The 56,811-nt window shown below is 58.4% G+C and carries 52 protein-coding genes, 2 tRNA genes and 1 other RNA gene (2 of these 55 running past the window's edge); 22 read left to right on the top strand and 33 right to left on the bottom strand.

Annotated elements, in window-relative coordinates; all coding sequences use genetic code 11:
• From pabC to yceD, 9 genes are all read right to left on the bottom strand, one after another.
• A protein-coding gene (pabC, locus tag CE636_RS24985; protein WP_017900730.1) for an aminodeoxychorismate lyase crosses the window boundary here: on the bottom strand, window positions 1-362 show its start. It extends 448 nt beyond the left edge of the window; 362 of the gene's 810 nt are visible here — the first part of the coding sequence; it begins with the start codon at window positions 360-362; its stop codon lies off the left edge, out of view.
• Between the two features lie 125 nt (window positions 363-487).
• Window positions 488-1,729, bottom strand: a complete 1,242-nt coding sequence (fabF, locus tag CE636_RS24980) for a beta-ketoacyl-ACP synthase II (protein WP_002900666.1) — start codon at window positions 1,727-1,729, stop codon at window positions 488-490.
• An 88-nt stretch (window positions 1,730-1,817) separates the two neighbouring features.
• Window positions 1,818-2,054, bottom strand: coding sequence for an acyl carrier protein (gene acpP, locus CE636_RS24975; RefSeq protein WP_000103754.1), 237 nt, complete (start codon window positions 2,052-2,054; stop codon window positions 1,818-1,820).
• A 210-nt stretch (window positions 2,055-2,264) separates the two neighbouring features.
• The gene (gene fabG, locus CE636_RS24970; protein WP_002899294.1) at window positions 2,265-2,999 is read right to left on the bottom strand and encodes a 3-oxoacyl-ACP reductase FabG; all 735 of its coding nucleotides are present in this window, start codon (window positions 2,997-2,999) and stop codon (window positions 2,265-2,267) included.
• A gap of 12 nt (window positions 3,000-3,011) precedes the next feature.
• A complete protein-coding gene (gene fabD / locus CE636_RS24965) occupies window positions 3,012-3,941 on the bottom strand; it encodes an ACP S-malonyltransferase (RefSeq protein WP_017900731.1) in 930 nt (309 codons plus the stop codon).
• A gap of 15 nt (window positions 3,942-3,956) precedes the next feature.
• On the bottom strand, window positions 3,957-4,910 hold the full coding sequence (locus tag CE636_RS24960; RefSeq protein ID WP_002899288.1) for a beta-ketoacyl-ACP synthase III: 954 nt from the start codon (window positions 4,908-4,910) through the stop codon (window positions 3,957-3,959).
• 53 nt (window positions 4,911-4,963) lie between these two features.
• Window positions 4,964-6,061, bottom strand: coding sequence for a phosphate acyltransferase PlsX (gene plsX, locus CE636_RS24955; protein WP_202821072.1), 1,098 nt, complete (start codon window positions 6,059-6,061; stop codon window positions 4,964-4,966).
• Between the two features lie 203 nt (window positions 6,062-6,264).
• Window positions 6,265-6,438 (bottom strand): 50S ribosomal protein L32, encoded by a 174-nt coding sequence (rpmF, locus tag CE636_RS24950; RefSeq protein ID WP_000290724.1) that lies wholly within the window; start codon window positions 6,436-6,438, stop codon window positions 6,265-6,267.
• A gap of 16 nt (window positions 6,439-6,454) precedes the next feature.
• Window positions 6,455-6,976, bottom strand: a complete 522-nt coding sequence (yceD, locus tag CE636_RS24945) for a 23S rRNA accumulation protein YceD (protein WP_017900733.1) — start codon at window positions 6,974-6,976, stop codon at window positions 6,455-6,457.
• A 141-nt stretch (window positions 6,977-7,117) separates the two neighbouring features.
• On the opposite strand from yceD, the gene CE636_RS24940 reads away from it, so the two are divergent.
• On the top strand, window positions 7,118-7,702 hold the full coding sequence (locus CE636_RS24940) for a Maf family protein (protein WP_004204559.1): 585 nt from the start codon (window positions 7,118-7,120) through the stop codon (window positions 7,700-7,702).
• A gap of 37 nt (window positions 7,703-7,739) precedes the next feature.
• On the opposite strand, the gene rluC is transcribed toward CE636_RS24940, so the two are convergent.
• Entirely contained in the window at window positions 7,740-8,693 is a 954-nt protein-coding gene (rluC, locus tag CE636_RS24935; RefSeq protein ID WP_012542245.1) for a 23S rRNA pseudouridine(955/2504/2580) synthase RluC, read from the bottom strand.
• A 699-nt stretch (window positions 8,694-9,392) separates the two neighbouring features.
• Between rluC and rne the strand changes: the two genes are divergently transcribed.
• A complete protein-coding gene (rne, locus tag CE636_RS24925) occupies window positions 9,393-12,635 on the top strand; it encodes a ribonuclease E (RefSeq protein ID WP_017900734.1) in 3,243 nt (1,080 codons plus the stop codon).
• Window positions 12,636-12,673: 38 nt separating this feature from the next.
• Here rne and CE636_RS24920 read toward each other — a convergent pair whose 3' ends face one another.
• Window positions 12,674-13,702 carry a LysR family transcriptional regulator gene (locus CE636_RS24920; RefSeq protein WP_017900735.1) on the bottom strand — a complete coding sequence of 343 codons (1,029 nt, stop codon included), beginning with the start codon at window positions 13,700-13,702 and terminating at the stop codon, window positions 12,674-12,676.
• A 16-nt stretch (window positions 13,703-13,718) separates the two neighbouring features.
• Between CE636_RS24920 and CE636_RS24915 the strand changes: the two genes are divergently transcribed.
• On the top strand, window positions 13,719-14,933 hold the full coding sequence (locus CE636_RS24915) for an MFS transporter (protein WP_017900736.1): 1,215 nt from the start codon (window positions 13,719-13,721) through the stop codon (window positions 14,931-14,933).
• Between the two features lie 53 nt (window positions 14,934-14,986).
• Here the strand turns inward: CE636_RS24915 and murJ are convergent, their stop codons facing one another.
• From murJ to rimJ, 4 genes are all read right to left on the bottom strand, one after another.
• Window positions 14,987-16,522 carry a murein biosynthesis integral membrane protein MurJ gene (gene murJ / locus CE636_RS24910; protein WP_004204551.1) on the bottom strand — a complete coding sequence of 512 codons (1,536 nt, stop codon included), beginning with the start codon at window positions 16,520-16,522 and terminating at the stop codon, window positions 14,987-14,989.
• A gap of 111 nt (window positions 16,523-16,633) precedes the next feature.
• A complete protein-coding gene (locus CE636_RS24905) occupies window positions 16,634-17,545 on the bottom strand; it encodes a Gfo/Idh/MocA family protein (RefSeq protein WP_025999293.1) in 912 nt (303 codons plus the stop codon).
• A 14-nt stretch (window positions 17,546-17,559) separates the two neighbouring features.
• Window positions 17,560-18,213, bottom strand: coding sequence for a YceH family protein (locus tag CE636_RS24900; RefSeq protein WP_004204549.1), 654 nt, complete (start codon window positions 18,211-18,213; stop codon window positions 17,560-17,562).
• Window positions 18,214-18,222: 9 nt separating this feature from the next.
• The gene (rimJ, locus tag CE636_RS24895) at window positions 18,223-18,807 is read right to left on the bottom strand and encodes a ribosomal protein S5-alanine N-acetyltransferase (protein WP_017900738.1); all 585 of its coding nucleotides are present in this window, start codon (window positions 18,805-18,807) and stop codon (window positions 18,223-18,225) included.
• Between the two features lie 228 nt (window positions 18,808-19,035).
• On the opposite strand from rimJ, the gene mdtH reads away from it, so the two are divergent.
• From mdtH to CE636_RS24850, 7 genes are all read left to right on the top strand, one after another.
• Window positions 19,036-20,244, top strand: coding sequence for a multidrug efflux MFS transporter MdtH (gene mdtH / locus CE636_RS24890; protein ID WP_017900739.1), 1,209 nt, complete (start codon window positions 19,036-19,038; stop codon window positions 20,242-20,244).
• Window positions 20,245-20,357: 113 nt separating this feature from the next.
• Complete coding sequence (locus CE636_RS24885) at window positions 20,358-20,918, top strand: lipoprotein (protein ID WP_004204546.1); 561 nt, start codon at window positions 20,358-20,360, stop codon at window positions 20,916-20,918.
• Between the two features lie 125 nt (window positions 20,919-21,043).
• Entirely contained in the window at window positions 21,044-22,090 is a 1,047-nt protein-coding gene (gene pyrC / locus CE636_RS24875; RefSeq protein WP_017900740.1) for a dihydroorotase, read from the top strand.
• A 72-nt stretch (window positions 22,091-22,162) separates the two neighbouring features.
• Window positions 22,163-22,414: a DNA damage-inducible protein I gene (gene dinI, locus CE636_RS29210; protein WP_002898994.1), complete on the top strand. Its 252-nt coding sequence runs from the start codon at window positions 22,163-22,165 to the stop codon at window positions 22,412-22,414.
• Window positions 22,415-22,717: 303 nt separating this feature from the next.
• On the top strand, window positions 22,718-22,972 hold the full coding sequence (gene bssS, locus CE636_RS24860; RefSeq protein ID WP_002898992.1) for a biofilm formation regulator BssS: 255 nt from the start codon (window positions 22,718-22,720) through the stop codon (window positions 22,970-22,972).
• A gap of 125 nt (window positions 22,973-23,097) precedes the next feature.
• On the top strand, window positions 23,098-24,216 hold the full coding sequence (gene solA / locus CE636_RS24855) for an N-methyl-L-tryptophan oxidase (RefSeq protein WP_017900741.1): 1,119 nt from the start codon (window positions 23,098-23,100) through the stop codon (window positions 24,214-24,216).
• Between the two features lie 72 nt (window positions 24,217-24,288).
• Complete coding sequence (locus CE636_RS24850; RefSeq protein ID WP_004204539.1) at window positions 24,289-24,402, top strand: DUF2770 family protein; 114 nt, start codon at window positions 24,289-24,291, stop codon at window positions 24,400-24,402.
• Here the strand turns inward: CE636_RS24850 and CE636_RS24845 are convergent.
• Window positions 24,388-25,452 (bottom strand): rhodanese-related sulfurtransferase, encoded by a 1,065-nt coding sequence (locus CE636_RS24845; RefSeq protein ID WP_017900742.1) that lies wholly within the window; start codon window positions 25,450-25,452, stop codon window positions 24,388-24,390. The genes CE636_RS24850 and CE636_RS24845 overlap by 15 nt on opposite strands.
• A gap of 205 nt (window positions 25,453-25,657) precedes the next feature.
• Here CE636_RS24845 and CE636_RS24840 point away from each other — a divergent pair, with 205 nt between their 5' ends.
• The 3 genes from CE636_RS24840 to CE636_RS24825 all read left to right on the top strand — a co-directional run bounded on the left by CE636_RS24840 (window position 25,658) and on the right by CE636_RS24825 (window position 28,466).
• Window positions 25,658-26,578, top strand: coding sequence for a Kdo(2)-lipid IV(A) acyltransferase (locus tag CE636_RS24840; RefSeq protein WP_017900743.1), 921 nt, complete (start codon window positions 25,658-25,660; stop codon window positions 26,576-26,578).
• 171 nt (window positions 26,579-26,749) lie between these two features.
• On the top strand, window positions 26,750-27,988 hold the full coding sequence (mdtG, locus tag CE636_RS24830; RefSeq protein WP_004204535.1) for a multidrug efflux MFS transporter MdtG: 1,239 nt from the start codon (window positions 26,750-26,752) through the stop codon (window positions 27,986-27,988).
• A gap of 91 nt (window positions 27,989-28,079) precedes the next feature.
• Complete coding sequence (locus tag CE636_RS24825) at window positions 28,080-28,466, top strand: MysB family protein (protein WP_002898981.1); 387 nt, start codon at window positions 28,080-28,082, stop codon at window positions 28,464-28,466.
• Here the strand turns inward: CE636_RS24825 and CE636_RS24820 are convergent, their stop codons facing one another.
• The 3 genes from CE636_RS24820 to mdoG all read right to left on the bottom strand — a co-directional run bounded on the left by CE636_RS24820 (window position 28,467) and on the right by mdoG (window position 32,835).
• Window positions 28,467-28,694 (bottom strand): YceK/YidQ family lipoprotein, encoded by a 228-nt coding sequence (locus CE636_RS24820; RefSeq protein WP_004204534.1) that lies wholly within the window; start codon window positions 28,692-28,694, stop codon window positions 28,467-28,469. It abuts the gene before it with no gap.
• Between the two features lie 66 nt (window positions 28,695-28,760).
• Entirely contained in the window at window positions 28,761-31,289 is a 2,529-nt protein-coding gene (gene mdoH / locus CE636_RS24815) for a glucans biosynthesis glucosyltransferase MdoH (protein WP_017900745.1), read from the bottom strand.
• Entirely contained in the window at window positions 31,282-32,835 is a 1,554-nt protein-coding gene (gene mdoG / locus CE636_RS24810; protein ID WP_004140751.1) for a glucans biosynthesis protein MdoG, read from the bottom strand. The genes mdoH and mdoG overlap by 8 nt, the downstream gene beginning before the upstream one ends.
• Before the next feature lie 251 nt (window positions 32,836-33,086).
• Between mdoG and mdoC the strand changes: the two genes are divergently transcribed.
• Entirely contained in the window at window positions 33,087-34,247 is a 1,161-nt protein-coding gene (gene mdoC / locus CE636_RS24800; protein WP_004204532.1) for a glucans biosynthesis protein MdoC, read from the top strand.
• Window positions 34,248-34,281: 34 nt separating this feature from the next.
• Here the strand turns inward: mdoC and CE636_RS24795 are convergent, their stop codons facing one another.
• The 6 genes from CE636_RS24795 to ghrA all read right to left on the bottom strand — a co-directional run bounded on the left by CE636_RS24795 (window position 34,282) and on the right by ghrA (window position 38,549).
• A complete protein-coding gene (locus CE636_RS24795) occupies window positions 34,282-34,875 on the bottom strand; it encodes a TetR/AcrR family transcriptional regulator (protein ID WP_017900746.1) in 594 nt (197 codons plus the stop codon).
• 66 nt (window positions 34,876-34,941) lie between these two features.
• Window positions 34,942-35,469, bottom strand: coding sequence for an O-acetyl-ADP-ribose deacetylase (gene ymdB / locus CE636_RS24790; protein ID WP_004204529.1), 528 nt, complete (start codon window positions 35,467-35,469; stop codon window positions 34,942-34,944).
• Window positions 35,470-35,621: 152 nt separating this feature from the next.
• The gene (locus tag CE636_RS24785; protein ID WP_004204528.1) at window positions 35,622-36,104 is read right to left on the bottom strand and encodes a DUF1097 domain-containing protein; all 483 of its coding nucleotides are present in this window, start codon (window positions 36,102-36,104) and stop codon (window positions 35,622-35,624) included.
• 103 nt (window positions 36,105-36,207) lie between these two features.
• Window positions 36,208-36,762 (bottom strand): TorD/DmsD family molecular chaperone, encoded by a 555-nt coding sequence (locus CE636_RS24780; protein ID WP_017900747.1) that lies wholly within the window; start codon window positions 36,760-36,762, stop codon window positions 36,208-36,210.
• A gap of 22 nt (window positions 36,763-36,784) precedes the next feature.
• On the bottom strand, window positions 36,785-37,522 hold the full coding sequence (locus CE636_RS24775) for a phosphatase (protein WP_017900748.1): 738 nt from the start codon (window positions 37,520-37,522) through the stop codon (window positions 36,785-36,787).
• An 88-nt stretch (window positions 37,523-37,610) separates the two neighbouring features.
• The gene (gene ghrA, locus CE636_RS24770) at window positions 37,611-38,549 is read right to left on the bottom strand and encodes a glyoxylate/hydroxypyruvate reductase GhrA (protein ID WP_017900749.1); all 939 of its coding nucleotides are present in this window, start codon (window positions 38,547-38,549) and stop codon (window positions 37,611-37,613) included.
• 268 nt (window positions 38,550-38,817) lie between these two features.
• On the opposite strand from ghrA, the gene CE636_RS24765 reads away from it, so the two are divergent.
• Window positions 38,818-38,905 (top strand) — tRNA-Ser (locus CE636_RS24765).
• Between the two features lie 529 nt (window positions 38,906-39,434).
• Here the strand turns inward: CE636_RS24765 and CE636_RS24755 are convergent.
• Window positions 39,435-40,340, bottom strand: coding sequence for a LysR family transcriptional regulator (locus CE636_RS24755; protein WP_004204523.1), 906 nt, complete (start codon window positions 40,338-40,340; stop codon window positions 39,435-39,437).
• A 114-nt stretch (window positions 40,341-40,454) separates the two neighbouring features.
• On the opposite strand from CE636_RS24755, the gene CE636_RS24750 reads away from it, so the two are divergent.
• From CE636_RS24750 to CE636_RS24735, 4 genes are all read left to right on the top strand, one after another.
• Window positions 40,455-41,315, top strand: coding sequence for a pirin family protein (locus CE636_RS24750; protein WP_017901458.1), 861 nt, complete (start codon window positions 40,455-40,457; stop codon window positions 41,313-41,315).
• Between the two features lie 18 nt (window positions 41,316-41,333).
• Complete coding sequence (locus CE636_RS24745) at window positions 41,334-42,011, top strand: isochorismatase family protein (protein WP_004204521.1); 678 nt, start codon at window positions 41,334-41,336, stop codon at window positions 42,009-42,011.
• Between the two features lie 145 nt (window positions 42,012-42,156).
• Window positions 42,157-42,244 (top strand) — tRNA-Ser (locus CE636_RS24740).
• 44 nt (window positions 42,245-42,288) lie between these two features.
• Window positions 42,289-42,426, top strand: a non-coding RNA gene (locus CE636_RS24735) — RtT sRNA.
• Window positions 42,427-43,134: 708 nt separating this feature from the next.
• Here the strand turns inward: CE636_RS24735 and phoH are convergent.
• The 4 genes from phoH to efeU all read right to left on the bottom strand — a co-directional run bounded on the left by phoH (window position 43,135) and on the right by efeU (window position 47,725).
• Window positions 43,135-43,923, bottom strand: coding sequence for a phosphate starvation-inducible protein PhoH (gene phoH, locus CE636_RS24730; RefSeq protein ID WP_002898923.1), 789 nt, complete (start codon window positions 43,921-43,923; stop codon window positions 43,135-43,137).
• Window positions 43,924-44,427: 504 nt separating this feature from the next.
• Window positions 44,428-45,711 (bottom strand): iron uptake transporter deferrochelatase/peroxidase subunit, encoded by a 1,284-nt coding sequence (gene efeB / locus CE636_RS24725; protein ID WP_017901110.1) that lies wholly within the window; start codon window positions 45,709-45,711, stop codon window positions 44,428-44,430.
• Between the two features lie 4 nt (window positions 45,712-45,715).
• Entirely contained in the window at window positions 45,716-46,843 is a 1,128-nt protein-coding gene (efeO, locus tag CE636_RS24720) for an iron uptake system protein EfeO (protein WP_017901109.1), read from the bottom strand.
• 51 nt (window positions 46,844-46,894) lie between these two features.
• Window positions 46,895-47,725: an iron uptake transporter permease EfeU gene (gene efeU, locus CE636_RS24715; RefSeq protein WP_004204515.1), complete on the bottom strand. Its 831-nt coding sequence runs from the start codon at window positions 47,723-47,725 to the stop codon at window positions 46,895-46,897.
• A 270-nt stretch (window positions 47,726-47,995) separates the two neighbouring features.
• On the opposite strand from efeU, the gene CE636_RS24710 reads away from it, so the two are divergent.
• Complete coding sequence (locus CE636_RS24710; protein WP_025999331.1) at window positions 47,996-49,180, top strand: NupC/NupG family nucleoside CNT transporter; 1,185 nt, start codon at window positions 47,996-47,998, stop codon at window positions 49,178-49,180.
• Window positions 49,181-49,211: 31 nt separating this feature from the next.
• Here CE636_RS24710 and CE636_RS24705 read toward each other — a convergent pair whose 3' ends face one another.
• Both CE636_RS24705 and putP read right to left on the bottom strand, forming a co-directional pair.
• Window positions 49,212-49,646 (bottom strand): DUF3574 domain-containing protein, encoded by a 435-nt coding sequence (locus CE636_RS24705; protein ID WP_004204513.1) that lies wholly within the window; start codon window positions 49,644-49,646, stop codon window positions 49,212-49,214.
• 134 nt (window positions 49,647-49,780) lie between these two features.
• A complete protein-coding gene (gene putP / locus CE636_RS24700; protein ID WP_004147889.1) occupies window positions 49,781-51,289 on the bottom strand; it encodes a sodium/proline symporter PutP in 1,509 nt (502 codons plus the stop codon).
• A 420-nt stretch (window positions 51,290-51,709) separates the two neighbouring features.
• Here putP and putA point away from each other — a divergent pair, with 420 nt between their 5' ends.
• Both putA and CE636_RS24690 read left to right on the top strand, forming a co-directional pair.
• A complete protein-coding gene (gene putA / locus CE636_RS24695; protein ID WP_017901107.1) occupies window positions 51,710-55,672 on the top strand; it encodes a trifunctional transcriptional regulator/proline dehydrogenase/L-glutamate gamma-semialdehyde dehydrogenase in 3,963 nt (1,320 codons plus the stop codon).
• Window positions 55,673-56,021: 349 nt separating this feature from the next.
• Window positions 56,022-56,417 (top strand): lysozyme inhibitor LprI family protein, encoded by a 396-nt coding sequence (locus CE636_RS24690; protein WP_017901106.1) that lies wholly within the window; start codon window positions 56,022-56,024, stop codon window positions 56,415-56,417.
• On the opposite strand, the gene rutR is transcribed toward CE636_RS24690, so the two are convergent.
• A protein-coding gene (rutR, locus tag CE636_RS24685; protein ID WP_017901105.1) for an HTH-type transcriptional regulator RutR crosses the window boundary here: on the bottom strand, window positions 56,418-56,811 show its 3' portion. The gene runs 245 nt beyond the window's last position; only the last 394 of its 639 coding nucleotides appear in the window; its start codon lies beyond the right edge, outside the window; the stop codon is at window positions 56,418-56,420.

Genomic DNA, 56,811 nt, shown 5'->3' with positions numbered 1-56,811 from the left:
ATGCCCTCCTCCCGCCAGCGCGCGTAGTGCGCCGGAAGCGGAGAGTCGCTCAGAATACGGGTGGGCGGCGCACAGCCCGCCGTGCTGTATCCCCTTCCCCCAACGCCGCGGGTAAGGGTCACCTTAAGCACGCCCTGCGCGTGCGGTCGAGCCAGACGCTGCATCTCGTCGCTTAGCGTCAGCCAGTCGTCAAACGGGATGCGTAATTTTTCGCAGGTTGTCTGCAAACGCTGCAGATGGGCGTCCAGTAACGCAACCTGTCCATGCTGTATACGGGCAGTGGTAAAACAACCGTCGCCAAACTGGACGGCGCGATCGTTCGCCGCCAGCGTGTCCTGTTCAACGCCATTTATCAAGAACATAAAGGACTCCTTTTCACTGGTCGGTGAGTGTCTCAGGACACGGAGCAGAGGACAAGTGGAGAAAGCCGAATAAAAAAGGCCCGACAATCGGGCCTTTTGTTAAAGCAGTACCGGGGCAAGCCCTGTCACACTTTTTTGAAGATCAGCGAACCGTTAGTGCCGCCAAAGCCGAAGGAGTTGCACAGGGTGTACTCCATACCGGAAACCTGACGCGCTTCGTGCGGAACGAAGTCGAGGTCGCAGCCCTCATCCGGGTTGTCGAGGTTGATCGTCGGCGGAACCGCCTGATCGCGCAGCGCCAGGATAGAGTAAATCGACTCTACCGCCCCTGCCGCGCCCAGCAGATGCCCGGTCATGGATTTGGTGGAGCTCACCAGTACGCGGCTCGCCGCATCGCCGAAGACAGACTTAACCGCCTGCGCTTCCGCTTTATCGCCAGCCGGCGTCGAGGTGCCATGGGCATTGACGTAGCCGATCTGGCCCGGTTCGATGCCCGCATCGCGAATGGCATTCACCATCGCCAGCGCGGCGCCCGCGCCATCTTCCGGCGGTGACGTCATATGGTAAGCATCGCTGCTCATGCCGAAGCCGACGATCTCGGCGTAGATTTTCGCACCGCGTTTTTTTGCGTGCTCGTACTCTTCCAGCACCACCATGCCCGCGCCGTCGCCCAGCACGAAGCCGTCGCGATCTTTATCCCACGGACGGCTTGCCGCCTGCGGGTTGTCATTGCGCGTGGAGAGCGCCCGCGCTGCGCCAAAGCCGCCTACGCCAAGCGGGGTACTGGCTTTTTCCGCACCGCCTGCCACCATCGCATCGGCATCGCCATAGGCGATGATGCGCGCAGCCTGACCGATGTTGTGCACGCCTGAAGTACAGGCGGTCGCGATGGAGATACTTGGTCCACGCAGACCAAACATGATGGTCAGATGGCCGGCCACCATGTTAACAATTGTGGAGGGAACGAAGAATGGGCTGATCTTACGCGGTCCGCCGTTGACCAGCGAACTGTGGTTTTCTTCGATCAAGCCGAGACCGCCAATACCAGAGCCGATTGCGGCACCAATACGGGTAGCATTCTCTTCCGTCACTTCAAGGCCAGAATCCTGCATGGCCTGAACGCCAGCGACAATTCCATATTGAATGAAGGCATCCATCTTGCGCTGCTCTTTGCGCGAGATGATGTCATCACAGTTAAAATCCTTTACTAAGCCAGCAAATTTCGTTGCATAGGCGCTAGTATCGAAATGGTCGATCAGGCTGATGCCACTCTGACCGGCAAGGAGAGCTTTCCAGGTAGACTCTACGGTATTGCCGACAGGAGACAACATGCCCAGTCCGGTCACAACTACACGACGCTTAGACACGTTTGTCCTCCAGGGAGGGAAAATAGATTCTTGTGGGACAAATAAAGATAAAACTCAGGCGGTCGAATGACCGCCTGGAGATGTTCACTTACGCCTGGTGGCCGTTGATGTAATCAATGGCAGCCTGAACGGTGGTGATTTTCTCAGCTTCTTCGTCCGGAATCTCAGTATCAAACTCTTCTTCCAGAGCCATTACCAGCTCAACGGTGTCAAGAGAATCAGCGCCCAGGTCTTCAACGAAGGAAGCATTGTTGGTAACTTCTTCCTGCTTAACGCCCAGCTGCTCGCCGATAATTTTCTTAACGCGTTCTTCGATAGTGCTCATACTCTTAAATTTCCTATCAAAACTCGCTTTCGCGATGGTTTTCGTAGTGTATAAAATGTTGAAAAATTTGCAACTAAATCCCGGCAGGTCTTACCACGATTTTGCGCTATTTTGAGGCCGTTTGCCCTAAGAACGCAAATCTTTTCGCACAAAACCGCACAGAGAACCGTGCGAAGTGCGCGGTTCCTGAACGTTTTGCACAAATCTCAGTCAGACCATGTACATTCCGCCGTTGACGTGCAGGGTTTCACCAGTGATGTAACTTGCTTCGTCAGAGGCTAAAAATGCAACCGCGCTGGCGATTTCATTTGGGGTGCCAAGGCGCCCCGCAGGAACTGCCGCCAGCGTACCCGCACGCTGCTCATCGGTCAGCGCACGCGTCATGTCCGTTTCAATAAAGCCCGGAGCAACAACGTTTACAGTAATACCGCGGGACGCAACTTCACGCGCCAGTGATTTACTGAAGCCGATCAGACCCGCTTTCGCCGCAGCGTAGTTGGCCTGACCCGCATTTCCCATGGTACCAACCACAGAACCGATAGTGATAATACGTCCATGACGCTTTTTCATCATAGCGCGCATTACCGCTTTTGACAGACGGAAAACCGATGACAGGTTGGTTTCGATGATATCGTTCCACTCGTCATCTTTCATGCGCATTAACAGGTTGTCGCGAGTGATCCCGGCATTATTCACCAGGATATCCACTTCGCCAAACTCTGCGCGCACATTTTCCAGAACAGATTCAATAGATGCCGGGTCGGTCACATTCAACATCAGACCTTTACCGTTGGCGCCTAAATAGTCGCTGATCGCCTGCGCGCCGCTTTCGCTGGTCGCAGTACCGATAACTTTCGCGCCGCGGGCGACGAGCGTTTCAGCGATGGCGCGGCCAATACCGCGGCTTGCACCGGTAACCAGCGCGATTTTTCCTTCAAAACTCATGGTTTTCCTCTTTTATTGCTCAAGCGCCGCAGACATCGCCGCCGGCTCGTTAAGCGCGGAAGCGGTCAGGGTGTCAACAATACGTTTGGTCAGGCCGGTGAGGACTTTACCCGGGCCAACCTCATACAGATGCGTTACGCCCTGAGCAGCCATAAACTCAACGGTTTTAGTCCACTGAACCGGACTATACAGCTGGCGTACCAGCGCGTCGCGAATGGCGTCCGGCGCGGTTTCGCACTTCACGTCGACGTTATTTACCACCGGGATCGTCGGCACGTTGAAAGTGATTTTCTGCAGCTCAAGCGCCAGTTTCTCCGCAGCTGGCTTCATCAGCGCACAGTGAGACGGCACGCTCACCGGCAACGGCAGCGCCCGTTTAGCGCCCGCGGCCTTACAGGCGGCGCCTGCGCGTTCAACGGCCTCTTTGTGACCGGCGATAACCACCTGGCCCGGGGAATTGTAGTTCACCGGAGAGACGACCTGCCCTTCGGCCGATTCTTCACAGGCTTTGGCAATAGCCGCGTCGTCCAGACCGATAATCGCTGACATGGCGCCAGTACCTTCCGGTACAGCTTCCTGCATGAATTTGCCGCGCAGTTCAACCAGGCGAACGGCATCAGCGAAAGCGATAACGCCCGCGCAAACCAGCGCGGAGTATTCGCCGAGGCTGTGGCCAGCCAGCAGCGCCGGCGCTTTGCCGCCCTGCTGCTGCCAGACGCGGTACAGCGCCACGGAGGCGGTCAGCAGCGCTGGCTGGGTCTGCCAGGTCTTATTCAGTTCTTCTGCCGGGCCCTGTTGCGTCAGCGCCCACAGATCGTAACCCAACGCTGCGGAAGCTTCACCGAAGGTCTCTTCAATGACCGGCCAGGTCGCCGCCATATCGGCCAGCATGCCTACGGCCTGCGAGCCCTGTCCCGGGAACACAAAAGCAAATTGCGTCATGTTTAAATCCTTATACTAAAAACGAACCAGCGCGGAACCCCAGGTGAAACCGCCACCAAAGGCTTCCAGCAAAATCAGCTGCCCACGTTGAATGCGGCCATCGCGGACGGCCTCATCCAGCGCGCAAGGGACTGACGCCGCTGAGGTGTTGCCATGGCGGTCGAGGGTCACTACGACGTTATCCATCGACATGCCCAGTTTCTTCGCCGTCGCGCTGATGATCCGCAGGTTTGCCTGATGCGGCACCAGCCAGTCCAGCGCAGAACGTTCAAGATTATTCGCGGCCAGCGTCTCATCAACGATGTGCGCTAACTCAGTGACCGCCACTTTGAAGACTTCATTGCCGGCCATCGTCAGATAGATCGGATTTTCCGGATCGACGCGATCGGCGTTCGGCAGGGTCAGCAGTTCGCCATAGCTACCGTCAGCATGCAGATGCGTCGAGATAATGCCAGGCTCTTCGGAGGCGCCCAGCACCACCGCCCCGGCGCCATCCCCGAAAATAATAATCGTCCCGCGATCGGCCGGATCGCAGGTGCGCGCCAGCACATCGGCGCCGACGACCAGCGCATAGTCCACCGCGCCGTTCTTGACATACTGATCGGCGACGCTCAGCGCATAGGTGAAACCGGCGCAGGCGGCCGCGACGTCAAACGCCGGGCAGCCCTTGACGCCCAGCATAGACTGAATCTGGCATGCCGAACTCGGAAACGCGTGCGTGCCGGAGGTGGTCGCAACGATGATCAGACCAATTTGCTCCGCGGACACGCCCGCCATCGCCAGCGCCTGCTTTGCGGCCTCAAAGCCCATCGTAGCAACTGTTTCATGCGCTGCGGCAATACGACGCTCACGGATACCTGTGCGGGTGACAATCCACTCGTCAGAGGTCTCTACCATTTTTTCCAGGTCGGCGTTTGTACGCACTTGCTCGGGCAGATAGCTGCCGGTACCAATAATCTTCGTATACATGTACGCTCAGTCACTCTTGGGTAATATACCCGCCTCGTTCAACCGCCGCGGCGTCAGTGGTGTCCATTCGTCCCGCTTTGCTGTCGGGCGTTCACGTCACTGTCGCTTTCCGGCAGCTCGAAACCAGCTGGGTATAAAGATTCCAGGCGCGCGGCGATCCGTTGGGGAATTTGCCGCTGCACCGCCTGCACTGCCTGCTCTATCGCGACGCTAAAGGCGCGTTGATTGGCAGCACCATGACTCTTGATCACGGAACCGCGCAATCCTAACAGACAGGCGCCATTATACTGGTCGGGGTTGAGGTGACTGAATCGCCTCGCCAGGCTTTTTTGTAACCAACGTTTTAGTAACAGCAGCCACCACGACCGTTTTTTGCCCTCTCCCTGAGATTTCAGCAGTGAAAGGAACATTCTGACAACACCTTCCATGGTTTTTAATGTGACGTTGCCCGTGAATCCATCACAAACCAGCACATCGGTTTTTCCGGTCAACAGTTCATTGGCTTCAAGATAGCCGATGTAGTTGAGGGAAGGCAGCGTTTTGAGCACTGCGGCAGCATCGCGGATACTGCTGAGGCCTTTCATCTCTTCTTCGCCGATGTTCAGCAAGGCGACGCGAGGATTGGCAATGCCGACCACCTCTTCCGCCAGCACGGCCCCCATCACCGCGAACTGCACCAACATCGTGCTGTCGCAATCGACGTTGGCGCCGAGATCCAGCACCACGGTTTTGCCCTTCTGCTGGTGCGGCAGCACCGTCACCAGCGCCGGCCGCTCAATACCTTCAATCGGTTTGAGCATCAGTTTCGCCAGGCCCATCAGCGCGCCGGTGTTGCCGGCGCTGACGCAGGCTTCCGCCCGCCCTTCTTTCACAAGCTCCAGCGCCACGCGCATTGAGCTTCCGCGACTGCTGCGGATAGCCTGTGCGGGTCGCGCATCACTGGCAATAACTGACTGCGCAGGAATAATCTGCAGACGCGAACGTTGTTCGAAGTCAGCTTTGGCGAGTAATGGCGTGATGGCGTCGGGATCGCCGACTAAAAGAAGTGTGAGTTGCGAATTAGAGTTCAGTGCCTGCAGTGCTGCAGGCACTGTCACGGATGGGCCGAAATCGCCCCCCATGACATCTAACGCCAGGGTTAGACGTGTCAAGGTATCGTCGCTGCCCGGTTCGGTGATTCCCCAGTCGCCCGGGGAGTCCTCACTAAGCTTCATCACGCTGGCACCCGCGAATTTTCACGCTGCAGACGCAACAATCCGGGCATTGACGCCTCTGGTTACCGGGTTAACCGAGTGCCCAGGTACGTACACGCCCGCCATGGCCTGCAACGGGAAATCCTGCGAGTATCGCGTGATTACTTAGCGATAACCTTGCGACCGCGGTAGAAACCGTCGGCAGTGATGTGGTGACGCAGGTGTTTCTCACCAGAAGTTTTGTCTACAGACAGGCTGGTGACTGCGGTCAGCGCGTCATGGGAACGACGCATGCCACGTTTGGAACGGGTTGGTTTATTCTGTTGTACGGCCATGGACCTTACTCCTCAATTACTTACGCTTTAAGCTGGCTAATACGGCAAATGGGTTTGGTTTTTGTGCCTCTTCAGGCAGTTCGCCAAAGACCATGTCCGCGTCGGACACTTCACAGTGTTCAGAATCATGCACCGGAACTACGGGCAGGGAGAGGATAATTTCATCCTCGACCATTGCCTGCAGGTCGATTTCACCGAATTCGTTAACCTCAATCGGCTCATACGCTTCCGGTAGTGCTTCGGCCTGTTCGTCATTTCTGACGGGGCTAAAACAATACGTGGTGTGGACGTGATGGGAGAACGGTTTCCCGCAACGCTGGCATTCGAGGGTTACCGTCACCTTCGCATCGCCTGTAATAACGGCGAGACGCTGGTTATCGATAGCGAACGACATGCTGCATTCCACATCGCTGTCCACGCTGACTACAGAATCGGCTACACGTTCAACCTGATCGCGGGCATAGATGCCTTCGTAATCAAGGCGTTTTTGAGCCGTGCGTACCGGATCAAGAGTCAGGGGTAATTTTACCTTTTGCATAGGGCGCGCATATTAACTTTGTAATGTCATAGAGTCAAAGAAAAAGGCAGCCTCAGGTTGCCTTTTGCCATTTATTCGCACACATTGCGGCGCATAGTTTAAGATGATGCTCTGCGAAGCGCTATATGTGGATGAAAAAATATGTCTCAACTTATCCTGGCGTCAACCTCTCCCTGGCGGCGCATGCTGCTGGAAAAACTGGGGTTACCATTTGAATGTGCGGCGCCTGACGTCGACGAAACGCCCCGCCCTGAAGAATCCGCGCGTCAGCTTGTCACCCGGCTGGCGCAGGCCAAAGCGCAGAGCCTGGCTTCGCGCTACCCCAATCACCTTATTATAGGCTCCGATCAGGTTTGCGTATTGGACGGTGAGATCACCGGCAAACCGCACACCGAGGAAAATGCCCGCAGGCAGTTGAGAAAGGCGAGCGGGTCGATCATTACCTTTTATACTGGCCTCGCGCTGTACAACTCCGCCAGCGGTCATCTGCAAACCGAATGCGAGCCCTTTGACGTCCACTTCCGGCATCTCAGCGATAAAGAGATCGAAGGCTATGTGCGTAAAGAGAACCCGCTGCAGTGCGCCGGGAGTTTTAAGAGCGAGGGGTTAGGTATTACGCTGTTCGAACGGCTGGAAGGCCGCGATCCGAATACGCTGGTCGGTTTACCCTTGATCGCGCTCTGTCAGATGCTGCGCCGCGAAAATTACAACCCGCTGTTAGGCTGAGGTAAAAAAAACGGCGGAACTGATTCCGCCGTTGCACTTATTTGCTCTTCCGTAGCACCTGTAGACAGTGCTTCAGCTGGTTATCCAGCGGCGCCTCAACGCGCATCACCTCCCCGCTCCCCGGGTGGGTAAACTTCAGCGCAGCAGCGTGGAGGAACAGGCGGTTTAAACCGGTACCAGAGAGTTGCTTGTCAAATTCGCGGTCGCCATAGCGGTCGTCAAAGGCGATAGGATGGCCGGCATACTGGGTATGAACGCGAATCTGATGCGTGCGTCCGGTGACCGGACTGCAGCGCACCAGAGTGGCGAATTCATAACGCTCTTCCACTTTGAAGCGCGTCTCTGACGGCTTGCCTTCCTGACTCACGCGGACGATTCTCTCGCCGCTCTGCAGAATGTTCTTCAACAGCGGGGCCTGCACCACTTTTGTATGCGACTGCCACTGGCCGCGCACCAGCGCCAGATAGTCTTTCTGCATGCCTTTATCACGCAGCTGCTCGTGCAGCGAACGCAGCGCCGAGCGCTTTTTCGCCACCAGCAGCACGCCAGAGGTATCGCGGTCGAGCCGATGTACCAGCTCAAGGAAGCGCGCCTCCGGGCGCAGGGCGCGCAGCCCTTCAATCACGCCGAAGCTCAGGCCGCTGCCGCCATGTACCGCGGTACCGGATGGCTTATTGAGGACCAGAATATGATCGTCTTCATAGAGGATCACCTCAGAGAGCGCCGCCACTTTCTGCAGATGCGGCGATACCGCCTCTTCTTCACGTTCCGCCACACGCACCGGCGGGATACGGACTTCATCGCCCGCTTCCAGCTTATACTCCGGCTTCACGCGTTTTTTATTCACCCGCACCTCGCCTTTACGCAGGATGCGATAAATCATGCTCTTCGGTACGCCTTTCAATTGGGTACGCAAAAAGTTGTCGATACGTTGCCCCGCTTCATCAGCAGCAATGGCAACCATTTTTACGGTTGGGGTCTCAGTTTTCATGGTGCGCGATTCTAAATAGCCGGACGCATTAGCGCCACTCATTTTTATATGCTTATATTTATCATTATCCTGTTTTCACGGTTTGCCTGACCGCCATATTGTTTGTTATTAGAACAATCTGTATGGGCAGGTGATAAAACTGTGAGTAACCGGGTGATAAAAGGTGAAAGTCAACTTGCTATAACAAGGTTAGCAATGGAATAATGAGACCGTTTTCCGTATTGCATCTTGTTAGAACAAGACATTAGCGGAATGACCAGTTTTGTCTGACCGATCGCCCACGCAGCAATGGCGTAAGACGTTGTGATCTTTCAGACAGTTAGCGGGCTGCGGGTTGCAGTCCTTACCGGTACAGGCTCTATGGATTTCAAGTCGCAGGAAGGCGTCAACTCCGGGACTCCCGGGAGCTCATCTGGATCCGCTGATCGAGGTGAGCAGGTTAAGCCATCATGCCTGCAACGCGAAAGACGACGAGTATAAATGGAATATTCTCTGGTGATACATCCCAGGCTGTTCCCCTGAATAATTGCGCTGTGTTTCCGTTTGAAACACAGGCGACCGACACTCTGCGCCTCTTAAGCGCGCGACAACCGTGAGGTTGGCGACGTGAACCAGACACGAGGCCATCGGTTTTCCCCCGGAAAGGCATTACTCTGCCCGCAGCTTAGTCGTCAATGTAAGAATAATGAGTAAGTTACGATGAAAAGAATGTTAATCAACGCAACTCAGCAGGAAGAGTTGCGCGTCGCCCTTGTTGATGGGCAGCGCCTGTACGACCTGGATATCGAAAGCCCCGGGCACGAACAGAAAAAAGCGAACATCTACAAAGGCAAAATCACCCGTATTGAACCCAGCCTTGAAGCCGCGTTTGTTGATTACGGCGCCGAGCGTCATGGTTTCCTCCCCCTCAAAGAAATCGCCCGCGAATACTTCCCCGCCAACTACAATGCGCACGGCCGTCCTAATATTAAAGACGTACTGCGTGAAGGTCAGGAAGTTATCGTGCAGATTGATAAAGAAGAACGCGGCAACAAAGGCGCTGCGCTCACCACCTTTATCAGCCTTGCGGGCAGCTATCTGGTATTGATGCCGAACAACCCGCGCGCGGGGGGAATTTCCCGCCGTATCGAGGGCGACGACCGTACCGAACTGAAAGAAGCGCTGGCGAGCCTGGAGCTTCCGGACGGCATGGGCCTTATCGTTCGCACCGCTGGCGTCGGCAAATCTGCCGAAGCCCTGCAGTGGGACCTGAGCTTCCGTCTGAAACACTGGGAAGCGATTCAGAAAGCCGCGGAAAGCCGTCCGGCGCCGTTCCTTATCCACCAGGAAAGCAACGTCATTGTCCGCGCCTTCCGTGACTATCTGCGCCAGGATATCGGCGAAATCCTGATCGATAATCCGAAAGTGCTCGAGCTGGCGCGCCAGCATATCGCTGCGCTGGGTCGTCCGGATTTCAGCAGCAAAATCAAACTGTACACCGGTGAAATCCCGCTGTTCAGCCACTACCAGATCGAATCCCAGATTGAATCCGCCTTCCAGCGTGAAGTGCGTCTGCCGTCCGGTGGCTCTATCGTCATCGACAGCACTGAAGCGCTGACCGCGATCGATATCAACTCGGCCCGCGCCACCCGCGGCGGCGATATCGAAGAGACGGCGTTCAACACCAACCTCGAAGCAGCTGACGAGATTGCCCGTCAGCTGCGTCTGCGCGACCTCGGCGGCCTGATCGTTATCGACTTTATCGATATGACCCCGGTTCGCCATCAGCGCGCTGTGGAGAACCGTCTGCGCGAAGCCGTCCGTCAGGACCGGGCGCGCATTCAGATCAGCCATATCTCGCGCTTCGGCCTGCTGGAGATGTCCCGCCAGCGCCTGAGCCCGTCGCTGGGCGAATCCAGCCACCACGTCTGCCCGCGCTGCTCCGGCACCGGCACCGTGCGTGATAACGAATCGCTGTCGCTCTCTATTCTGCGTCTGATTGAAGAAGAAGCGCTGAAAGAGAACACCAAAGAAGTGCACGCCATCGTTCCGGTACCGATCGCCTCCTATCTGCTGAACGAAAAACGTGCCGCGGTGAGCGCTATCGAATCCCGCCAGGGCGATGTGCGCGTTATTATCGTGCCAAACGACGAAATGCAGACGCCGCACTACTCCGTCCTGCGCGTGCGCAAAGGTGAAGAGACCTCAACGCTTAGCTACCTGCTGCCGAAGCTGCATGAAGAAGAGATGGCGCTGCCGGGCGACGATGAGCCGGCAGAACGGAAACGTCCGGAACAGCCGGCCCTGGCCGCTTTTGTCATGCCTGACGCGCCGCCAGCCCCGATGCTTGAAGAGCCTGTCGCCGCTCCTGTCGCCGCAGCGGCACCGGTCGCGGCCACCGCACCGGCGCAGCCTGGCCTGCTCTCACGCTTCTTCAGCGCGCTGAAGAATATCTTCTCTGGCGCCGAAGAGGCCAAACCGGCTGAGGTTAAGGTCGAGAAGAAAGCGGAAGAAAAACCGGAGCGTCAGCAGGAGCGCCGTAAACCGCGCGCCAACAACCGCCGCGATCGCAACGACCGCCGTGAAAACCGCGACAATCGTGACAACCGCGATAACCGCGATAACCGTGACAATCGTGACACTCGTGCGGACAATGCCGAGGGCCGTGAACCGCGCGAATCGCGTGAAGAGAACCGTCGCAACCGTCGTGAGAAGCCGTCGCAGAATGTGGAAGCCCGTGATGTTCGCCAGACCTCAGGCGACGACGCGGAGAAAGCGAAATCTCGTGACGAGCAGCAGCCGCGCCGCGAACGCACCCGCCGCCGCAATGACGACAAACGTCAGGCGCAGCAGGAAGCCAAAGCGCAGACTCGCGAAGAGCCGGTAGCGCAGGAGACGGAGCAGGAAGAGCGTGTGCAGACCCTGCCGCGTCGTAAACCGCGCCAGCTGGCACAGAAAGTACGCGTTGAGTCCGCTGTCGTTGAGCAGGTTGCCGAGATCGTGCCAGAAGCCGTAGTGGCGGAAGTTATCGCTCCGCGCAGCGAGCCGGTGAAAGCCGAGCTGCCAGCAGTAGTGGAGAGCGTGGCGGACCAGGACGAAAATGGCGAATCCCGTGAAGCGAACGGTATGCCGCGTCGCTCACGTCGTTCCCCGCGTCACCTGCGCGTCAGCGGTCAGCGTCGTCGTCGCTATCGTGACGAACGCTATCCGACCCAGTCGCCAATGCCGCTGACCGTAGCCTGCGCATCGCCGGAGATGGCTTCCGGTAAAGTCTGGATCCGCTACCCGGTGGTTCGTCCGCAGGAGCAGCAGCCGGAAGAGGTTCAGGTTCAGAACGACAACGTCGTGGAAACCGTCGCGGCCGTCGCGACCCCGGTTGCCATCGTTGAAACCGTTACCGCTGCCCCGGTCACCGTCGAGCCGGCTACCATGGAGCCGGTTACCGCCGAGCCTGTGGTCGTCGAGCCGGTCGTAGCCGCCGAGCCGGTGGTGGTTGATGCTGCGGAGGGTGTCGCGCCAGCAGCCGTCGAGCCAGCGCCGCAGGAGCTGGTCACCGAAGCGCCGGCTGTCGAAGCGCCTCAGGCTTTCGCGCCAGCTACGCTCGACGCCGAGCCGGTTGTGGTAGAACCTGAAGTGGTGGAAACGGCGCCTGTCGTTGAAGCGCCAGTGGAAACCATCGCGCCGGCGGCGGAAACCGCAGTTGAAGCACCGGTTGTCGAAGCCGCGCCTGTCGAGCCGGTCAAAGTCGAGCCTCCGGTGAGCAAGCCGGTAGTGGTGGCGGGTCATCGCCATGCCACCGCGCCAATGACCCGTGCGCCAGCGCCGGATTATGTCCCGGAAGCGCCGCGCCACAGCACCTGGGTGCGCCCGCCATTCGCCTTTGAAGGCAAAGGCGCCGCCGGCGGTCATAGCGCGACCCATAAAGCCACCGCTGAACCGACCCGCCCACAGCCCGTCGAGTAAGCGTGCTAAATAAAAAACCGGCCTCCTGGCCGGTTTTTTTATGCGCTTTGCGGAGGCTGCATGCCGGCGAGGTCCGGCATGATCTCCCGCATCAGGTCGAGGAATTTACGCAGCCGCGTCGGATAATAGCGCGCCCAGGGATAGACCAGGTGGACCGGCAGCGAGGCGGGACGCCACTGCGGGAACAGCTCTGTCAACCTTCCGGCAGCAAGATCCTCCGCCACGGCCCAGCTGGACACCATCGCCACCCCCAGCCCCGCCAGCGCAGTGTTACGCGCGACGTAAAGGCTGTCGGTGCTCAGGCAGGGGGTAATCGCCGTGGAGACGATCTGCCCGCTGGCCTGATGTCGGAGCCGTACCTCATGCTGATAAAAGGTGTTAATGGCGATCCACGGCAGGCCGGATAACGCCTCCAGCGAGGTTAACGGCGGGTACTTCGCCAGCAGTTCAGGGGAGGCTACCACGCAGCGCGGCACTTCCGCCAGCAGCACTGAGACCGTGGCCGGATCCACCTCCGCCCCCACGCGAATGGCGCAGTCGATATTATCGCTGAGAAAGTCGACAGTATTATCATTCAGCATCCACTCCACCGACAGCTGCGGATGACGCTGGAGAAAGGCGACCAGCGGCCCCAGCAGCTGCTGCTGGCCAAAAGCGTGCGGCGCCCTCACCCGCAGCACCCCCACCGGCCGATCGTCGGCAATACGCAGGTCATCTTCCAGCGCCAGCCAGGCATCCACCAGCTGGCGGGCATGACGGTAGCAGCGTTCGCCATCGTCAGTGAGCTTCATCGCATGGGTGGTACGCAGGATCAGCTTAACCCCCAGCAGCCCTTCAAGGGACTGCAGGCGGCGGCTGACGGTCGCCTGGGTGGTCTCCATCTGCCCCGCCGCGGCGGAGAGCGACCCTGCCTCTATAATACGAATATAGGTGCGCATCAGCTCAATGCGATCTATACGCTCCTGTCTTTTCATTTTTCTTTTGCCTATACGTGCTACGTATAACCGTTTTACCACCAGCCCGGCTACCGCGCCAGCCGCATTCAGGGAAAAATAGCCCCATCGCATTCACGAGGTATTGATCATGACACCGACTTCCCTTTCCACCCGCGACGCAGGCTGGATTATCTTCATTCTCGCGCTCGGCGCCGGCTTTAGCGTCGCCTCTATCTACTACGCGCAGCCGCTGCTGCCGTTGATGGGCGCCAATCTCCACCTGACGGTAGAAGGTATGGGTCTGGTCCCTACTCTGACGCAGGCGGGTTATGCGCTCGGCATTCTGTTCCTGCTCCCGCTCGGCGACCGCCACGATCGCCGCCGGCTGATTTTGGTGAAAAGCGCGCTGCTGGCGCTCCTGCTGCTCCTGTGCAGCCTCACCGGCCAGCTCAGCTCACTGCTGGTGGTCAGTCTGCTGATCGGTATGGCGGCGACCATGGCGCAGGATATCGTCCCTGCGGCGGCGATCCTCGCCCCGGCGGGCAAGCAGGGCAAAATGGTGGGCACGGTGATGACCGGGCTGCTGCTGGGGATCCTGCTTTCCCGGACGGTCAGCGGCGTGGTGGGCGCAGTGTTCGGCTGGCGGGTGATGTATCAGGCGGCGGCGGTCAGCGTGGCGCTGATTGGCCTGGTGATGTGGCGGGTGCTGCCGCGCTTCGCCGTTCACTCGACGCTGAGCTATCCGCAGCTGATGGCCTCAATGGCGCATCTGTGGCAGCGCTACCCGGCGCTACGCCGCGCTGCGCTGGCTCAGGGGGCGCTCTCTGTCGCCTTCAGCGCCTTCTGGTCGACGCTGGCGGTGATGCTCTCCGAACACTATCACATGGGCAGTGCGGTAGCGGGCGGCTTTGGTATCGCCGGGGCTGCCGGGGCGCTGGCCGCGCCGCTGGCCGGCGGACTGGCCGATAAATTTGGTGCCGGTAAAGTGACTCAAATGGGGGCGGCGCTGGTCACCGTCTCCTTCGCCCTGATGTTTATACTGCCGCTGCTGCCACTGCATGGCCAGCTGGCGCTGATTGCCCTGTCGGCGATTGGCTTCGACCTTGGCCTGCAGTCAAGCCTGGTGGCGCATCAGAACCTGGTGTATGGCCTCGAGCCGCAGGCCCGCGGCCGCCTTAACGCCCTGCTGTTTACCGTGGTCTTCATCGGGATGTCGCTGGGGTCGGTGCTGGGCAGCAAGCTGTACGTGCTGGCCGGCTGGAACGGGGTGGTTACCCTGGCGGTGGTCAGCGGGGCGATCGCCCTGGCAATCCGCCTGCTGGAGAATGCCCGTATCGTCGCTGCCGAACGCCGCGCATCATAAAAAAACCCGCTTCGCCTGAGGCGAAGCGGGTTCATCCATTCCCGCACAACCGCTTAGGCTGTACGTCGGGCAAACTCTTTCACGCGGAAGCCCAACAGCAGCAGTGTGGCGAAATAGGCCACCACCCCGGCGACAACCACCACCAGCAGGCGCATCAGACGGAACGGCATCGTCCCCAGCGACCACTCCGGCATGATATGCATGACGCCCAGCAGCGCCGCAGCCATAACCAGCACCGCAGCAATCAGACGCAGCAGGAAGGCCAGCCAGCCCGGTTGCGGGGTAAAGATCTTCTGTTTACGCAACTGCCAGTAAAGCAGCGCGGCGTTCAGGCAGGCCGCCAGGCCAATGGACAGCGACAGACCCGCATGCTTCAGCGGGCCGATAAACGCCAGGTTCATCACCTGGGTCATAATCAGGGTGACAATAGCAATCTTGACCGGGGTCTTGATGTCCTGGCGGGAATAGAAGCCCGGCGCCAGCACCTTCACCACGATAAGCCCCATTAGTCCCACGGAATAGGCCACCAGCGCGCGCTGGGTCATTGCCGCATCAAAAGCGCTAAATTTGCCGTACTGGAACAGGGCCACGGTCAGCGGTTTGGCGAGGATCCCCAGTGCCACCGCGCTCGGCAGCGCCAGCAGGAAGCAGAGACGCAGCCCCCAGTCCATCAGCCGGCAATACTCGTCATGATTACCGCTGGCGAAGCTTTTTGACAGCGATGGCAGCAGGATAGTGCCGAGCGCCACTCCCAGGACACCGGACGGAAACTCCATCAGACGGTCGGCGTAGTACATCCAAGACACCGATCCCGACACGAGAAACGAAGCGAAGATAGTATTGATAATAAGGGAGATCTGGCTTACCGACACGCCAAGGATCGCCGGCCCCATCTGCTTCACCACCCGCATCGCGCCGGCATCTTTCAGATTGATGCGCGGCAGGACCAGCATGCCAATTTTCTTCAGGTGCGGCAGCTGGTAGGCCAGCTGTAGCACGCCGCCGACCGTGACCGCCCAGGCCAGGGCCAGCACCGGCGGATGAAAGTACGGTGCGGCAAACAGCGCAAAGCCAATCATGCTGACGTTGAGGAACGTCGGCGCAAAGGCCGGCACCGAGAAGCGGTTCCAGGTATTAAGGATCGCCCCCACCAGCGAGGCGAGGGAGATCAGCAAAATATAGGGGAAGGTAATGCGCAGCAATTGGGTAGTCAGCGCAAATTTATCGGCGGTATCAGCAAACCCGGGGGCGGTGATGGTGATCACCCACGGCGCCGCCAGCATCCCGATAACGGTGACGATCGCCAGGGCCAGGGTCAGCAATCCGGAGACATACGAGACAAACACCCGGGTGGCATCTTCGCCCTGCTTGCTTTTATATTCGGCAAGGATCGGTACAAACGCCTGAGAGAAGGCGCCTTCGGCAAAAATACGCCGCAGCAGATTAGGCAGTTTAAAGGCGACGAAAAAGGCGTCGGTCGCCATCCCGGCGCCAAAAATGCGCGCCACAATCGCATCGCGGGCAAAGCCCAGCACGCGCGAAAACATGGTCATCGAACTGACGGCCGCCAGTGATTTTAAAAGGTTCATTACGCTGTTATTCCAAACCCTGGAGTAAAACGCCCGCAAATGCGGGCGCTGGAAAGTGGCGATAGTCTACCGGGTTCAACATGAATTACTACTGTCAGTTGTTACAACGGATTATTCGCTGATGGCGTCGCGCCAAAGTTTGTCGACCACCCGCTGAGCCAGCAGCGCCTGTTCGCCTGCGGTTTCAGGAACCGTCTGATTTTGCACGCATTCGATAAAATGGCGCGCGCAGCCGACAAAGCCGCGCTGCTCAAGGGTGGTTTGCCAGCTGGCGACCGGGCGCTGGACCACGCCGTGACCGCACTCCTCCTGCCATTCGCGCATCTCGCTGACGGCATATAGCCCGCCATCCGTAACCGCCTGCACCCACTCGCGCTGGCTGCCTGCGCGGCGGTGCATGCTGGTGGTGACCTGCAGCCGGGGCGAACTGAACTGGTGTTCGGCATACAGCATCTCGCCCTGCGGAGTGATCTGTAGCGCGCCACCGCGCAGACGCGCCTGACCGTCGGCCAGCCATAGCGCGGTATCCACCACGTGCAGATAGTCATCAAGCAGGGTAAAGCGCAGATCGTTGCCCACGCTATCGCTGCGGTGCTTATCCATCCGCAGCGAGGCCGCCTCGCCCAGCCGCCCCTTCAGCTCCCGATAGAGCGGTGCGAAGCGGCGATTGAAACCGACCATCAGCGTCAGACGACGCCGCGCCGCCAGCTCGACCAGCGTCTCCGCCTCACTCAGCTTGTCCGCCAGCGGTTTATCCACGCAAACATGAACCCCGGCATTCAGCAAATGATTCACCACTTCATAATGTGAAGCCGTCGACGTATGAACAAAGACCGCATCGCACTGCGCCGCCAGGGCATCCAGCGATTCAACGTATGGCATTCGCCAGGTTTCGCAAACCCGCAGCGCCTTCTCTTTTCCCGGCGACCAGGCCGCCTGCAGCGTCCAGCTTTCCGCCGCCCCCAGAACCGGCAGCCACGCTTTCTGCGCAATACCGCCCAGGCCAACCACCCCGATGCGCAATCTTGTCCCCACGTTTAGTCCCCCAGATGGTGTAACAGCGAATCGAGGCGCGCTTTCAGCTCCGCCACCTCGCCTTCCAGCGCTTCAACCCTGGCACGCAGATCGTCTTCCTCTTCCAGCGGCGAGAGTGCTTCCACTGTCGTGATCAGTGTGTCCATGTCGTCGCAAAACAGATGCATATAGCGGCTTTCCCGTTTCCCCGGCTCCCGGGGCAGACGGGCGACAAAGGGACCATCTTCGCGGGTCGCCAGCCCTTCCAGCACGCTTTCCACTTCCGCCATATCGCTGAACTCATGCATCCGCTGCGCCCGACTGCGTAATTCACCCGGCGTCTGGGCGCCGCGCAGCAGCAGCGTCGTCACCACCGCCACCTCGCCGGCGCTGAGCTTCAGATCGCCAAATTCGGAGTTGCAAAAGCGCTGCTCATACTTAGTGACCCGATTGCCGAAGCCACTGACCGTACGCAGATAATGGCGTTTCACCAGGGTATCCAGCAGAGCCTGGACTTCGCCTTCGCTCAGCGACATCACCGGCTCGCGGTTGGTTTTCTGATTGCAGGCGGTCACTACGGCGTTCACCGACAGCGGATACTGCTCGGGCGTGGTGACCTGCTTTTCCAGCAGACAGCCAATGACGCGCGCTTCGTGCGCGGTTAACTGATATTTCATCCTCTCTCCTTAACGTCCCGCTGACCAGTCCGGCGTCGTTAGCGCCGTCAATACATGGTCACGCCACTGCCCGTCAATCAGCAGGTAATCTTTGGCGTAACCCTCTTTTTCAAACCCCAACCGCGCCAGCAGCGCGCCGCTGCGCTGATTATGCGGCATATAGTTGGCCATAATGCGATGAATATGCTGCGTACGCTGCATATAGCGAATCGCCGACGTCAGCGCTTCAAACATCAGCCCCTGCCCCTGCCACTTCTCGCCAATAGAGTAGCCGAGATAACAGGCATGGAATGACCCGCGCACCACGTTGGAAAAATTCGCCACGCCGACGATCTCCTTTTCCTCCGGATCGAGCAGCGCGAAATAAAAAGCAGACCCCTGCTTATGAAACTCGGCGATCATCGACAGACGCGCCTGCCATCCGGAAGGATAGCAGTGGCTGTCGTCACGAACCGGCTCCCAGGGTTTTAAGAACGCCTTATTCTCGGCGTAATAATCGGCCAGACGCCAGGCGTCACGATCGTGAACCAGGCGCACCACCAGCCGGTCCGTCGTCAAACGCACCTTCGGCACGTTACTGCGATAGCCAAACATTTCCTTTTCAGTCCCCCTGACTTCATTCTTGCTGCCTTCACTATACCTGTCCTGCGCGACGGTGTGAAAACAGCAACATACCATTTTCTGCGCCATCTCCTCTTTTCGATGAATAGCCTCAATCGAACTTGCATTTTGATAAAAAAATATTGTCGCAAGGGCGCTGGGAAAAGCAGCAGATTGCCCGCAGAATATCCACGCTTATCTCTATTTTTCCCTGGAGGGGAAATGTCCCGCGTCTCGCAGGCAAGGAGCCTGGGTAAATATTTCCTGTTAGTCGATAACATGCTGGTCGTGCTGGGCTTTTTTGTCGTCTTCCCGCTGATTTCCATCCGCTTTGTCGATCAGATGGGCTGGGCGGCGCTGATGGTCGGCATCGCGCTCGGCCTGCGCCAGCTCGTGCAGCAGGGATTAGGTATCTTTGGCGGCGCCATCGCCGACCGCTTTGGCGCCAAACCGATGATCGTCACCGGTATGCTGATGCGCGCCGGCGGCTTCGCGGCGATGGCCGTCGCCCATGAGCCGTGGGTGCTGTGGTTCTCATGCATACTTTCCGGACTCGGCGGCACGCTGTTCGACCCGCCGCGGGCGGCGCTGGTGGTTAAGCTGGTGCGCCCGCATCAGCGCGGCCGCTTTTTCTCCATCCTGATGATGCAGGATAGCGCCGGCGCGGTGATTGGCGCGCTGCTGGGCAGCTGGCTGCTGCAGTATGATTTCCGCCTGGTGTGCAGCGCCGGCGCCGCGCTGTTTATCGCCTGCGCGGCGTTTAACGCCTGGTATCTGCCGGCATGGAAGCTCTCAACGGTAAAAACGCCGATCCGCGAGGGGCTGGGCCGGGTGCTGCGGGACAAGCGCTTCGTCACCTATGTCCTGACGCTGACGGGCTATTACATGCTGGCGGTGCAGGTGATGCTGATGCTGCCGATCATGGTGAATGACATCGCCGGCTCGCCGGCCGCCGTAAAGTGGATGTACGCCATCGAAGCCACCATTTCGCTGACCCTGCTCTATCCCATTGCCCGCTGGAGCGAAAAACGTTTTCGCCTTGAGCACCGGCTGATGGCCGGTCTGCTGGTGATGACCCTGGCCATGCCCCCCATCGGCATGACCAGCAGTTTGCAGCAGCTGTTTACCCTGATCTGCCTGTTTTACATCGGTTCCATCATTGCCGAACCTGCCCGGGAGACGCTGGGCGCCTCGCTGGCGGACGCCCGGGCGCGCGGCAGCTATATGGGCTTCAGCCGCCTGGGGCTCGCCTTTGGCGGCGCGCTGGGATATGCGGGCGGCGGCTGGCTGTTTGATGCTGGTAAAGCCGCCGGTCAGCCCGAGTTGCCGTGGCTGATGCTCGGGGCCATCGGGGTTATCACCTTTCTGGCGCTGTGGTGGCAGTTTAGTCCGAAACGCTCTGCCTCCGGCATGCTGGAGCCGCGGACCTGATGCGCGCGGCGGCGGTTTCTCCTGCTTTCAGCCTATTCTGCTGGTATCGAGGATGCTGACAGGTCATGATGCTTTGTGTCAGGATGAATGAAGGTATGAGCCAGAGGAACCCCATGAAAAAGATTTTGATCGCCGCCGCGCTGATTGTCAGCGGCCTGCTGAGCGGCTGTAATCAGCTGACCCAATACACGGTAAGCGAGCAGGAGATTAACCAGGCCCTGCAGAAGCGAAACCATTTTGCCAAAGATATTGGTCTGAAAGGCGTTGCCGACGCCCATATCGAACTGCAGAACCTGACCAGCGCTATCGGGCGCGAGGAGCCGGGCAAAGTCACGCTGACCGGGATCGCTAACGTTGACCTGAACTCCCTGTTCGGCACGCAGAAAGCGACGATCGATCTGAAGCTCAAAGCGCTGCCAACCTTTGACAGAGAGAAAGGCGCCATCTTCCTGCAGGAAATGGAGGTGGTGGATGCCAAAGTGGCGCCCGAGAAGCTGCAGTCGGTCATTCAGGCCCTGCTCCCCTACCTGAATCAGTCGCTGCGCAGTTACTTCAGCCAGCAGCCGGCCTATGTCCTGCGTGAGGACGCCAGCACCGGTGAAGCGCTGGCGAAGAAATACGCCAAAGGCATCGAGGTGAAGCCGGGCGAGATTGTCATCCCCTTTACCAATTAATCTCCAGGGCGCCGCGGCGCCCTCAATTTTTTACGGAAATGAGTGCAAAGGAAAACGTTTACGCTTATCCTTAGTGCCCGGCAAAAAACAGCCCTGATGACTGAACCTATTAGCCGGAGCCTTCCATGACAGCACAATCCCAGGTATTGAAAATCCGCCGCCCAGACGACTGGCATATCCATCTACGTGATGACGATATGCTGAAAACCGTCGTGCCTTATACCAGTGAGTTTTATGGCCGGGCGATCGTGATGCCGAATCTGGTGCCGCCTGTCACCACCGTCGCGGCGGCTATCGCCTATCGCCAGCGCATTATGGACGCCGTCCCGGCCGGGCATGATTTTACCCCGCTGATGACCTGCTATCTGACAGACTCCCTCGACCCGGCGGAGCTGGAGCGCGGCTTTAACGAAGGCGTATTCACCGCCGCCAAGCTCTACCCGGCCAACGCCACCACCAACTCCAGCCACGGCGTCACCAGCACCGACGCCATTATGCCGGTGCTGGAGCGGATGGAAAAACTGGGGATGCCGCTACTGGTACATGGGGAAGTCACCCACGCCGAGATTGATATATTCGATCGCGAAGCGCGCTTTATTGAAACCGTGATGGAGCCGCTGCGCCAGCGCCTGCCCGGACTGAAGGTGGTCTTTGAGCATATCACCACCAAAGATGCCGCCGAGTATGTGCGTGACGGCAATGAACTGCTGGCGGCCACTATCACCCCGCAGCATCTGATGTTCAACCGTAACCATATGCTGGTCGGCGGTATTCGTCCTCACTTATACTGCCTGCCGGTACTTAAACGCAATATTCATCAGCAGGCTCTGCGGGAGCTGGTCGCCAGCGGCTTCAGCCGCGCCTTCCTCGGCACCGACTCCGCACCGCATGCCCGCCACCGTAAGGAGGCCAGCTGCGGCTGCGCCGGCTGCTTCAACGCCCCGACCGCCCTCGGCAGCTACGCCACGGTGTTTGAAGAAATGAACGCTCTGCAGCACTTTGAGGCTTTCTGCTCGCTGAATGGCCCGCGCTTCTACGGTCTGCCGGTCAATGAGAGCTACGTTGAACTGGTGCGTGAAGAGACGACCGTTGTGGACAGCATTTCCCTGCCTGATGACACCCTGGTGCCCTTCCTGGCAGGTGAAACCGTTCACTGGACCGTGAAGAAATAAAAACGTAGCCCCCTGTTGTCAACGCCAACCGGATACTGTATAAATAACCAGTATCGAACGCAGGGGGCAATTATGCGCATTGAAGTGTCTATCGCCAAAACTACCGCCTTACCCAACGGCGCGCTGGAAGCGCTGAATAACGAACTCTCTCGCCGTATCGCCGAGCAATTCCCGGCCATCGACAGCCAGGTGAGCGTCCGCTACGCCACCGGCAATCAGCTCTCGGTGTTTGGCGCCCTGAAAGAAGACAAAGACCGGATAAGCGAAATCCTGCAGGAAACATGGGAAAGCGCGGACGACTGGTTTGTCCACGATCTCTCCTGAAGCATGGCGGGATCCAGTTACTCTGGTTTGCTCCCTCATTGTGCTTTTTTTTGCCGGGTCGCCCCGGCTTTTTTTAGCCCCTCTTCTGTTCAGAATAGTCCTGATTATTCTGCTCAATATCGACTAAAGTGGCCATTTTACGCGCTTATCTTGAATAAAAAAGCGGCAAAAGAAGAAAATCATGCTGCCTTTCATTTAATTTCTCGAGTTTATTCTTGATCCCTGATATAATTAACTTGCTTCAAAAAATATGCATTAAACCTCGAGAATTGTTGTCTTTTAACATATGAATAAGGGGTTATGATGGAAAAAAATAATGAAGTCATTCAGACCCATCCCCTCGTTGGATGGGACATCAGCACCGTTGATAGCTACGATGCGCTGATGTTGCGCCTGCACTACCAGAACCCCACTCAAGAAAACAGTAATGATGCTGAGATCGGCCAGACGCTATGGCTAACGACGGACGTCGCACGTCAGTTTATTTCAATCCTGGAAGCAGGCATTGCGAAGATTGAATCTGGCGAATACCAGGAAAACGAGTACCGCCGACATTAACGCGGCTTGCGAATGACTTAACATTAAACTTAACAGGCACCTGCGGGTGCCTGAATTATTTTCGGGCTTGTATAAGCACAGGGAGTTAATTACCCTGCTAACAAGGCAATTACCCGGAACTCACCATGCAATACGATCTTATCATTATTGGCAGCGGCTCCGTCGGCGCCGCCGCTGGCTATTATGCGCGCCGTGCCGGACTCAATGTTCTGATGACCGACGCCCATCAACCTCCCCACCAAGAAGGCAGCCATCACGGCAGCAGCCGTCTTATCCGTCACGCCTATGGCGAAGGTGAGAAATATGTTCCGCTGGTGCTGCGTGCCCAGCAGCTATGGGATGAACTGGCAGAGATCAGTGGCGAAGCCGTGTTTGAACGCACCGGCGTCATTAACCTCGGCCCCGCCAGCTCCGCTTTTCTCGCCAACGTCGCCGCCAGCGCCCGTGCGTTCAAGCTTGAGGTGGAAGAGCTGGATGCCCAGGCCGTAATGCAGCGCTGGCCAGAGATACGCCTCCCCGAGGACTATCGGGCGATTTTCGAACCCGCTTCCGGCGTACTGCGCAGCGAGCTGGCCGTCGAAACCTGGATCCGTCTGGCGCGGGAAGCAGGCTGCGCGCAGCTATTCAACTGTCCGGTCTCGGCTATTCATCACCATGCTGACGGGATCACCATCGATACTCTCGACGGTGAATATCATGGTAAAAAGCTGCTGATCAGCGCCGGGACCTGGGTCACCCGCCTGCTCCCGGACCTCCCCATCCAGCCGGTACGTAAGGTGTTTGCCTGGTACCAGGCCGATGGCCGTTACAGCAGCAAGAATCACTTTCCGGCCTTCACCGGCGAGTTGCCCAACGGCGATCAATACTACGGTTTCCCGGCAGAAGATAACGAGCTGAAGATTGGCAAGCATAACGGCGGTCAACCGATCTCCATGCCGCAGGAGCGAGTGGCATTTGGCGCTGTCGCCAGCGATGGCTCCGAATCGTTTCCTTTTTTGCGCAACGTCCTGCCAGGGATCGGCGGCTGCCTGCACGGCGCCTCCTGTACTTATGACAATACCGTCGATGAAGATTTTATTATCGATACGTTACCCGGCAGACCAGACACGTTGCTAATCACCGGTCTGAGCGGGCATGGCTTTAAGTTTGCCCCGGTGCTGGGGGAAATTGCCAGTCAGTTTGCTCAGGGCGAAGCATCGCGCTTCAACCTGGCGCCCTTCTCGCTGGCGCGATTTAACGCGTAATGGAATGCGGCACTTTTGCCGTCGGGCAAAAAAAACGGCCTCTGTCGAGGCCGTTAGTCATTGAGAGCGATTATGCGTCGCCTGTTTAATTTGCTGGTCAATAACGTCCGCGAGCACTTTATGATCTACCTGGCGCTTTGGCTGCTGCTGGCGATCATCGATCTCGTCTGGTTATGGTTTTTCTGACGGCTCAGGATCGAGGATCCCGAGTTTGGTGTTCAGCCGACCACGCGATTTATTAAAGATTTTATTGCCGTTTTCACGCCCGGCGCGCAGCTTACGCTGCTCCTCTTCCGGTAGCTTATGCTCTTCCATGCAGGCTTCGCTACAGCAGCCGGCAAACTTCTCGGCGCAGCTCGGGCACTGGATAAACAGCAGATGGCAACCATCGTTCAGGCAGTTGGTATGGGTGTCGCACGGCGTGCCGCACTGATGACAGTGCGCGATAACGTCATTGGAGATCCGCTCGCCCATCCGTTCATCAAAGACAAAGTTTTTGCCAATGAAACGCACAGGCAGCCCCTGCTCACGGGCGCGGCGGGCGTACTCGATGATGCCACCCTCGATGTGCCAGACCTTATTGAAGCCGTTATGCTTCATCCAGGCGCTGGCTTTTTCACAGCGAATACCGCCGGTGCAATACATGACAATTTTTTTGTCTTTATGGTCCTGCATCATTTCCACGGCTTTCGGCAACTGGTCGCGGAAGGTATCCGCCGGGATCTCCAGCGCGTTTTCGAAATGGCCCACCTCATATTCATAGTGGTTGCGCATATCGATAAACACGGCATCCGGATCGTCAAGCATCGCGTTGACCTCAGCCGCCTTGAGATAGTCTCCGACGTTGGAGGCGTCGAAGGAGGGATCGTCGATGCCGTCGGCAACGATGCGGTCACGCACTTTCAGGCGTAGAACCCAGAACGATTTACCGTCGTCCTCGAGAGCGATATTGAAACGCAGCCCCGCCAGCGCCGGATCGAAGCCATAGAGAAACTCACGCAGGGCTTCAACATTGCTTTGCGGCACGCTGATTTGCGCGTTGATCCCTTCCCGGGCCAGATAGATGCGGCCAAAGACTTTCAGCTGGGTTAAGGCAACCCACAGCGCATCGCGGGTCGCCTGCGGATCGACAATGGTGAAATATTTATAGAACGAGATCGTCGTGCGCGGCTCGGTTTCAGCCAGCATTTGCGCCTTTAACGTCTCATTTGAAATGCGGTTGTGTAACACTGGCATGGTGTACCTGCTCGACATAGAAATGAGGAAATAAACGGCGGGCATGATATAGCAAAGCTTATTAATTTACATCCCTACATTTTACGCTACATTTTTCTCACCCGGTCGCCCCCCACTTAACAAAACAATGTGGCTGTCGCCGCCTTTGGCTGGCCGGTAAAAAAATGCGATAATATAAGATGTTGCTTACTGATACGGGTATGAAATGACTCATTTGCCTAAATTTTCTCCGGCGCTGCTGCATCCGCGCTATTGGCTGCTGTGGCTGGGTATCGGCCTGCTGTGGCTGGTTGTCCAACTGCCCTACCCGCTGATCTACCGCCTCGGGAACGCCATCGGCCGCCTGGCCATGCGCTTTATGAAGCGCCGGGCGAAGATCGCCTATCGCAACCTTGAGCTCTGCTTCCCCGAGAAAAGCGAGCAGGAACGTCACCGGATGGTGGTGATGAACTTCGAATCGGTTGGCATGGGGCTGATGGAGACCGGTATGGCCTGGTTCTGGCCAGTTCGCCGAATCGCCCGCTGGACCGACACCATCGGCTTTGAGCATATTCGCGATGTGCAGGCGCAGCAGCGCGGCATTCTGCTGATCGGCATTCATTTCCTGACACTGGAAATGGGCGCGCGAATGTTCGGCATGAACGAGCCGGGGATTGGCGTCTATCGTCCCAACGATAACCCGGTCATCGACTGGCTGCAGACCTGGGGCCGGCTGCGCTCCAACAAGGACATGATCGACCGCAAGGATCTGAAAGGTATGATCCGCGCGCTGAAAAAAGGCGAGGTGGTGTGGTACGCGCCTGATCATGATTACGGCCCGACCGCCAGCGTCTTCGCCCCACTGTTTGCCGTTGACCAGGCGGCGACCACCTCCGGCACCTGGATGCTGGCGAAAATGTCCAAAGCCTGCATCGTGCCCTTTGTTCCACGCCGTAAACCGGACGGTAAAGGTTATGAACTGATTATCCTGCCGCCAGAGTGCTCCCCGCCGCTGGACGACGCGGAAACCACCGCCGCGTGGATGAACAAGATCGTAGAGCAGTGCATTATGATGGCCCCGGAACAATATATGTGGCTCCATCGCCGCTTTAAAACCCGCCCCGAGGGGACGCCCTCCCGCTACTGATCCCCTTTCCCGGCCGCGCGCCTCCCGGCCGGGAATCCCCACCGCTCAGGCTTTACGCTCTGCTTTAGCTTTAAAAGCTCTCCTCCATTGCGGCATTTATTTCCCAGGCGCATAATTAGCAGGCTCATATTTTCTCTTAATTTGACCTGCTGCGCAGGCCAGTGGAACCCTATGTCGTCTGCTGATACCCCCATTAACTGGAAACGAAACCTGACCGTCACCTGGCTTGGCTGCTTTTTAACCGGCGCTGCCTTCAGCCTGGTCATGCCCTTTCTGCCGCTTTATGTCGAACAACTCGGCGTCACCGGCCATAGCGCCCTGAACATGTGGTCCGGGCTGGTCTTTAGCATTACCTTTCTCTTCTCCGCCATCGCCTCGCCGTTCTGGGGCGGACTTGCTGACCGCAAGGGACGTAAAATCATGCTGCTGCGTTCAGCCCTCGGGATGGCCATCGTCATGATGTTGATGGGGATGGCGCAGAATATCTGGCAGTTTCTGCTGCTGCGCGCGCTACTCGGCCTGCTGGGCGGCTTTATTCCCAACGCCAACGCCCTGATCGCCACCCAGATCCCACGCCATAAAAGCGGCTGGGCGCTGGGCACGCTGTCAACCGGCGCGGTAAGCGGCGCCCTGCTCGGCCCGCTGGCGGGTGGTTTCCTGGCAGACCACTGGGGCCTGCGTACCGTCTTCTTTATGACCGCCGCGGTGCTGTTTATCTGCTTTCTGTTTACCCTGTTTTTAATCCGTGAAAATTTTGTCCCAATCGCTAAAAAAGAGATGCTCAGCGCGAAGGCGGTATTCTCCTCTCTGCAGAATCCGAAACTGGTGCTCAGCCTGTTTGTCACCTCGCTGATCATCCAGGTCGCCACCGGCTCCATTGCGCCGATCCTGACGCTTTACGTGCGCGATCTGGCGGGTAACGTCAGCAATATCGCCTTTATCAGCGGGATGATCGCCTCAGTGCCGGGCATTGCCGCCCTGATGAGCGCCCCCCGTCTGGGCAAACTGGGGGATCGTATCGGACCGGAAAAAATCCTCATCGTGGCGCTGATTATCTCGGTGCTGTTGCTGATCCCGATGGCGTTCGTCCAGACCCCGCTGCAGTTAGGTATCTTACGGTTCCTGCTCGGCGCCGCGGACGGCGCGCTGTTGCCGGCTGTGCAAACCCTGCTGGTGTATAACTCCACCAGCCAGATCTCCGGGCGGATCTTCAGCTATAACCAGTCATTTCGTGATATTGGCAACGTCACCGGCCCCCTGATCGGCGCCTCGGTTTCCGCCAACTACGGCTTTCGCGCCGTCTTCCTTGTCACAGCAGGAGTGGTATTGTTTAACGCGATCTATTCGACCCTTAGCCTGCGCCGACCAGCCGCGGACGCCTCGCAGCCCGACCGCCATTCAGTAAATTAACGTCCAGAGGGGCTCAGCCCCTTGACGCCTTGCCAAGCGCCTTCTATAGATTGAATCGTGTTCAATTCATATTCTTCTCAGGAGATTCGCTATGCCAAAGGATTCGATGTTCTATGCCACGCTCGAAGAAGCTATTGATGCAGCACGTGAAGAATTTCTCGCCAACAACCCTGACAGCGATGAAGAGAGCGCTAACGTTGAGCAGCTCAATATTCAAAAGTATGTGCTGCAGGATGGCGATATCGCCTGGCAGGCCGAATTTTTTGCTGACGAAGAGGAACAAGGCGAATGCTTACCGATGCTTAGCGGCGAAGCCGCGCAGAGCGTCTTCGATGGGGATTATGATGAGATAGAGCTCCGTCAGGAGTGGCTGGAGGAAAATACGCTTCATGAGTGGGATGAAGGTGAATTCCAGCTCGAGCCCTCTCTGGACACCGAAGAGGGACAGACGGCGGCCGACGAGTGGGACGAGCGTTAATCAGTTATAGGGCCCGTGGCTGGCGTCCAGCGGCAGCAGAAGCGTATCGAATACCAGCGAGAACGGCAGGTCCAGAATGGTGAGATAGCGCCATCCTGAATCGCGAACGTCCCACTGCACGCCCGGGTAATATTGATTGCCATGCCCCTGCCCGGGCACCGTCCGGCTGATAATGCTGCCGCAGCCGCTGAGCAGCAGCGCCATGGCAATGATCGGTAGTATTCGCATCCACAACCTCGTCTTTCAGATAAAAAAATACCGGCATCGCTGCCGGTATTTTCATTAACGTACGGCTTATTTCGTTTTCAGCGCCAGCGGGTTAAGCGCCAGCTGCTGATAGGCGTTCACCCACGAGGAGTATTTCTCCGGCGCGGCCCATACGCGATAGTGCAGACGCGACATGGTTACCGGGTCGCTCAACAGCACCAGTCGACGATCGCGGTTCAGCTTATCCGGCGTTTCATTCAGCGCCTGCTCGACATGACGCTCGCGGGCGATCTCCAGGATATGACCCTGACGGTGCCGCGCGGTGGCCATCGCGGTGGCAAGGGCGTTAAACGACGGGTTAAACACCGCGTGCATAAAGCCATCGTCCAGCGAACGCTGACGGTTCAGCGTCAGGTACGCATCGGTATCCTTGAGCACCTGCGGCGGCGAATACTCTTCCGGAATCAGGAACAGCTTCCAGCGCTTGGTGCGCAGGCCCACGGTCGCCCGGCTGGAGATAGCCGACACGAACGGCGACAGAATCAGCGATACGACAATCGGCGCCAGCCAGAACAGGAAGCGCAGATCCAGCCATGCCATTCCGACCGCCCATACCAGCCCCAGCAGCAGCTGCGAGCCGTGACGCATAAAGGCTTCTCCCCACGGCGTGGAGTCATCATCACGCTGCGGCGAATTCCACACCACTTCCCAGCCGAGGAAGGCGCTGACCACGAAGACGGTGTGGAACAGCATGCGAACCGGCGCCAGCAGGACCGAGAACAGAACCTCCAGCAGCAGGGAAAGCGTCACGCGGATAAATCCACCGTACTCCTTCGGCCCCTTACACCACACCAGGATAATACTCAGCAGCTTCGGCAGGAACAGCAGCACCATGGTCGAGGCGAACAGCGCAATAGCCAGCTCCGGACGCCACTGCGGCCACACCGGGAACAGCTGACGAGGCTGCAGGAAGTACTGCGGCTCGGTCAGGGCATGCACCACCTGCAGCGCTGTCGACAGGGCAAGGAACATAAACCACAGCGGCGCTGACAGGTAGGACATCACGCCGGTAAGGAATACCGCTCGGTGGACCGGGTGCATCCCTCTCACGAGGAACAGGCGGAAGTTCATCAGGTTGCCCTGGCACCAGCGGCGGTCGCGTTTCAGCTCGTCCAGCAGGTTCGGCGGCAGCTCTTCATAAGAGCCCGGCAGATCGTAGGCAATCCACACGCCCCAGCCGGCGCGACGCATCAGCGCGGCTTCAACAAAGTCGTGCGACAGAATTGACCCGGCAAAGTTGCCCTCGCCCGGAAGCGGCGCCAGCGCGCAGTGCTCAATGAACGGCTTCACGCGGATAATGGCGTTATGTCCCCAGTAGTGGGACTCCCCCAGCTGCCAGAAGTGCAGACCCGCCGTAAACAGCGGACCATACACCCGGGTTGCAAACTGCTGGCAACGCGCATACAGCGTGTCCATGCCCGAGGCGCGTGGGGATGACTGGATGATCCCGGCGTTCGGGTTCGCTTCCATCAGACGCACCAGGCTGCTCAGACACTCTCCGGTCATTACCGAGTCCGCGTCAAGCACCACCATGTAGCTATACTGGCTGCCCCAGCGGCGGCAGAAATCATCGATGTTGCCGCTCTTACGCTTCACGCGACGACGACGACGACGGTAGAAGATCTGCCCTTCGCCCTGCACTTCGGCAATCAGCTCCATCCACGCCTTTTGCTCAGCAACACAGATATCGGGGTTATAGCTGTCGCTGAGGATATAGACGTCGAAATGGGCGCCGTTGCCGGTGGCTTTCACCGACTCCCAGGTCGCCCGCAGCCCGGCGAACACGCGGTCAACGTCTTCGTTACAGATCGGCATAATAAGCGCTGTCCGGTGCGCCGGGTTCAACGGTTCGTCACCGACCGTCGAGGCGGAAATACTGTACTTATCGCGACCTATCAACAGCTGCAGGAAGCCCATTAACGCGGTCCAGAAGCCAGCGGAAACCCAGCAGAACAGCACCGCGAAGAGGATCAGAATGCCGCTCTGCAACACGTACGGCAGCAGCTGCATGAACGAGATCCACAGGTTCTGCCCCACCATGTCGGCCGGGTTGATCAGCGCCCAGCCCTGATAAGGCAGAATGGTTTTCATGTACCAGGTGGCCACCACGGTCTGCGACAGCGTTAGCAGCAGCAGGATGTAGCGACGAATGGTGCCGACGGTACGCCATTTTTGCTCGCTCTCGCGCTCTTCTTGCGTCAGGCGGGAGAGATAGCGCGGCGTGACATCGCGTCCGCGCAGACGGTCCCAGAAGCGGCCAACCGGGTTGGTACGCCACGGGTCCGGGATCATCGAGGAGCGCTTGGCTTTCGGCATCGCATGCAGCTGGGTGCGGCCTTCATCATCCTTCACCAGCTGATCGCCAGACAGCGAATCCGGCCAGCTGTGCGCCAGCCGCGCCTTGACCGACCCCAGCGGGGAGTCGTCTTCGCGGGCGAAGGTCTGATGTTCGTCATCCAGGGCCTGATGAACGGCCTGCAGGCTGGTGTCCGGCAGCGCCGATTTCTCGGCGTCCGACAGCGGCAATGCGTCAATGTACTTCGTTATCTTATTCATTGGCAGGCAGCTGATAGCTCCAGGTTTCGCTCAACGTGTCATCACCGTTAACCAGTGCGGCGCGCATTTCCGTCGTTTTCTTCGGATCTTTCACCTTCAAACGCAGGATCATACGCCAGCCTTTGGTCACCGGATTGTAACGCACGGTATTTTCAACGATTTCAGCGTTATCGCCGGTGCTCGCCTGGGCGGCGACCGGGGTATCCGCTGGCAGTTTTTTCATATCGGCGCCGGTAAAGTCGACAATGAAAGCAATGGTGCCGTCCGGCTGGCGGATCAGGTTCGACTGCTTCACGTCGCCGGTAGAGCGGCGGGTCTGCATAACGTACGCGTTATCCGGCGCATGCAGCTTGTCTTCATCGCGGCTGAAGGTGATGGTGTACTTGAAGTTCATCTCCTTGCCCGGCTCCGGCAGCTGATCCGGCGTCCAGTAAGTCACGATGTTATCGTTGGTTTCATCGTTGGTCGGGATTTCGACCAGTTCGATTTTCCCTTTGCCCCACTCCCCTTTCGGGGTGATCCAGGCGCTCGGGCGCAGGTCATAACGATCGTCAAGGTCCTCGAAGCGCGAGAACTGACGGCCGCGCTGCAGCAGGCCGAACCCTTGAGGGTTTTCCATCGCATAGCTGCTAACGGCCAGGTGTTTCGGGTTGTTCAGCGGACGCCAGATCCACTCGCCGTTGCCCGCCAGGATCGACAGACCATTGGAGTCGTGCAGCGCCGGACGATAGTTGAGCGCCGGAGAAGGCTGGTTGGAACCGAACAGGAACATGCTGGTCAGCGGCGCCACGCCCAGTTTGCCCACTTTGTCACGCAGGTAAACTTTGGACTGGACATCCACCACGGTGTCGCGTCCCGGCATGATCACAAAGCGATAGGCGCCGGTTGCCCGCGGCGAATCCAGCAGCGCATAGATAGTCAGACGCTTGTCGGTGGCTTTTGGTCGCTCGATCCAGAACTCACGAAAACGCGGGAACTCTTCGCCGGAAGGCAGCGCGGTATCGATAGCCAGACCGCGCGCGGACAGACCGTATACCTGACCCTGACCCAGCACGCGGAAGTAGCTGGCACCGAGCATGCTGACGATTTCATCGTTCTTATCTTTGCTGTTGATCGGATACAGTACTTTGAAGCCGGCGAAACCAAGGTCTTTCACCGTGTCTTTATCGTGCTGAACGTTACCAAAGTTAAAATAGTCCGGGCTATATTTAATTTTGCGCACGCTGGTGGCCGTCACTTCATTGATGGTGACCGGCGTGTCGAAGTACATACCCTGATGGTAAAATTCAAGCTTGAATGGGGTTTTCTGGTTATTCCAGTAAGCTTTATCGTGATTAAACTGAATTTGCTGGTAGTCCGCGTATTTCATGTCGCGGAAAGCGGAGGGCAGGTTACTCTTTGGCGCTTCATAGCCTTTCCCGGCTAACGTTTTGGCCTCTTTTGCAACGTCATCAATGCTAAATGCCCATGCAGATGAAGTACACAGGGACAACATTACGGCTGCGCTTAACCAACGCATTTTCATCATCTGTGGTTTATGTTTCATATAAGTAAGCACTTCCCCCTTTGTGTGCTTAAATCGATCCGATCTATTTTAATGGAAACTCAGGCAATCCGACAACATAATCCCTGCTTTGTTCAGCGTAGCGGCGCAGGGAATAAACAGTTCGCAGTCCCGTTTGCACTTTGCGTGCTTATCCTGGAGACAGGTACCCCGAGTTCATGTAGGGTTGCTGATAATGTAAGCGTTATCATCTTGAGTGATAAGACGAATTATCTGAGATTGTCGTGAATCGTATGAATAATACTCCGGTACAGCGTGAATATTTTTTCGACAGCATCCGCGCCTGGCTGATGCTGCTGGGGATCCCTTTTCACATTTCGCTGATTTATTCCAGCCACAGCTGGCATGTCAACAGCGCTGAGCCCTCGTGGTGGCTGACGCTGTTTAATGATTTCATTCATGCCTTCCGCATGCAGGTCTTCTTCGTCATCTCCGGCTATTTTTCCTATATGCTGTTCCTGCGCTACCCGCTGAAAAAGTGGTGGAAAGTGCGCGTCGAACGGGTCGGCATTCCGATGCTAACCGCCATCCCGCTGCTGACGCTGCCGCAGTTTATTATGCTGCAGTATGTCAACGGCAAGGCGGAAAACTGGCACACCCTTTCCGGGTACGACAAATTCAACACCCTGGCGTGGGAGCTCATTTCCCACCTGTGGTTTTTGCTGGTCCTGGTGGTGCTGACTTCGCTGGGCGTGGTGCTGTTTAAATGGCTGACGCGCCGCCCGGCAGGAGGTGCTCACGCTTTCGGTGACACTGTCACTATGGGCCAGCTGACGATGATTTTCCTTGCGCTAGGGGTGCTTTACGCGCTGATCCGTCGGTCATTGTTCGTGATCTATCCGCCCCTGCTGAGCAATGGTCTGTTTAACTTTGTGGTCATGCAGACGCTGTTCTATTTGCCCTTCTTTGTGCTGGGGGCGCAGACCTTTATTAATCCGCGCTTAAAGGCGATGTTCACCACTCCGTCGCCATGGTGCTGCGCGGCAGCGCTGCTGGGATTTATCGCCTATCGGCTGAACCAGCAGTACGGCTCCGGCGACGGCTGGATGTATGAAACGGAATCGGTGATCACCATGGTGCTGGGGCTGTGGATGGTCAATGTGGTCTTTTCGCTCGGCCATCGCCTGCTGAACTTCCAGTCGGCGCGGGTGACCTATTTCGTCAATGCTTCGCTGTTTATTTACCTGGTGCACCATCCACTGACGCTGTTGTACGGGGCGTGGATCACCCCGGCCATCAAGTCGAATACCTTAGGCTTTATTGGCGGGTTGGTTTTTGTGGTGGGTATTGCCCTGATCCTGTATGAAATTCACCTGCGTATTCCGCTGCTGCGTTTCCTGTTCTCCGGTAAACCGATGAACAAACCGGCCAAAACCCCGGCCTCGGCCAGTTAACCTTTAGCTTTTGCGGCACGCCTGGCGTGCCGCGCTACGCTTGCTCATCAAACAGCCGGTCGAAGATCATGTTATACAGGGCTTCTAAATCCGCTTTATCGACCGGGGTGGATGCGCTCAGCTCACAGCGGTAGGCTGCCCCCTCCGTCAGAACGGCGATGAGCTCTGAAGCGGCATTGCGTCGCGCATCGCTGAGCCCGGGATGATAACGCTGCGACAAACGCCCGCCCTCCTCTTTCAACCGCCGGTCGGCCTGCACCAGGATCTCGCGCAAGCGTGGGTTGCGCGAGGCTTCGGCGTTAATTTCCATCAACAGATAATTGTCGCTTCTGGTGGCTGCCGAAGTCGGGATCCTGCCCGCCAGCACCGCCGCTTTTCGCGCCAGATTGTGGTTCTCATCGATCATCTCGCCGACTCTGGCGTTGACGATTTCGCTGACAATTGCTTCGATGATCGCTTCCTTGCTGGCAAAAATGCGATACAGCTGACCGACGCTCAGACCCGCCTCGCGGGCGATATCCGCGACAGAGGCGCCATGCAATCCCTTCGCCGCGAAACATCTTTGCGCAGCGGCAACGATCTCCGCGCGGCGCGCCTGCTGCTTCTGCTGTACTTTTCCTTCTGACACCCTGCTCCCTCCTGCTATCCATCATTCCTGTCAATATCGGCGGTTATCATAGCCTATTCTGCTGAATCAGGGGCATGCCGCCAGCAGGCGACGATAGATAGCTGCCGTTTCCTCGTCGAAACAGACGAACAGGACCCGTTCAAGCGGGTTATAGCGGGTGAGAAACGCGGTCACGGTGCGCACGGCGATCGCCGCCGCTTCCTCTTTCGGATAGCCATACACGCCGGTGCTGATCGCCGGAAACGCAATGGAGCGATAGTTGTTTGCCGCCGCCAGCTGCAGGCTGTTTTTGTAGGCATCGGCCAGGGTTTGCGCCTCCATGCGGTCGCCGCCGTGCCAGACCGGACCCACGGTATGGATCACCGCGCTGGCGGGAAGATCGCCCGCCATCGTGATCACCGCATGCCCAGGGGGACATTCGCCCTGCTGCTGCAACACCTGCTTGCAGGCCGCCAGCAGCGCGGGACCGGCCGCCCGGTGGATCGCGCCATCCACCCCGCCGCCGCCCAACAGCGAGGGGTTTGCCGCATTCACAATCACATCGACATCAAGCGTCGTAATATCGCCGAGAATTACTTCAGGTTGAACAGCCATTTCTCCTCCTGTCGGCATAGCGCGTGGGTACGGCTTTCTGCCGATACTAGGGCATACCCGCCCCCGGGAGCAAGATTATCCCGCAGCGCCGGCGACAAGATGGTAAAAAAAACAGGACCCTGAGGGTCCTGTTGATATCATCGTCCCGCCGTTCAGGCGTTGTCGTTGGCGAACGATTTTTGCTTTTCCGCACGGGCCGCCAGCCACAGGCCACTATTCTTCATGGCATAGCCAAAGACCAGGCCCAGCGCCAGGGAAGGGATCACCAGACGCCAGTCGCCATCTGCCGCGAAGGTCGCGCAGGCGCCGATAAAGGTGCCGGGAACAAACGACAGCAGCGTCTGTCGCGCCTGGATGCACATCAGAAAGGCCACGACGCCGGTCATCATATAGCTGAGGATCTGCAGCTGTGGGGCCAGCGCGCTACCGTGGATAATCACCAACGCCCAGGCAACGCCGCTCATTACCGTGCAGGAGGAGATGGCCAGGCCTTTCAGACCGCCCTGCGGGCAGGCGAAATAGGCCGTACAGCCGAGGAAACCGGCCCAGCTCAGCAGGCCGAGGGCGACGGCCACCCATCCCCAAATCCCGGAGAGAATGCCCGTCGTTAATGCGATTGCGAAGAGTATGTTCATGGCGCGTATCCTAGCAGATACGCACCGAAAGAATGCGATCTAAAACACACTAAATGAATGAACCTGATTTCAGTTACATTAAATTAGTGACTTGAATCACATTTTATTGCTCATCTTCTTCCTGAAGCTCGTCCCACATCGCGGCGATGGCGTCGCGGGTTAACGGCGCCATGGTGCGCCAGAACGGTGTGTGCGCATGCGCTTCGACTTTCCCCAGCATCGTCCCGCACCACGGCAGGATATAGTCGGCAAACAGGAGCTCCAGCGTCTCGCTCTGCGCTTCTGTGGCATGATCCTCCAGCCAGGAGGCGGCCAGCAGCAGCGATCCGAGATGATCCGCCGGACCTTCTCCTGTCGGGATGCCGTGATTGCTCAGAAAAGACCGGACCTCCGCTTCAGAGGAACCCTCCACCCACGCGCTACGGTACGGCGGAACGCTGCAGGCTTCACCGACGAACAGCGCATTATAGTCCGTCGCCAGGGACTGCATTTCACAGCTTTTCTGCAGACGCGCCAGCAGCTCGTCCTGCTCAAGCGGCCAGCTGGCGGCCAGTTTGCCCTCGCGGATCAGGCTAAACAACGGCACCAGCAGCGGGTCCTGCGGTTGACGGTAATACAGCGAACCCAGCACGCGGCAGAGGATTGAAAACTCGTTCATTCAGTTATTCCAGTTATACAAATTAAAGGTCAGCAAATTCCGGGATCGCCGGCATACCACGCGACTCGAGGAAGTCGAGCAGGCGACGCGGAGAAACGTTGAGGATCCTCTCCTCCGGGAAATCGACAACATCGAGGATCTTGCGGCATTCGGTAAACTCTCCGAGGGTAAACGCAGTGTGAGAGTCCGAGCCCAGCGCCACCCACCCTCCGGCGTCGCGCACCGCGGCGGCGATGGCCCGGCAGTTATCTTCACTGCCCACGCGCGATGAAACGAAAGAGGAGTTATTGATCTCCAGCGCCACCTGGTAACGGGCCGCCGCTTCGGCAATGGCCGGGATATCCACCGGGAATTTCGGATTACCCGGATGGCTAATCATATGCACTTTACCGCTGGCCATCGCGGCAATCATCGCCTGCGTATGGGTGGCGCTATCCTGCGGCGGAAACACCGGCTCGTGGAATCCGGCGATGATCAGATCGAGCGACGTCAACATCGGCCCGGAACAGTCGATCTCGCCTTCGATATTTTTAATATTCGACTCAATACCGCGCAGGATCCCCACACCGTCCACCAGACGGGGCCAGATGCGCATATTAACGAAATGCCAGTAGTGCGGAGCATCCGCCATGTCCGGGCCGTGATCGGTAATGGCGAAGAGTTTGATCCCTTTACGCTTTGCTTCCGCAATATAATCGTGCAGGGTGCTGTAGGCGTGGGTGCTGGCGACGGTATGCATGTGCAGGTCAACGGGATACATCACATTCTCCTCTTCTGTTTGCCGCAAGAATAGCAGGAATCCGGGCGCTTGATTAGCAAAAACCCCGCCGTGGCGGGGTTCGCTTATCTTAATAACCGCGCTGACGATCGACCTGACCGCTAACCGATTCCCCTCGCTCCAGCCGGCTAATGGTCCCGGCGATGTAGGCAATGGCCTCCATCGGGCGGGTGACTGCCGCCACGTGGGGAGTCATGGCCACCCGCGGGTGCGCCCAAAGCGGGCTCTCCTGGGGCAACGGTTCGCGACTGAAGACATCGAGCATTGCCCCTTTGAGCTTACCGCTGTTCAGCGCCGCCAGCAGATCTTCTTCAACGACATGCACGCCGCGGGCAAGGTTTAGGACATAGCTCTCATCCGGCAGCTGCGCCAGCAGCGTCTGGTTAATAATGCCGACGGTTTCAGCAGTGTTCGGCAGCAGGTTGATCAGGACGCGGGTCCCCTGCAGGAATCCACCCAGCTCGGCCTGGCCGGCAAAGCTCTGTACCTGCGGCCAGGATTTACGGCTACGGCTCCAGACGCGAAGCGGGAATCCCCAGGGTTGCAGGCTTTCCGCAACCTTCGCCCCCAGCACGCCGGCGCCCATAATCCCGATGGTGAATTCGTCGGCGCGGTACTCGGGCAGCGGCTGCCAGCGGGAAGCCAACTTCAACGCCTGATAGTCATCGAACCGGCGGAACCAGTGGAGCACCTGGCTCACGGCATACTCCTGCATCTGCCGTCCCATACCGGTATCTTCGAGACGAAACAGCGGGATCGACAAGGGCAACATATCCGGATGATCGCGCAGCTTACTAAGGATCGAATCCACCCCCGCCCCAAGGGCGAACACGGCCTTCAGCGCCCTGCCTTGCAGCATCTCTACCGGTGGATGCCAGACCAGGGCATAGTCCGCCGGCTGGTTATCGCCCGCTTTCCATTCGCGTACTCGCGCGCCGGGTAACTGCTTTTCCAGCTCTCGGATCCAGTATTGGGTATCAAAGGTCGGATGGTAAAAAATAATCTCCATAGGGGCTCCTGATAGCAGACGCCCGGGGCAGGTTAATGCAGGCGTCTTATTTTACTCATTGTTTTCTATTGGTTTGCCAGCATAACAAATTTCCCCTTGTCGCAAAGTGAAAAGGGAGTGGCGACAAAAAAAACGGATTTCGCACGTTTAAGGAGCAAGTTGTTCGAAGTTTGTCTAAACGCGCTGATTTTGCAAAAAGTTGATTGACGGGCGATACGTATTTCCCTACATTAGCGCCCGTTCCCGACAACAACGGGAAAGACAATATGGTGAGGTGTCCGAGTGGCTGAAGGAGCACGCCTGGAAAGTGTGTATACGGCAACGTATCGGGGGTTCGAATCCCCCCCTCACCGCCATATTTTAAGAAGAGCTCGTACGAAAGTACGGGCTTTTTTTTCGCATGTGGCACCCACCGGGGGGGATGAGAATCCCCGACCGGGGTTCGACAACTGGCGCAGCCAGTTGGACAGACCGTGAGCCCGCGAGCGGGCTGCCCCGACAAAAACGCCGGGAGCGTTTTTGAACAACGCCTGCGTTGGCCCCGCAGGGGCGAGGCCCATGGATGGGCCGAGTAACGGCGAGCGAAGCGAGTCAATCCCCCCCTCACCGCCATATTTTAAGAAGAGCTCGTACGCAAGTACGGGCTTTTTTTTCGCATGTGGCACCCGCCGGGGGGGATGAGAATCCCCGACCGGGGTTCGACAACTGGCGCAGCCAGTTGGACAGACCGTGAGCCCGCGAGCGGGCTGCCCCGCAGGGGCGAGCGAAGCGAGTCAATCCCCCCCTCACCGCCATATTCGAGATGAGAGCCTGTACGCAAGTACGGGCTCTTTTCTTTTATATTCTCCGCCGGGGAGAGCCCCCCGAGAAAAGCCAATCCCGAAGCTAATCCTCTTCCATTCGCTGATACTCTTCGCTGAGGTAATCCACCAACGCCCTGACGGAGGGCAGCAGCCCGCGCCGTGAGGCAAATACCGCATGGATCACTTCCCGCCGCGGCTGCCACTCATCCAGTACCACCTCTAACTCCCCTGACGCCAGCTGATCGCGCACCATTAACAAAGGAAGCTGCACAACCCCTACGCCGGCCATCGCCGCCTCGCGCAGCGCCAGCATATCGGTGGTCACCATTCGCGGCGTGAAATACACCTCCGCCCTTGCCCCCTCAGGCCCGGTAAGCTGCCATTTATGCTGATGCTTGTTCGCCCCCAGGCTGAGCCCAGGCCAGGCGCTCAGCTCAGACGGCGCCTGCGGACGTCCGAGCCGGGAAATCAGCTCCGGACTGGCCACCAGCCGGTGCCCTCGGTCCGCCAGCACACGCATCACCAAATCGCTGTCCTCGATAGGCCGGGGCCGGACGCGGATCGCCACATCAATGCCCTCCCCGACCACATCCACCCGGCGGTTGGTCGCCTCAAGATGCAAAGTGACCCCGGGATAGCGCGCCATAAATCGCGCCAGCATCGGTCCGATATGGACATGCAGCAAGGTGACCGGACAGGTGATCCTGACGCTGCCGCGCGGCTCGGCGCGCAGCGTGTCGACCGCCTGCTGCGCCGCCTCGGCCTCTATCAGCATCGCTTTGCAATGCTGGTAAAAGGTCTGCCCGACCTCGGTAACCGCGAACTGGCGAGTGGTTCGCTGAATCAAACGCACGCCCAGCCGCTCCTCGAGTTGCGCAATGCGGCGGCTGAGCTTGGATTTCGGCTGGTCAAGCGCTCGCCCTGCCGCGGCGAAACCGCCATGGTCCACGACCTGGACAAACCAGGCGAAGTCATTGAGATCCTGCATCCTTCCTCCATTGTTCCATTTTTGGAACAGTATAGGCCATTTTTGCTTACTACCGCACATGTCGTCCCGGATATAAGCTTATTCACATCAGATACCGATACACAGGAGAAAGCCATGAAACAGATTACAGGAGTCTACACCGCGCCCGCGCAGCATTGGGTAGGCGACGGCTTCCCGGTTCGTTCGATGTTTTCCTATCAGACGCACGGCCAGCAGCTGAGCCCCTTCTTACTGCTCGACTATGCCGGGCCGTACACCTTCCCGGCGGGCAGCGATAAACGCGGCGTCGGTGAGCATCCGCATCGCGGATTCGAAACCGTCACCATCGTCTACGCCGGAGAGGTAGAACATCGTGACTCCACCGGCCGTGGCGGGGTGATTGGCCCAGGCGACGTGCAGTGGATGACGGCTGGCGCCGGGATCCTGCACGAAGAGTTCCACTCTGAGGCCTTCACCCGCAGCGGCGGCGAGCTGAAGATGATCCAGCTGTGGGTCAACCTGCCCGCCAAAGACAAAATGACGGCCCCCGGCTACCAGAGCATTACCGCCGGGACGATCCCCACCGTCGCGCTGACGAATGGCGCCGGACAGGTTCGGGTTATTGCCGGCCAGTATGACGACGTCAGCGGCCCGGCCCATACCTTCTCACCGCTTAACGTGTGGGATATGCAGCTGAATCAGGGGAGCGACCTCACGCTGCGCCAGCCGGAAGGCTGGAGTACCGCGCTGGTGGTACTGGAAGGGGAAGTGATCATCAACGGTTCCGAATCCGCCCGCGAAGGACAGCTCGCCGTCCTGAGCCAGGCAGGAGAGGCACTGCATCTGGAGGCGACCGCTCTGGCAAAAGTTCTGCTGATGGCCGGAGAACCGCTGCAGGAGCCGATTGTGGGCTATGGCCCCTTTGTCATGAATAACAAAACGCAGATCGCAGAAGCCGTTCGCGATTTTAACAGCGGCCGCTTTGGCCAAATCTAACTGATTGAGGTGAATACTATGTCTACTCCCGCTAATTTTAACGGTGCTCGTCCGGTGATTGATGTCAACGATACCGCAATGCTGTTGATTGACCACCAGAGCGGCCTGTTCCAGACCGTCGGCGATATGCCGATGCCAGAGCTGCGCGCTCGCGCCGCCGCGCTGGCGAAGATGGCCTCGCTTGCCGGGATCCCGGTGATCACCACCGCCTCCGTGCCGCAGGGGCCGAACGGTCCGCTGATCCCGGAGATTCATGAGAACGCGCCGCATGCGCAATACATCGCCCGTAAAGGCGAGATCAACGCCTGGGATAACCCGGAATTCGTCGCCGCGGTGAAAGCGACCGGTCGCAAAACGCTGATTATCGCCGGGACCATCACCAGCGTCTGCATGGCCTTCCCGGCGATTGCCGCCGTCGCCGACGGTTATAAAGTGTTTGCCGTGATTGACGCTTCCGGCACCTACAGCAAAATGGCGCAGGAGATCACCCTGGCTCGCGTGGTACAGGCTGGCGTAGTGCCGATGGATACCGCCGCCGTCGCCTCTGAGCTGCAGCGCACCTGGAATCGCCCGGACGCGGCAGAATGGGCGGAGGTGTACACCAAAGTCTTCCCGGCCTACCAGCTGCTGATCGAAAGCTACAGCAAAGCGCAGGACGTGGTGAAGAATAACGAACAGCTTGATTCCCAGCGCTAAAACACCCGCCCCACTGCGTCGCAGCGGGGCATTGTTCATTGCGTGAGCAGTCGGTAAAGAAAGAAGAAAATATGCTTGACCGTTTTAACGCAACTCCCTATAGTAGCGCCCCGTTGCCCACCCAAGGTGAGCAGCAAGACAATATGGTGAGGTGTCCGAGTGGCTGAAGGAGCACGCCTGGAAAGTGTGTATACGGCAACGTATCGGGGGTTCGAATCCCCCCCTCACCGCCATATTCGAGATGAGAGCCTGTACGCAAGTACGGGCTCTTTTCTTTTATATTCTCCGCCGGGGGGGGATGAGAACCCCCGACCGGGGTTCGACAACTGGCGCAGCCAGTTGGACAGACCGCGAGCCCGCGAGCGGGCTGCCCCGCAGGGGCGAGCGAAGCGAGTCAATCCCCCCCTCACCGCCATATTTTAAGAAGAGCTCGTACGCAAGTACGGGCTTTTTTTTCGCATGTGGCACCCACCGGGGGGATGAGAACCCCCGACCGGGGTTCGACAACTGGCGCAGCCAGTTGGACAGACCGCGAGCCCGCGAGCGGGCTGCCCCGACAAAAACGCCGGGAGCGTTTTTGAACAACGCCTGCGTTGGCCCCGCAGGGGCGAGGCCCATGGATGGGCCGAGTAACGGCGAGCGAAGCGAGTCAATCCCCCCCTCGCCGCCATATTCGAGATGAGAGCCTGTACGCAAGTACGGGCTCTTTTCTTTTATATTCTCCGCCGGGGGGGATGAGAACCCCCGACCGGGGTTCGACTACTGGCAACGCCAGTAGGACAGACCGCGAGCCTGCGAGCGGGCTGCCCCGACAAAAACGCCGGGAGCGTTTTTGAACAACGCCTGCGTTGGCCCCGCAGGGGCGAGGCCCATGGATGGGCCGAGTAACGGCGAGCGAAGCGAGTCAATCCCCCCCTCGCCGCCATATTTTAAGAAGAGCTCGTACGCAAGTACGGGCTTTTTTTCGCATGTGGCACCGCAGACATCCCCGGGGTCGGCATCAATGCCTCTCCCGGGCTACCAGACCGTATCCGCCAGGTAGCCCGCTATGCGCAGCGCCGCCGGGAGGCCCCCAAAAACAACAAAGCCCGGGCTCGCCCGGGCCTTGCTCACAGTATGACGATTAATAATAGGCTTTCAGCGTCCGCTGGCAGAGGGCCGAGCGCACGCAGTCATCGGTGGTGAAACGCACGATGCCGATCATCTCGTCTTCCTCAAAACGCGCCAGCGCATCGCTCAGGCCGGACCGCACCCCTGAGGGCAAGTCGCACTGGGTGATATCGCCATTGACGATGACCGTCACGTTCTCCCCGAGGCGGGTTAAAAACATCTTCATTTGCGCTGCGGTCACGTTCTGGGCCTCGTCCAGAATCACCACCGCATTTTCAAAAGTACGTCCGCGCATATAGGCGAACGGCGCGATTTCCACCTTGCCGATTTCCGGACGCAGGCAGTACTGCATAAAGGAAGCCCCCAACCTTTTCACCAGCACGTCGTAAACCGGTCGGAAATAGGGCGCGAACTTCTCGGCGATATCTCCCGGTAAGAAGCCGAGATCTTCGTCGGCCTGCAGAACGGGACGGGTAACAATAATTCTGTCCACATCCTTATGGATCAGCGCTTCAGCTGCCTTCGCCGCACTGATCCAGGTCTTGCCGCATCCGGCTTCGCCGGTGGCGAAAATCAGCTGTTTATTGTCGATGGCATTCAGATAATGCGCCTGAGCCTCATTGCGCGCCTCAATTGGGGAAGTATCACGGCTGTCCCGCGCCATGCCAATTGCTTCTACGCCACTCATTTGCACAAGCGATGTGACCGATTCTTCTTCACGCTGCTTATGGCTGCGTGAATCCCGTCTCAGCACACGTTTTGCTTCACGACGAGCTTTGATCACTGCTTTTTGTCTTCCCATGGATAGCACCTTGCGTTGTAGGTTTACATCACACGCGTCAACATCGACGCGACTATGCGCACGAACGATTGAGGTTTGGCTTCCTTGTAAGCCATTGCTTGCCGGTAGAACTGACAACGAGTCGCGGCTACGCGCACCGCGTACCCTGCCAAGATGGTAATAATTCGAAGCGGAGGGAGAAAGAGTGAGAAAATCGCTGCCGGAAGCGGGGCTTCCGTGCTGAAGAGTACGGTCTGTGGTTTTACGTTGTCCGGTACGGGACCTTACCATTCGCGATCTCCATAGTGAAACGTCACACTGCCGGGAACTACCGCGTATGTAATAAGTACATCAAAAAAGATTCTTAATGCAACTTATTTTTCACAATGACGCAACAAATAGTTCTTAAGCAAGTGTAGGAGACTATCGGTCATTTGTATTACAGAAATATAACACATGGCAGGAAATATAATAAAAAAGAGAAAAACAGCAGAAAACGCCCTGTCCTTGCGGACAGGGTCGGTATCAGGCCTGCAGCAGCGTCTGTCCCAGGTAGTGCTTATCATCCACCACGCCGGGTAAAACAAAGAAGTAGCCCCCGCCGATGGGTTTGACGTACTCCTCCAACGCTTCGCCGTTAAGCCGTTTCTGCACCGTCAGAAAACCCTTTTCCAGATCGTGCTGATAGCAAACGAACAACAGTCCCATATCCAGCTGTCCGGCATTAGTGACTCCCAGCGAATAGCTGTAGCCGCGGCGCATCATCAGGCTGGACTGGGTTTCCGGCGTGCGAGGGTTGGCCAGACGAATATGGCTATCCAGCGCGATCGTCTCGCCGTTAGGATCTTTACTGTAATCCGGGGTATCGTGTTCGTTTTTCATCCCCAGCGGCGCACCGGTGTGCTTGTCGCGGCCGAAGATGGTCTGCTGCTCCTTGAGCGGCGTCCGGTCCCAGAACTCGACGTGGAACTGGATGATGCGCGCCGCCTGATAGCTGCCGCCCACCGCCCAGGCCGGCTCGTCCTGATCCGCCGTGACCCACACGACCTGATCCATCAGCGCGCTGTCATGGCTCGCCGGGTTAGCGGTACCGTCCTTGAAACCCAGCAGGTTGATGGGGGTCTCCTTGCCTTTGCTGCGCGCCGCGCTATCGGAGATAAACCCTTCCCGCTTCCAGCGCACGCTGAGCAAATCCGGCGTATGTTTGATGACATCGCGCAGGGCGTGGATCACCGTGTCCTGAGTATTGGCGCAGATCTGCAGCAGCAGGTCGCCATGGCACAGGGCGGCATCCAGTGAATCATTGGGGAAGCGAGTCATCGGCTGCAGCTTTTTCGGCGCTTTATCCGCAAGACCAAAGCGCTCATCAAACAGCGAATGGCCGACCGAGGCGGTGATGGTCAGATTATCCGGGGCAATCCACGGCCCTAAGATGCCGGAATCCATCGGCGGCAGACGCGGATTAGGCGTATCCGGCGCCGGGCCGCCCTGGGTTAAAAAGGCGATACGCTGGGTCAGCAGCCGAAACAGACGCTCGAGGTCGGCTTTATCTGACGCCAGCACATCGAACGCCACCAGCATCATCGAGGCCTGCTGCGGCGTCAGAATACCCGCCTGATGCCGGCCATAGAATGGCTGTTTTTCCTGGCGCGCGTCAGGTGTGAGCGTCCCGGGGGAACTTTCCGCTTTTGCCGCATGCGCTACCGGGCAGCCGCCGGTGATGGCCAGCGCGCCGCCAAGCGCGCCGATCCCTTTCAGTAAGCGACGACGTGACGGCTCGTTCACGTCGTGTGGTTTCTGTTGTGCCATCGACTTAGTCCAGACCCAGGATCCCGCGCAGCTGAGCCAGATCTTCCGCCAGGGTGGTGATCGGCCCTTTCAGCGCATTACGGTCAGCGGTGGTCAGCTTATCGTAAGTTTCGAAACCCTCTTTGGTGCGGTATTTGCTGAGGATACTGTCCACTTTCTTAAAGTTGGCGTCCACTTTAGCCAGCAGTGCGCTGTTCTCTTTTTGCAGCTGCGGGCGCAGCAGATCGACAATTTTCTGCGCGCCGTCAATATTGGCCTGGAAGTCCCACAGGTCGGTATGGCTGTAGCGATCTTCTTCACCGCTGATCTTGCTGGCTGCGACTTCTTCAATTAATCCTGCCGCCCCGCCCACGACTTTTGACGGTGGGAACGCCAGCTCGCTGATGCGCTTTTGCAGCTCCAGCACATCGCTGTTCAGCTGATCGGCATATTTTTCCATGCCCTTGACGCTGTTATCGCCAAACAGCGCCTTTTCCAGACGGTGGAATCCGGTGAATTTCGGATCTTCCGCTTTTTTCTCGAAATCGTCTTCGCGGGCGTCGATGCTGCCGTCAAGGTCAGAGAACAGCTCAGCAATCGGCTCAATGCGCTCGTAATGCTGGCGCGTCGGGGCGTACAGCGCTTTCGCTTTTTCGATGTCGCCAGCTTTCACCGCGTCGGTAAAGGCTTTGGTGCCGCTGACCAGCTGCGCGGTTTCCGCCGTCACATAGGCTTTATAAGCGGTGATCGCTTCGCCGAGGCTCAGCACCGCATCCGCTTTCGCCGCGTCTTTGGTGGCGGCGCCGGTGACGATCAGTTTGCCTTTCGGGTTGGTGAGCAGACCGCAGGTCATGTCATATTCGCCCGGCTGCAGGTTTGCGGTGAGCTTCTGGGTAAAGCCCGGCGCGATGTTTTCGCGCTCTTCCACCACCATCACCCCTTTCAAAATCTCCCACTCCAGCGCTTTCTGGCTGTGGTTCTGAATAATAAACTGGGTTTTACCCGCGTTAACGGTCACCTGCATCGGCTCGCACTGTTTGTCGTTGACGGTGACTTTGACCTGCGGGATATCCGCAGCCTGAGCACCGAATGCAGAGCTGAGCAGCGCGGCCACGGTCACCCGCAGCGCATTACGGCGAAAATGAATCATCATGATCATCCCTTTCGGTAAGTAGAGTGTCGCTTATAAGCTCGCAGCGCCCGGTCAGGCAGCCCGCGAGGCAGTCGTATTATTTCGCGGCGGCAGCGCAAACAGCACCAGCGCCGGGATCAGATAAAGCAGATAGACAGCCACTTCGCTGACGCTTGGCGTCTCCTGGTAGCCGAAGATCCCTTCCAGCAGCGTGCCGAACAGCGTATGCGTCGACAGCACAGTGCTCAGATCGAAGGCGGTCTCCTGGAACAGGTTCCACAGGCCCGCCTCGTGGAAGGCGCGGATCGCCCCCGCCGCCAGGCCAGCGGCCACCAGCAGGATAAACAGGCTGGTCCATTTGAAGAACACGCCAAGGTTGAGACGGATACCGCCCCAGTAGAGGAGGAAACCCAGCACGATTGCCGTGGCCAGCCCCAGCATCGCCCCCAGCGGCGGCCAGATGCCAACGTCCTGCTGGAATGCCGCCAGCAGGAAGAAGACCGACTCCAGCCCCTCACGGGCGACCGCGAAAAAGACCATCATCACCAGCGCCCAGCCGTGGTGATTGCCGCGCTGTAGCGCCTTATCCACGGCCTGCTCCAGCTGCTGCTTGACGTTGCGTGAGACATTGCGCATCCAGAAGACCATCCACGTCAGGATCACCACCGCAATGACCGCGACGATCCCTTCGAACAGCTCCTGTTCGCGCTGAGGAAATTCCCCGGTGGTTTCGTTGATAAAGATGCCTAAGCCAAGACACAGCGCCGCTGCGAGGATCACGCCAATCCACATCACGCCAATCCAGTTGCCGCGCTGGGTGCGTTTCAGATAGCTGGCGATCAGGCTGACAATCAGCGCCGCCTCCAGGCCTTCGCGTAACATAATGAGAAATGGGACAAACATGCCAATACCCTTAAATGTAAAGCACCGTCAACGAATGCAAAAACAGGTAATATTTATGATAGTGATTATCATTACAATACTCAGAAACACAAGCGAAATGTTTAGAGAATGATGACTATCTGTAAATAAATCGCTGGCAAATAATGACTTATGAAAATATTCGCCTGGTATGAGGGAAAAGAATAAGCAAAGGATTTTTTACGCCAGATATTTACCCGTCGCGGCGGCTATGGCTAAATGGCGGCCTTATTGACCTGCGAAAAGAACAACATGACTGCATTTTTTCATTTCCTGCTGGCGCTGGCGGTGATCCTCGCCCTGGCCTGGCTTGTCAGCTACGACAGACAAAAAATTCGTATTCGTTATATTCTTCAGTTGATTATTATAGAAATAGCGCTCGCTTTCTTTTTCCTGCACGCCGAAAGCGGGCTGTGGCTGGTAAAAAATATTTCCGGCTTTTTTGCTTCGCTGTTAGGCTTTGCCGCCGAAGGGACCAATTTCGTCTTTGGCGGCATGAGCGATAAAGGCTTAGCCTTTATTTTTCTTGGCGTCCTGTGTCCGATTGTGTTTATTTCCGCGCTGATTGGTATTCTCCAGCACTGGCGGATCCTGCCGATTTTTATTCGCGTGATTGGCACCCTGCTGTCGAAGGTCAACGGCATGGGTAAGCTGGAATCTTTTAACGCCGTCAGCTCCCTGATCCTCGGCCAGTCGGAAAACTTCATCGCCTACAAAGGCGTACTGGGCGACCTCTCCTCACGGCGTCTGTTCACCATGGCGGCGACGGCCATGTCGACCGTATCGCTGTCGATCGTCGGCGCCTATATGACCATGCTGGACGCCAAATATGTCGTCGCGGCGCTGATCCTGAATATGTTCAGCACCTTTATCGTGCTGTCGGTGATTAACCCGACGCGGCCGGGCAGCGAGCAGGAAATAAAGCTGGAGAAGCTGCATGAATCACAGAGTTTCTTTGAAATGCTCGGGGAATATATTCTGGCCGGCTTTAAAGTGGCGATGATTATTCTGGCGATGCTGATCGGCTTTATCGCCCTGATCAGCGCCATTAACGCGCTGTTCGCTACCCTGTTTGGCCTCAGCTTCCAGCAGATCCTCGGCTACGTCTTCTATCCGTTAGCCTGGCTTATCGGCATTCCGCTGAGCGATGCGCTGAACGCCGGCAGCATCATGGCCACCAAGCTGGTCGCTAACGAATTTGTGGCGATGATTGAGCTGCAAAAGATTGCCGCCAGCATGACGCCGCGCGGGCTCGGCATTCTCTCGGTCTTCCTGGTGTCGTTTGCTAACTTTGCTTCAATCGGCATTATCGCCGGGGCGATCAAAGGCCTGAATGAACCGCAGGGCAATATCGTCTCCCGCTTCGGCCTGCGGCTGGTGTTTAGCGCCACGCTGGTGAGCCTGCTTTCCGCCAGCTTCGCCGGGCTGGTGCTGTAAGACAAACGGCGGGGCTGCCCCCGCCGTTTACTCAGAACTGCACGCAGACCGGCTGGTCGACACGCATCACCGACTCCTGCGCGAAGCGCGATTTATAGCCCTCGCGCAGGGCCTCAATACCGGTCTCGCTCTGCGCGTCGTGGCCATGGATCACCATCAGCGCCTTGCTCTGCTCCCGCACCACCTGACCATTCTGGCCAAGCCACTGGCCGTGGGCATCAAACACCGTCAGCCCGTCGCGAAAGCGCGGCGTGACGTCGCGGTCGACAAACTGTTGCCACTCTTCAGCGGTGATGTCTTTCCCCGCCGGGCGGCTCAGACCGAAGTAAAGCGTGGTTTGCACCATGGACTGATCCGCCGGGCAGGCGCCGGGCTTCGGCGCGCTGGTCGATGAACTTCCACCCGCCGCGCAGCCGCTGAGTAACCCTGCCAGCACCAGCGCCATTACACCCTGTCTGAACGTCATCTTTGCTATCCTCATTGTTATTAGTCAGGAAATATCAGCGGATTTTCAAATAATTAGCAAGGGTTATAATATTCCGGCCCGGCAACAGGCAATAAAAAGCCCGCCAGCGGCGGGCTCGTGAGCGTCAGATGAGCTTACTCAGCCGTGGCGCGTACCGGCGGCGGCGTATGGTAGTGGGCATCCGCTTCAGCGAAGCGCTGCTGCATACTGGCTGACGGCGCTTTATCCAGCAGGCTAAAGACCACAATCCCGATGCTGCCGAAGACAAAGCCCGGAATAATTTCATACAGGCCCAGCCAGCCAAACTGCTTCCAGACGATCACGGTCAGGGCGCCAATCACCATCCCGGCCAGCGCGCCGTTACGGGTCATACGCGACCACATCACCGAAAACAGCACCACCGGGCCAAAGGCGGCGCCGAAACCGGCCCAGGCATAGCTCACCAGACCCAGCACGCGGTTCTCCGGGTTGGCCGCCAGGGCAATGGCCACCAGGGCAACCACCAGCACCATCATACGGCCCACCCAGACCAGCTCTTTCTGACCGGCGTTTTTGCGCAGGAAGGCTTTATACAGATCTTCAGTAATCGCGCTGGAGCAAACCAGCAGCTGACAGCTCAGGGTGGACATCACCGCCGCCAGAATCGCCGACAGCAGGATCCCGGCAATCCACGGGTTAAACAGGATTTGCGCCAGCTCGATAAACACGCGTTCGGCGTTCTGGTTAACCGCGCCCGCCAGGCTCGGGTTGTTATTGAAGTAGGCGATGCCAAAGAAGCCGACGGCCACCGCCCCGCCGAGGCAGAGGATCATCCAGGTCATACTAATGCGACGCGCGTGGACGATGCTGTGGTGCGAATCCGCCGCCATAAAGCGCGCCAGAATATGCGGCTGACCGAAATAGCCCAGTCCCCAGCCCATCAGCGAAATAATCGCCACGAAGTTCAGTCCTTTCAGCATGTCGATATTTTCGATGCTCTTCTGCTTAATGACTTCCAGCGAATCGCCAAAACCGCCGACGGATATAATCACGATTACCGGGGTGAGGATCAGCGCGAAAATCATCAGGCTGGCCTGCACGGTATCCGTCCAGCTGACGGCGAGGAAGCCGCCGACAAAGGTATAGATAATTGTCGCCGCCGCGCCGGCCCACAGCGCGGTTTCATAACTCATGCCAAAGGTGCTTTCAAACAGACGCGCCCCCGCCACAATTCCCGAGGCACAATAGATAGTAAAGAACAGCAGAATAACCAGCGCCGAAATAATTCTCAGCACCCGGCTTTTATCTTCAAAACGGCCGGTAAAATAATCAGGCAGCGTCAGGGCGTTATTATTCACCTCGGTATGCACGCGCAGGCGCCCGGCGACCAGCTTCCAGTTAATCCACGCCCCCAACGTTAAGCCGATGGCAATCCAGCTTTCGGAAATCCCGGAGAGGAAAATGGCGCCCGGCAGGCCCATCAGCAGCCAACCGCTCATGTCCGAGGCGCCGGCGGAAAGCGCGGTCACAAATGGCCCCAGACTCCGCCCCCCGAGAATATAATCATCAAAGTTTTTGGTCGAACGCCAGGCAATAAACCCTATCAATACCATACCAAAAATATAAACAATAAATGTCACCAGCATCGGTGTGCTAATAGCCATGCAAAGTCTCCAGAATTTTTATCGACAGCGTCCAACTTCGTCGTTTTTTTCCACTACCGGAACGGGGTAATGGCGCATTGTTTAATTGGGCGACCGTATCCTGACGGAAGCTTCGGTTTTTCACAAACGATTTAACACAGCATTTACACGAAAATCCGACGGCGCAAAACGTCAATTTGCGAGAGGTTGCACTCTCTCACGTTTTTAAAGGTTGCACCAAACAAAAGTGTTAACTTACGCATACAAATACCCTATGAGCCCGGGGTTAAAATTCTGCTATTTTAGGCATTATTTTTAACAAATCCGCCATTTCACGGCTTTCGTCACAAGCCATAATTAACATGGTTGCACAAAGTTGCAACATAGTGGATATTTCCATGCAACCGCATAAGCTAACGATAAATGACAGGAGTTTTGAGCATGGGCACCACCACCATGGGTGTTAAGCTTGACGACGCAACCCGCGAGCGCATTAAGTCCGCCGCGAGCCGCATTGACCGCACGCCGCACTGGCTGATTAAGCAGGCCATCTTCAATTATCTGGAAAAACTGGAGAACGATGAGACGCTGCCCGAGCTACCGGCGCTGCTCTCCGGGGCCGCCAACGAAAGCGATGACGCCAGCGTATTAACGGAAGAGCCGTATCAGCCGTTCCTCGAATTCGCCGAGCAGATCCTGCCGCAGTCGGTAAGCCGCGCGGCGATCACCGCCGCCTGGCGTCGCCCGGAAACCGACGCGGTGCCGATGCTGCTGGAGCAGGCCCGACTGCCGCAGCCGCTGGGCGAGCAGGCGCATAAGCTGGCGTATCAACTGGCGGAAAAACTACGCAACCAGAAGACCGCCAGCGGCCGCGCCGGCATGGTGCAGAGTCTGCTGCAGGAGTTCTCCCTCTCCTCACAGGAAGGGGTGGCGCTGATGTGTCTGGCGGAAGCCCTGCTGCGTATTCCGGATAAAGCCACCCGCGATGCGCTAATCCGCGACAAAATCAGCAACGGCAACTGGCAGTCGCACATCGGCCGCAGCCCGTCGCTGTTCGTCAACGCCGCCACCTGGGGGCTGCTGTTCACCGGCAAACTGGTCTCCACCCACAACGAAACCAGCCTCTCCCGCTCGCTGAACCGCATCATCGGCAAGAGCGGCGAACCGCTGATCCGCAAGGGCGTGGATATGGCGATGCGACTGATGGGCGAACAGTTCGTCACCGGGGAAACCATCGCCGAAGCGCTGGCCAACGCCCGCAAGCTGGAAGATAAAGGTTTCCGTTACTCTTACGACATGCTAGGCGAAGCGGCCCTGACCGCCGCCGACGCCCAGGCCTATATGGTCTCTTATCAGCAGGCGATCCACGCCATCGGCAAAGCCTCTAACGGCCGCGGCATTTATGAAGGGCCGGGCATCTCCATTAAGCTGTCGGCTCTGCACCCACGCTACAGCCGCGCCCAGTATGACCGGGTGATGGAAGAGCTCTACCCGCGTCTGAAATCGCTGACACTGCTGGCGCGCCAGTATGACATCGGCATTAACATCGACGCCGAAGAAGCGGACCGTCTGGAGATCTCTCTCGACCTGCTGGAAAAACTGTGCTTCGAGCCGGAGCTGGCGGGCTGGAACGGGATTGGCTTCGTGATTCAGGCCTACCAGAAGCGCTGTCCGTTTGTCATTGATTACCTGATTGACCTCGCCACCCGCAGCCGCCGTCGCCTGATGATCCGTCTGGTGAAAGGCGCCTACTGGGACAGCGAAATCAAACGCGCGCAGATGGAAGGTCTCGAAGGCTATCCGGTCTACACCCGCAAGGTTTACACCGACGTCTCCTATCTCGCCTGCGCGAAAAAGCTGCTGGCGGTGCCGAACCTGATTTATCCGCAGTTCGCCACCCACAACGCCCATACCCTGGCGGCTATCTACCAGCTGGCGGGCCAGAACTACTACCCTGGCCAGTATGAGTTCCAGTGCCTGCACGGCATGGGCGAACCGCTGTACGAGCAGGTGGTGGGCAAAGTCGCCGACGGCAAACTGAACCGGCCATGCCGGATCTACGCCCCGGTGGGCACCCACGAGACGCTGCTGGCGTATCTGGTGCGTCGTCTGCTGGAGAACGGCGCCAATACCTCCTTCGTCAACCGTATCGCGGACAATACCCTGCCGCTGGACGAGCTGGTGGCCGACCCGGTCAGCGCGGTAGAAAAACTGGCGCAGCAGGAAGGCCAGGCCGGCCTGCCGCATCCGAAAATCCCGCTGCCGCGCGATCTCTACGGCAGCGGCCGGAGCAACTCCGCCGGTCTGGATCTGGCTAACGAGCATCGTCTGGCCTCCCTCTCCTCTTCCCTGCTCAACAGCGCCCTGCATAAATGGCAGGCATTGCCGATGCTGGAGCAGCCGGTAGCCGAAGGCGAGATGCAGCCGGTAGTCAACCCGGCTGAGCCAAAGGACATTGTCGGCTACGTCCGGGAAGCCAGCGATGACGAAGTCCAGCAGGCGCTGACCAGCGCTATCAACAACGCGCCAATCTGGTTCGCCACCCCGCCGCAGGAGCGCGCCGCCATTCTCGAGCGCGCCGCGGTGCTGATGGAAAGCCAGATGCCGACCCTGATGGGGATCCTGGTGCGCGAAGCGGGTAAAACCTTCAGCAACGCCATCGCCGAAGTGCGCGAAGCCGTTGACTTCCTCCACTACTATGCCGGCCAGGTGCGCGACGATTTCGATAATGAAACCCACCGTCCGCTGGGTCCGGTGGTCTGTATCAGCCCGTGGAACTTCCCGCTGGCGATCTTCACCGGGCAGATTGCCGCCGCGCTGGCGGCCGGCAACAGCGTGCTGGCGAAACCGGCCGAGCAGACGCCGCTGATCGCCGCCCAGGGCGTGGCGATCCTGCTGGAAGCCGGCGTGCCGCCAGGGGTGATCCAACTGCTGCCGGGCCGCGGGGAAACCGTCGGCGCCGCGCTGACATCCGATGAGCGCGTGCGCGGCGTGATGTTCACCGGCTCCACCGAAGTGGCCACCCTGCTGCAACGCAATATCGCCAGCCGCCTTGACGCTCAGGGACGCCCGACGCCGCTGATCGCCGAAACTGGCGGGATGAACGCGATGATCGTCGACTCGTCGGCGCTCACCGAGCAGGTGGTGATCGACGTCCTGGCCTCCGCATTCGACAGCGCCGGCCAGCGCTGCTCCGCCCTGCGCGTCCTCTGCCTGCAGGAAGAGGTAGCCGACCACACCTTAACCATGCTGCGGGGCGCGATGAGCGAGTGTCGGATGGGCAATCCGGGCCGCCTGACCACCGATATCGGTCCGGTTATCGATGCAGAAGCGAAAGAGAATATCGAACGCCATATTCAGACGATGCGCGCCAAAGGCCGCACCGTCTATCAGGCGGTGCGCGAGAATAGCGAAGACGCCCGCGAATGGAAGCAAGGAACCTTCGTGCCGCCGACGCTTATCGAACTCGACAGCTTTGACGAGCTGAAAAAAGAGGTTTTCGGCCCGGTGCTGCACGTGGTGCGCTATAACCGTAACGAGCTGGATAAACTGGTGGAGCAGATTAACGCCTCCGGTTACGGCCTGACCCTCGGCGTGCATACCCGCATCGACGAGACCATCGCCCAGGTCACCGGCAGCGCGAAGGTGGGCAACCTGTACGTCAACCGCAATATGGTTGGCGCCGTGGTCGGCGTGCAGCCGTTCGGCGGCGAAGGGTTGTCCGGTACCGGTCCAAAAGCCGGCGGCCCGCTGTACCTTTATCGTCTGCTTTCCAGCCGTCCGCAGGGCGCCGTTGGCGTGACCTTCGCCCGCCAGGATGCAGAGCGTCCGCTGGACGCCCAGCTGAAAACGCTGCTGGAAAAACCACTGCAGGCGCTGCAGCAGTGGGCGGCGGGCCGACCTGAGCTGCAGGCGCTGTGCCAGCAGTACAGCGAGCAGGCGCAAAGCGGCACCCAACGCCTGCTGCCGGGGCCAACCGGCGAGCGCAACACCCTGACGCTGATGCCCCGCGAGCGCGTGCTGTGCGTGGCGGATAATGAGCAGGATGCGCTGATCCAGCTGGCGGCTGTGCTGGCGGTCGGTTGTGAAGTGCTGTGGCCGGACAGCGCCCTGCAGCGCGATCTGGCGAAGAAACTGCCGCGGGACGTCAGCGAGCGGATCCGTTTTGCCAAAGCGGATCAGTTGCCCGCTCAGGCCTTCGACGCGGTTATCTATCACGGCGATTCCGACCAGCTGCGCGAGCTGTGCGAGCAGGTGGCAGCGCGCGACGGGGCGATTGTCTCCGTGCAGGGCTTCGCCCGCGGCGAAACCAATCTGCTGCTGGAGCGGCTGTATATCGAGCGTTCGCTGAGCGTCAACACCGCGGCGGCAGGCGGTAACGCCAGCCTGATGACCATCGGCTAACCCGGGCACCCCGGTGGCGCTGTGTTACCGGGGCTACCTACCACCGCCAAAGGGTAGCCCGGATAAGGCGCTGTGCGCCGCCATCCGGGAGAGCGGCGCTGTGATCATCCCCGGTGGCGCTGCGCTTACCGGGGCTACCTGTCTCATGGCACGGGGGGCGGCCAGTATTGTAGGTCGGGTAAGCGTAGCGCCACCCGACAACATAACAATACAACGAGGTAGCCCGGATAAGGCGCTGTGCGCCGCCATTCGGGCAATCAATCTGCGATGCGATCAGCTAATGACAGCCGACGTCAGCTGTGCTTAATTAGGGCTCCCTGACGGGAGCCTTTTTTATGGGAGCAGAACAATGAAACGCATGTTATTTGCCGTGGCGGCCCTGCTGGCCAGCGGCGCGGCGCTGGCGGACGAGTGCAGCAACGCCAACACCCAAACCGAAATGAATCAGTGCGCGGCCGCGCAGTTTCAGGCAGCCGACAAAAAACTGAACGACACCTGGCAGCAGGCTCTGCAGCGGGCGGTGGGTAAACAGCAGACATTACTGAAACAGGCGCAGCAGGCATGGATTGCTCTGCGCGACGCCGACTGCGCCTTCCTCGCGTCCGGCGCCGAAGGCGGCAGCATGCAGCCGATGCTGCTGAGCCAGTGCATGACCGATAAGAGCGTGGAGCGGGAATCTTTCCTCGCCTCGCTGCTGCAGTGCGAGGACGGCGATCAAAGCTGCCCGCTGCCGCCGGCCAATTAACTAACGGACGCGAATGCCTTCGATAATCATCCGCTGGACATTATCGACCGTTTGCTCAAAAAAGGCCGCGTCCTGCAGCGTGGCGCCGGTGACCGCCTCTACCTGGGTGGCGAAGTCGGCGTAATGCTGGGTAGTGGCCCAGATCATAAAGATTAAATGCTGCGGATCGACCGGCGCCAGCTTGCCGCGGTCGACCCAGCCGGAGACAATCGCCGATTTCTCATCGACCAGCGCTTTCAGATCCCCGGTCAGCTCACCCATCAGCAGCGGCGCGCCCTGCAGCATCTCGAGACAGAAGAGCTTAGAGGCCTGGGGGTGATCGCGGGACACCTCCAGCTTCAGGCGAATATACTCGCGGATCGCCACCAGCGGGCTGATATCCTCGCGAAAGGCC

The sequence above is a fragment of the Klebsiella sp. LY genome (assembly GCF_004010915.1).
Taxonomy (GTDB): domain Bacteria; phylum Pseudomonadota; class Gammaproteobacteria; order Enterobacterales; family Enterobacteriaceae; genus Klebsiella; species Klebsiella quasipneumoniae.
Note: the sequence above shows the minus strand (reverse complement) of the source record. Positions and strands in the feature narration are given on the sequence as shown.

Bases quoted from the DNA above. Each gene is read 5' to 3' on its own strand.
- acpP (WP_000103754.1), bottom strand. From the start codon at position 2,054: ATGAGCACTATCGAAGAACGCGTTAAGAAAATTATCGGCGAGCAGCTG.
- fabG (WP_002899294.1), bottom strand. From the start codon at position 2,999: ATGAGTTTTGAAGGAAAAATCGCGCTGGTTACCGGTGCAAGCCGCGGT.
- fabD (WP_017900731.1), bottom strand. From the start codon at position 3,941: ATGACGCAATTTGCTTTTGTGTTCCCGGGACAGGGCTCGCAGGCCGTA.
- CE636_RS24960 (WP_002899288.1), bottom strand. From the start codon at position 4,910: ATGTATACGAAGATTATTGGTACCGGCAGCTATCTGCCCGAGCAAGTG.
- rpmF (WP_000290724.1), bottom strand. From the start codon at position 6,438: ATGGCCGTACAACAGAATAAACCAACCCGTTCCAAACGTGGCATGCGT.
- yceD (WP_017900733.1), bottom strand. From the start codon at position 6,976: ATGCAAAAGGTAAAATTACCCCTGACTCTTGATCCGGTACGCACGGCT.
- CE636_RS24940 (WP_004204559.1), top strand. From the start codon at position 7,118: ATGTCTCAACTTATCCTGGCGTCAACCTCTCCCTGGCGGCGCATGCTG.
- rluC (WP_012542245.1), bottom strand. From the start codon at position 8,693: ATGAAAACTGAGACCCCAACCGTAAAAATGGTTGCCATTGCTGCTGAT.
- rne (WP_017900734.1), top strand. From the start codon at position 9,393: ATGAAAAGAATGTTAATCAACGCAACTCAGCAGGAAGAGTTGCGCGTC.
- CE636_RS24920 (WP_017900735.1), bottom strand. From the start codon at position 13,702: ATGCGATGGGGCTATTTTTCCCTGAATGCGGCTGGCGCGGTAGCCGGG.
- CE636_RS24915 (WP_017900736.1), top strand. From the start codon at position 13,719: ATGACACCGACTTCCCTTTCCACCCGCGACGCAGGCTGGATTATCTTC.
- murJ (WP_004204551.1), bottom strand. From the start codon at position 16,522: ATGAACCTTTTAAAATCACTGGCGGCCGTCAGTTCGATGACCATGTTT.
- CE636_RS24900 (WP_004204549.1), bottom strand. From the start codon at position 18,213: ATGAAATATCAGTTAACCGCGCACGAAGCGCGCGTCATTGGCTGTCTG.
- rimJ (WP_017900738.1), bottom strand. From the start codon at position 18,807: ATGTTTGGCTATCGCAGTAACGTGCCGAAGGTGCGTTTGACGACGGAC.
- mdtH (WP_017900739.1), top strand. From the start codon at position 19,036: ATGTCCCGCGTCTCGCAGGCAAGGAGCCTGGGTAAATATTTCCTGTTA.
- CE636_RS24885 (WP_004204546.1), top strand. From the start codon at position 20,358: ATGAAAAAGATTTTGATCGCCGCCGCGCTGATTGTCAGCGGCCTGCTG.
- pyrC (WP_017900740.1), top strand. From the start codon at position 21,044: ATGACAGCACAATCCCAGGTATTGAAAATCCGCCGCCCAGACGACTGG.
- dinI (WP_002898994.1), top strand. From the start codon at position 22,163: ATGCGCATTGAAGTGTCTATCGCCAAAACTACCGCCTTACCCAACGGC.
- bssS (WP_002898992.1), top strand. From the start codon at position 22,718: ATGGAAAAAAATAATGAAGTCATTCAGACCCATCCCCTCGTTGGATGG.
- solA (WP_017900741.1), top strand. From the start codon at position 23,098: ATGCAATACGATCTTATCATTATTGGCAGCGGCTCCGTCGGCGCCGCC.
- CE636_RS24850 (WP_004204539.1), top strand. From the start codon at position 24,289: ATGCGTCGCCTGTTTAATTTGCTGGTCAATAACGTCCGCGAGCACTTT.
- CE636_RS24845 (WP_017900742.1), bottom strand. From the start codon at position 25,452: ATGCCAGTGTTACACAACCGCATTTCAAATGAGACGTTAAAGGCGCAA.
- CE636_RS24840 (WP_017900743.1), top strand. From the start codon at position 25,658: ATGACTCATTTGCCTAAATTTTCTCCGGCGCTGCTGCATCCGCGCTAT.
- mdtG (WP_004204535.1), top strand. From the start codon at position 26,750: ATGTCGTCTGCTGATACCCCCATTAACTGGAAACGAAACCTGACCGTC.
- CE636_RS24825 (WP_002898981.1), top strand. From the start codon at position 28,080: ATGCCAAAGGATTCGATGTTCTATGCCACGCTCGAAGAAGCTATTGAT.
- CE636_RS24820 (WP_004204534.1), bottom strand. From the start codon at position 28,694: ATGCGAATACTACCGATCATTGCCATGGCGCTGCTGCTCAGCGGCTGC.
- mdoH (WP_017900745.1), bottom strand. From the start codon at position 31,289: ATGAATAAGATAACGAAGTACATTGACGCATTGCCGCTGTCGGACGCC.
- mdoG (WP_004140751.1), bottom strand. From the start codon at position 32,835: ATGAAACATAAACCACAGATGATGAAAATGCGTTGGTTAAGCGCAGCC.
- mdoC (WP_004204532.1), top strand. From the start codon at position 33,087: ATGAATAATACTCCGGTACAGCGTGAATATTTTTTCGACAGCATCCGC.
- ymdB (WP_004204529.1), bottom strand. From the start codon at position 35,469: ATGGCTGTTCAACCTGAAGTAATTCTCGGCGATATTACGACGCTTGAT.
- CE636_RS24785 (WP_004204528.1), bottom strand. From the start codon at position 36,104: ATGAACATACTCTTCGCAATCGCATTAACGACGGGCATTCTCTCCGGG.
- CE636_RS24780 (WP_017900747.1), bottom strand. From the start codon at position 36,762: ATGAACGAGTTTTCAATCCTCTGCCGCGTGCTGGGTTCGCTGTATTAC.
- CE636_RS24775 (WP_017900748.1), bottom strand. From the start codon at position 37,522: ATGTATCCCGTTGACCTGCACATGCATACCGTCGCCAGCACCCACGCC.
- ghrA (WP_017900749.1), bottom strand. From the start codon at position 38,549: ATGGAGATTATTTTTTACCATCCGACCTTTGATACCCAATACTGGATC.
- CE636_RS24755 (WP_004204523.1), bottom strand. From the start codon at position 40,340: ATGCAGGATCTCAATGACTTCGCCTGGTTTGTCCAGGTCGTGGACCAT.
- CE636_RS24750 (WP_017901458.1), top strand. From the start codon at position 40,455: ATGAAACAGATTACAGGAGTCTACACCGCGCCCGCGCAGCATTGGGTA.
- CE636_RS24745 (WP_004204521.1), top strand. From the start codon at position 41,334: ATGTCTACTCCCGCTAATTTTAACGGTGCTCGTCCGGTGATTGATGTC.
- phoH (WP_002898923.1), bottom strand. From the start codon at position 43,923: ATGGGAAGACAAAAAGCAGTGATCAAAGCTCGTCGTGAAGCAAAACGT.
- efeB (WP_017901110.1), bottom strand. From the start codon at position 45,711: ATGGCACAACAGAAACCACACGACGTGAACGAGCCGTCACGTCGTCGC.
- efeO (WP_017901109.1), bottom strand. From the start codon at position 46,843: ATGATGATTCATTTTCGCCGTAATGCGCTGCGGGTGACCGTGGCCGCG.
- efeU (WP_004204515.1), bottom strand. From the start codon at position 47,725: ATGTTTGTCCCATTTCTCATTATGTTACGCGAAGGCCTGGAGGCGGCG.
- CE636_RS24710 (WP_025999331.1), top strand. From the start codon at position 47,996: ATGACTGCATTTTTTCATTTCCTGCTGGCGCTGGCGGTGATCCTCGCC.
- CE636_RS24705 (WP_004204513.1), bottom strand. From the start codon at position 49,646: ATGACGTTCAGACAGGGTGTAATGGCGCTGGTGCTGGCAGGGTTACTC.
- putP (WP_004147889.1), bottom strand. From the start codon at position 51,289: ATGGCTATTAGCACACCGATGCTGGTGACATTTATTGTTTATATTTTT.
- putA (WP_017901107.1), top strand. From the start codon at position 51,710: ATGGGCACCACCACCATGGGTGTTAAGCTTGACGACGCAACCCGCGAG.
- CE636_RS24690 (WP_017901106.1), top strand. From the start codon at position 56,022: ATGAAACGCATGTTATTTGCCGTGGCGGCCCTGCTGGCCAGCGGCGCG.